A 55,875-nucleotide genomic window follows, 5' to 3' on the forward strand; every position below is an offset into this window, starting at 1 on the left:
TCAGCTTTGCTATCACAGGCCTGTCGGTCGCATCTTTGGCGGCTTTGACGACCTCGTGGACGTTCTCCGGGTTCTGGCCGATCTCCATACCGTAGCCCTTCGCGTGGGGACAGCTGAGGTTCAGCTCGAATGCATCGGCGACGTCGCTCAGCTTTTCCGCCAGGAAGGCGAACTCCTCCGGTGTTCCACCGAAAATCGAGACTATGAGCGGAAAGTCGAAGGTGTAACCCTCGACCATCTCGAGGAAACCCCTCCAGCCTGGGTTCGGTAGGCCCATCGCGTTTACCAGGCCATAGGGAAGCTCTACGATTGTGGGGTTGTCGTAGCCCTTCCTCGGTTCGATTCCGATTGATTTGGTGACCACCCCGCCGGCGCCCTCCTCGTGCGCTCTAATCCATTGTTCGGGGACCTTGTCGTTTATTCCTGACGCGAGAATGAGGGGATTCCTGAACCTTATCCCGAAAAGCTCCACTTCAAGGCTGGCCATCTTGACACCTCAAAGGCAAAAGAAGCCGTCCACTATTAAGGTTTTTGCCGGAATTCTAGTGGCGGCGGGCGCGCCCGGGGGTGGGAACCCTCCACCGCCCGTTTCCACCGGGGCTCGCTCACCCCCGCTACCCCACGAGCGCCGAACGTCCCGCCTACCGCTGCTCCCTTCCGGGCCTGGCGGGGTTCGGCGGGCAAAGGGCGTTAGTCCGGCCCTCCAGCCGGACCCCGCCCACCGCCGGCCCCGTGGGACGAGGGATCACCGTTGTGCCCCGGCTTCCGCGGGCGGCTTTGGGAACCGCCCCCCGGGCTTCGGCCCCGGCATATCGACGGTTTCCGGTTGCAGGGGACGCCGAACCCCCCGGCCTAGCCCGCCGCCAGCTAACTTATCCTCCACCCGATATATAAAGCTTTGGTAATCCCTGAAACCAAAGGTGAAGAACCTTCGGATTGAAAAATTTTCATAAACGCGTGAACGAATAGGTGCATGGGTGATACACCGTGCGCTTAACTGAGCATCCTGTTCTGCGTTTTGAGCGTGGCAGGGAGGTTACAATATACTTTGAAGGACGGCCGATCAAGGCATACGAGGGGGAAACGATAGCGACGGCCCTTCACGCCGCTGGCGTGAGGGTTTTGAACTATTCAGCCAACGAGAAGCGGCCCAGGGGGCTCTTCTGTGCCATCGGCAAATGCTCCTCGTGTCTGATGGTCGTGAACGGAATCCCAAACGTTCGCTCCTGCATAACCCTTGTTGAAGACGGCATGAGGATCGAGCCTCAGCGCGGAAAGGCCAAGCTGCCGAAGGAGGCAAAGCCGCCCGAGTTCAAGGACGCGAAGGTCGTCAGGGCGGATGTCGTTGTGGTTGGCGGCGGTCCGGCCGGGCTGATGGCGGCCATACATGCCGCGGACGCCGGGGCCAGTGTTATACTGATCGATGAGCAACCCATGCTCGGCGGCCAGCTCGTCAAGCAGACCCACAAGTTCTTCGGCAAACGCGAGCAGTTCGCGGGGGTCAGGGGAGTAGAGATAGCCAAAATCCTCGAGGATGAAGCAAGGAAGCGGGAGAACGTTGAAATCTTCCTTGAAACCTCCGCCGTTGGCATCTTTCAGGAGGGCGACGAGAAGCTCGTCCTGGCCGTCAAGAACAACCGCGAGCTGATAGAGTTCCGCGGAAGGGCGGTCATAGTCGCCACCGGCGCGATGGAGAAGATGATACCCTTCGAGAACAACGATCTGCCCGGAATCTACGGCGCCGGCGCGATTCAGACGCTTATGAACACCTACGGCGTCAAGCCCGGCGATAGGGTTCTCATAGTCGGAGCCGGAAACGTGGGGCTTATTCTTGCCTACCAGCTCATCCAGGCCGGCGTCGAGGTGAAGGCGATAGTCGAGGCCATGCCGAAGGTGGGCGGCTACTTCGTCCACGCGGCGAAGGTTAGGCGCCTGGGCGTTCCGATACTCACGAGGCACACCATCCTGCGCGCCGAGGGAAAGGAGAAGGTCGAGAGAGCTGTTGTTGCCCAGCTCGACGAGAACTGGCGGGTAATTCCCGGAACGGAGAGAACCTTTGAGGTCGACGTTATAGCACTCGCAGTAGGCCTGAGACCCAGCATCGAGCTCCTCCATCAGGCCGGCTGTCAGATAAGGTACGTCCGTGAGCTCAGCGGGCACGTGGCCGTCCGTGACGAGTGGATGGAGACCACCGTCAGGGGAATCTTCGTGGCTGGCGACTCCGCTGGGATAGAGGAGGCAACGACCGCGATGCTTGAGGGTAAGGTCGCCGGAATTGCAGCCGCGCTTCGGCTGGGCATAGCGGACGAGAGCTGGCTCAAGGAGATGGAGAAGGCTCAGAAAGACCTCCTGGAGTTCCGCTCCGGGCCCTTCGGCAGGCACGTGCTCGAGGGCATAAAGAAGGCACTGGTGGTGAGAGAATGAGCGAGATTCCGGAGTACCTTAGAAAGGGCTACATCACCCCTGAGGAACTTGAGAAGTTCATCCCCCTGCCGAGCGAGGAGAGGCTCAGGAAGAGGCCCGTTGCCGTTCCGGAGTGCCCGCAGGAGATACCCTGCGCCCCGTGCAGGGAGATATGTCCCACAGGGGCCATAAGCATGCCCACCCCGAACGACCTGCCGATAGTTGACTACGACAAGTGCATCGGCTGCTCCCTCTGTGTCCAGATATGCCCCGGCCTGGCCTTCTTCATGGTGCACTACGTCGGCGATAAAGCGAGGATAACCATGCCCCATGAGCTCCTTCCGGTTCCAGAGAAGGGCGAGGAGGTCGTTCTTCTCAACAGGGTCGGCGAGCCCGTTGGAAAGGGGAAGGTGCTCACGGTCGTGCCGAGGGAGAAGAGCAAGGGTGACACGCCGATAATCATCGTCGAGGTGCCGATAGAGCTGGCCTGGGACGTCAGGGCGGTTAAGGTGGTGAGAGAATGAAAATCCGACACATTCGGACAGGAGAGCAATTGAAAAGCGGTGTTTTCCGGGCAGTTCGCAGTCTTACCGCGCCCGAAGGGCGCATTCCAAGTGCGAACACTCAACGAAAGGCCTTGAGTCACGCTCTCACACCTGCCGGAGCGAGTTGTAAAGTAAAAACTTTTCCGCCAGCGCTTGCGCAAGCAAGGGCTGTTGGTGAGAGGTGATCAAAATGGCTGGAAAGAAAATCGTCTGTCGCTGTAACGACGTCACCGTTGAGGAAGTGGAAGCGCTCATCGATTCCGGCGTCACCGATATTGAAGAGATCAAAAGGCTTCTCCGCGTAGGAATGGGTCCCTGCCAGGGAAGGACCTGCATTCCCATAGTGCTGTCGATCCTCGCGAGGAAGACCGGAAAGAAGCAGGAGGAGATACCGCTTCCGAAGGCCAGGGTACCTACGAGGCCCGTTCGCGTAGAGGTCATAGTGGGTGGTGACGATGAGTAAAATAGCCATCGTCGGCGGCGGGATAATAGGCGTTGCCACCGCCTACGAGCTGGCGAAGCTCGGCGAGGAGGTAATCCTCTTCGAGAAGAACTACTTCGGCTCGGGCTCCACTTTCCGCTGTGCCACCGGAATCCGCGCCCAGTTCACGGACAAGGCGAACATCAGACTGATGAAGCACTCCGTTGAGAGGTGGGAGAAGCTTGAGGAGGAGCTGGAGAGCGACATCGTCTTCAGGCAGACCGGCTATCTGTTCCTCGCGACGAGCGAGGATGAGGTTGAGGCGTTTAAGGCGAACATAAAGCTCCAGAACAAATTCGGCGTTCCAACGAGGCTCATCGACATGGAGGAGGCGAAGGAGATAGTGCCGATTCTCAACACAGAGCCTTTTTTAGCCGGAGCCTGGAACCCGAAGGACGGTAAGGCGAACCCCTTCAAGACCCTCTTTGCCTACCTTTTCAAGGCTAAGGAGCTCGGCGTCGATGCAAGGGAGCACACGGAAGTTGTTGGCTTCGAGCGCGAGGGGGATACTATAACCGCCGTGAAGTTCAGGAGCAACGGGGGGATCGAGAGCGTTAAGGTTGACGCAGTTCTGAACGCGGCCAACGCCTGGGCGCCGCTCATCAACGAGATGGCTGGCTTAAATCGGGACCTCGTTCCCATCACCGCCTACAAGCACCAGCTCGTCAAAACCGAACCGCTGGAACCCGGACAGGCCGAGCCGCTGGTATGTCCGCCCAGCTGGAACGACGCCTACATAATCCAGGACGGTGAGGACGGAGGGATAATCTGCGGTGCCGGCATAGAGCACAAGGCCAAGAGCCTCGACGACTACGAGCCGACCTACGACTTCCTGCGCGGAGTTCTGGACTATGCCGTCAGAATCGCCCCGCCGCTTCGCTACGCTCACGTCGTTAGGCAGTGGGCGGGCTTCTACGCGAAGACGCCGGACAGCAACCCGGCAATCGGGAAGCTCCTCGACAACTTCTACATCGCGGCGGGCTTCTCTGGACACGGGTTCATGATGGCACCGGCCGTTGGGGAGGCGATGGCCGAGCTGATTTCAAAGGGCCGCTCGAAGGTTCCGCTCGACTGGGAGTGGTACGACCCGTACCGCTTCGAGCGCGGTGAGCTCCGCACGAGCGCCTTCCAGATAGGCTGAGCCTTTTCACTTTCTCCGTCCCTTATTTTAACACCCCCGCGGCAAGAAAAAGGTTATAAAGGGGCTTCGATTAGCACCGTGAGGGTCATCATGAGGATAGTCTTCGATATAGGCGGTTCGGTTCTCGTTCCGGACGACCCGGACGTTGATTTTATCGGGAAGATGGCTTACGAGCTCATCAAGATAAGCGAGGATCACGAGGTGGCAGTGGTAGTCGGCGGCGGAAAGGTGGCGCGCAAGTACATTACGGCCGCGAAGACCTTCACGCCCAACGAGACCTTCAAGGACTACATCGGCATACACATCACCCGCGCCAACGCGATGCTCCTGATAGCGGCGCTCGGCGAAAAAGCTTACCCCTTCGTCATTCAGGACTTCCGTAAGGCCTGGGAGGTCATCCAGCTCAAGAAGATACCGATAATGGGCGGAACGCATCCGGGCCACACGACCGACGCGGTCTCGGCTCTCCTCGCGGAGTACCTGCAGGCCGACCTTCTGGTCGTCGTTACCAACGTGGACGGCGTCTACGACAGTGATCCGAGGAAGAACCCGAACGCGAGGAAGCTCGACAGGATAACCGTCGACCAGCTCGTAGAGATCGCGATGCAGGCCGAGAGCAAGGCGGGAGGAAGTGGCGTCGTCGACGCTTTGGCGGCCAAGTTCATCCAGCGCGGAAGGATAAAGACCTACATCGTGGGCAAGAAGGACGCCTACCACCTCTTCGACGTTGTGAAGGGGAAGCACAGCGGGACTGTGGTTGAGCCGTGAGGTTTCTTTTTCCTCTTGTTCTATTTCGGACGAAAGCTTTTATAGTTCTGACGCGTAAGATGCATCCATGTGCAGGATGGCGCACTTCGGGAACTGCGACCCTGAGACTGCCGATCAGGAGTACTGCATTTTTCACAAGCCGGACAAGAATGAGAATGAGGCAAGGGAGTTTTACAATAAGTTCGTTCTGAAGTTCTTTGGATATAAGTCGCCTCGGAGCGAGGGATTGGTTTTTGCAGGGCCTGTAGATGCGAGAGGTTTTGTGTTTCCAAGCGCTACCTCTAGGGTCAAATACAGAGAATGGGGAGAAACTACCCCATTTAGATATACACTATTTAAAAAATCTGTGGACTTTTCAGAGGCATGCTTTTCGTCTGATACTCTGTTTTTTGGTCCGCCTGCGCTTTTTGATAGTGTAACTTTCGAAAGCCATGTATATTTTAATGACTCCAACTTTAGAGAAGCCAGGTTTTGTAAGGTCAAATTTTTCAAAGGAGTTAATTTCGAAGGAATTGAATCTCATGGAAGAATGATCTTCGAAGAATGTCAGTTTGTATCCGGGCAGAAAATCAATGATGTACTTGATGTTAGATTTAAGGGGGCGAACTTCTATGGCCCTGTGATATTTGATCATTGTGTATTTACCACAGATATAAACTTTGAAAGTGTTCATTTTCATTCTGATGCTATTTTTGGAGATGAAGAAATGTTATTTAGGTCTAGGGAGGAATATCCTGGGGGATTTCCATTTAAAACTCATGCTTCAGAATTTCATGCTGAAATGGATTTCCACAATTCTGAATTTAAAGGAAATGTTAATTTTGAATCTTGCATCTTTGATAAAAAGGTTAATTTTCAGTATTGCTTGTTTAGTGAGGAGAGAGGAGAGACGAATTTTTCAAGATCAAGGTTTAAGGACACTTCCTTGTTTGATTCTGCCCAGTTTAGAAACGTCAGCTTTAACTCCGTGGTGTTTGAGAAGGATGTGAGTTTCAACAATGCAACCTTTCACGGTGATACAACCTTTGAAGGCTCTGTCTTTGAAAGAGTGGCAAGCTTTGTTAATACAGGGTTCTATGATGAATTAAGCTTTGCCAACTGTGACTTCAAAGAGGGGGCCGACTTTTTGGGGAAGTTGAAGAACGAAACTGATACATCCCAACTCTGGAACTTTTTCAAGTCTCGTTTTTCAAACATTCAAGCTCTAATCGAAGTTGCTCGTGTTCAGCGCCTGAGTTTCGAAAAAGAAGGCAAACGCGACGAAGCCGACAGAATGTTCGTCCTTGAAATGCGTGCCAAGAGGAAACTTCGTCTTCTAAATTCAAAGGAACATCTAGCCGAATCTAGAGGACTCAGTAAACTAAAGGCATATTTTGGGTATCTTGGAACGTGGCTCGGTGTTCAAACTGAAAAAGTCTTAGCGGATTGGATAACGCAATATGGAACAAGCTGGCGTAGGATTTTAATATCATCAGGAGCCGTCATTGGCATTATAGGATTTGTTTATTGGATTCTTTCAATGTTCTCCGAGAAAGTCTTTCTTGGAATTCCTGTTGGCACGATTTACACTTGTGAACACTGTGCAACTGGTGGAATTTTGGGCTTTCTTAACGCCCTCTACTACTCCCTTGTCACCTTCACCACCCTCGGCTACGGCGACATGCATCCGACCGGCTGGCTCAAAGCCCTCAGTGCGATCGAAGCCCTGACCGGGGCCGTCTTCATGGCGCTCATCGTCGCGGTCATAGCTCGTAAGTGGATGCGCTGAACCTAAGGTTAAAGCCAACTTTTTATACCTCCTCACCCTTCTCCCTCCGGTGGTGCTCATGAAAATCGTCGTTGTGGGTTCTGGCACAGCCGGAAGCAACTTCGCGCTGTTCATGCGCAAGCTCGACAGGAAGGCCGAGATAACCGTCATCGGAAAGGAGGGGACCATGCAGTACTCCCCCTGCGCCCTGCCGCACGTCATCAGCGGCACCATCGAGAAGCCCGAAGATGTTATCGTCTTCCCGAACGAGTTCTACGAGAGGCAGAAAATCAACCTCATGCTCGGAACGGAGGTCAAATCCATCGACCGCGAGAGGAAGGTCGTGATCACCGATAAGGGCGAGGTTCTCTACGACAAGCTCGTTCTGGCGGTTGGCTCCAAAGCTTTCATCCCGCCGATAAAGGGCGTCGAGAACGAGGGAGTCTTCACCCTCAAGAGCCTCGACGACGTGCGCAGGATCAAGGCCTACATCGCCGAGAGGAAGCCGAAGAAGGCCGTCGTCATCGGTGCTGGTTTAATCGGTCTCGAAGGGGCCGAAGCCTTCGCGAAGCTCGGCATGGAGGTCCTGGTCGTCGAGCTTATGGACCGGCTCATGCCGACGATGCTCGACAAGGACACCGCCAAGCTCGTCCAGAAGGAGATGGAGGGGCACGGCGTCTCCTTCAGGTTTAACGAGGGAGTCAGCGAGATCATCGGCAGTCCCGTCGAGGCGGTTAGGATAGGCGACGAGGAGGTTCCAGCCGACCTCGTTCTCGTCGCTACAGGCGTGAGAGCCAACACAGACCTCGCAAAGGCGGCCGGGCTTGAGGTGAATCGCGGTATAGTCGTGAACGAGCACCTCCAGACCAGCGATCCGGACATATACGCGATAGGCGACTGCGCAGAGGTCATCGACGCGGTAACCGGCGAGAGAACGCTCAGTCAGCTGGGAACGAGCGCGGTGAGGATGGCGAAGGTTGCCGCTGAACACATAGCCGGAAAGGACGCCTCCTTCAGGCCGGTCTTCAACACGGCGATAACCGAACTCTTTGGCCTCGAGATAGGCACCTTCGGAATAACCGAGGAGCGGGCGAAGAAGGCGGGGGTTGAGATAGCCGTCGGCAAGTTCAAGGGCTCCACCAAGCCGGAATACTATCCGGGTGGAAAGCCGATAACGGTCAAGGTTATCTTCAGAAAGTCAGACAGGAAGCTCATCGGAGCGCAGATAGTCGGCGGCGAGCGCGTCTGGGGCAGGATAATGACCCTCTCCGCTCTGGCACAGAAAGACGCGACGGTGGAGGACGTCGTTTATCTCGAGACCGCCTACGCCCCACCGGTGAGCCCGACGATAGACCCGATAACCGTTGCCGCCGAAATGGCCCTCAGGAGGTTCCGCTGAGCGCTTTTCTCTCTTCTTCATCTTTCGGTTGAAACATCAACAAAGTTTAAGTGTTCTCCCAACAACTTGGGTTTTAGGTGATGGATATGAAGGTGGACGAGAGGGATAAAATACTGCTCGGTCTTGGAACTGGGGTGCTGCTGGCCTCGTCCCTCAGGGTCTTTGTGGCCGGAGCGTACTCAAGTCTGGAGAAGACTTTCTTCTATGGAATGAACTTCCCATCCGGACTGGGAATTCTCCTGCTCCTTCTGGCCGCCTTTCTCGTGGGGAGAATTGCCCGGAAGGGCGGAGCGGCAATAATGGCGGCCTACGCCCTCGCACTCCTCGCCACCGATGCCACGGAGTACGTCCATCTATTAGCGGCCTTCGCCCTGCCCGTTGCGCTCGCCCTCGTCAAGGAGCTTGACGTCAAGTACCTCGCCATGGGTCTCGTGGCGGACCTCTCGCTCCGCGTGCTGGCCGTTGGAGCCGAACCGGCCGACTTCCCGTACACGAGGGTTGTTCTGGCGCTCTTCCTGCTTCTAGGAGCTTATGCTCTCTGGAAGGAACCGGGAACGCTCAAGAAGCCCGGCTTCGGTCTCTACGCCTTCGCGGCCTTGCTCGAACTGGGGCTGATTTACCCCAACGCGGTGATGCGCTACTCCGGAATGACGGTCTATTACCTTCCGGGGTTCGTGGGTTTCTCCCTGCTCCTCGCCCTGGCGATACTGCTCGGCCCGTACCTCGCGAGGAAGCCGACGGTCGCGATGGCGCTCCTGATAATCGGCTCGGCGAAGCTCTTCCTCAAGCCCCTCTCGCTGGTGGGTCTCCCAATAGCTCTCGCCTCTGCCATCGCCCTCGTTGAGAACGCGAAGGGCAGCAGAGGGGGAGTCATCGGGGCCGTTTACCTGTTCCTCGTCGCCACGCTCGCCCTCGGAGCCTACGTCGGCAGGGACATAGGCCTGCCCTTCATGGAGGACAGGCTTGAGGCCCTCATTCTGGTTGTATCTGTCATCTACGCCCTCAGCGCCTACAGGAAGAGCGCCGAGGTAAGCCTTCCGAGCGTAAAGGAGATTGCTGGTCCACTCCTCGGCGTTGTGGTGGCCTCGGTCATCGTCCTCGCCCTCTTCAACGCGGGACCGACCTACGTCGAGGCCAAGAAGGACGTTCTCGTGTGGACCTACAACGTCCACCAGGGATTCGGGCCGTACGACGGAACGTTCAACGGCTACGAGGTTGTGAACCTTCTCGCCGAGCAGAAGCCCGACGTGTGGCTCGCCCAGGAGGTCGTCGGGGGAATGATAGGCAACGGCTACCAGGACGTTCCGCTCTTCGTCTCGGCCCACCTCGGCTACGCCTACGAGTACAAACCGGCCGTCGAGGGAACCTACGGAATAGCGGTCTTCTCCCACTGGCACATGGAGACGGAAAGCGAACTCAACCTCGAGAGCGTCGGCCAGGCGAGGCCGGCCCAGAAGGTCTCCATTGAGGAGCTTGGAATAACGGTGGTGAACGTCCACATGGGACTCAGTGAGGAGGAAAGGGCAATGCAGGCAGAGGAATTACTTAAGTTTGCCGAGGCCTCGCCGGTGGCCCAGGTGATAGCCGGCGACACCAACGCCGAGCCGGACGAGAAGGCGATAGAGATACTCACCCGCGACTACCGCGACGCCTTCCCCGAGAGGCCGCCCTACACGTTCCTCTGGGAGCGCAACGGCGTGGTCGATAAGGAGAACATCGACTACATACTGCTCAAGAACGGCTGGCCGGCCGAGGTTAAGGACCACGGCTGCCTCTGCGACGTCCTCGTGTCCGACCACAGGCCGGTGTGGGCGGTCATTGAACTGCCGTGAGGTTTTTTATTTCCCTCTCCCACTTTTCTCCATGCCGCCGAGGGTCAAGGTTGGCAGGCTGATGGCCTACATTCTCCGCCACTCGCCGGAGGAGTTCGGGCTTAAACCCGACGTTGAGGGCTTTGTGCCGCTGAGCGAACTCGTCAGGGCGCTCCGAACGGTTTACCCGGACGTTACCGAGGATTTTGTGTGGGAGATCGTCGAGAGGGACTCCAAGGGGCGCTACGAGATAAGGGGGGATAAAATCCGCGCCCGCTACGGCCACAGCTTTCCAGTCTCTTTGAACCACGAGGAGGACAGGGAGTCGAGGGTTCTCTACCACGGCACGCCGAGGAGGAACCTTGAGAGGATTATGCGCGAGGGACTCAAGCCGATGAGGAGGCAGTTCGTCCACCTGAGCACGAGCAGGAGCGAGGCCCTCGAAACCGGCAGGAGACACGGAAAAGATGTGGTTCTGCTAATCATAGATGCGGAATGCCTGAGGAGAAAGGGTTTAAGGGTTTACAAAGCCGGAAAGAACGTGAGGATAGTGGAGAAAGTCCCGCCTGAGTGCATCACCCTGGCAGTTTGAGGGCCAAAACGAATGCCAGCCCGAGGGGAATCAGTGTGCTGACGAAGTTCAGCGTGAAGCTTATTCCAGAGAGGTAGCCCCCGATTAGCGGCCCTACCACCCAGCCGAGGCTCATCATGGCGTTTAGAAGGCCCATCGCCTGGCCGCGTTCGCTCACCTTCACCCTCTCGGCGACGTAGGTGGAGGATGAGTTCAGCGTCATCGACCACTTCACGCCCGAGATGAAGGCGACGGGGAGCATCAGGTAGATGTTCTTCGCGAAGGCGTAGCCGAGGAAGGCTATACCGTAGCCGGCTATGGAGAGCAGGTAGAAGTTCCTGGCGCCGTGCCTGTCTATCAGCTTCCCGATGTAGTAGCCGCTGAGGGCAGCCGCGAGGGAGTCTATGCCGAAGAGAATCCCGACCCACTCCTCGCCGAAGGTCTCGCCGAAGTAGACCGAGACCACCGAGTAGACCTGCCCACTCGCTATCATCGCCAGCAGGACGCTGAGGTAGAACAGACCAAGCTCGCCCCTCATGAGCTTCCCGAGGGCTGTTTTCCTGACCGTCACCCTTTCGCTCTCCCTTCCCTCCTGGGGGATAAGGAGCAACCTGGGGGCCCTCCTCCCCCTCGGCCTCTCGCGCATGGCCAGGGCTATCGCAGTGGAAATCACCAGCAGGACACCTGAGAACACGAATATCCCATCTATCCCAGTTCTCTTCACGAGGAAGCCGCCGAGGAAGTTGCCCACCATGAAGCCCGAGTTCTCGACGGTGGAGAAGATACCGTAGGCCGAGCCTATCCTCGTGGATAGCTCCGCTATGAGGGCAGACTTGGCCGGCATCATCGCCGAACCCAAAGCTCCCTGGGCCGTTCTGAGGGCGAGGAGGGCGAGGGGAGTGGATACGAGCGCCATTGCTGTGTAGAACACGCCGGTCGAAAACAGACCGAGGGCTATGAAGCCCTTCCTGTTGCCGGTCGAGTCCGACAGCCAGCCGAATGGGTACTGGAAGACCGTCGAGGTCAGGTTGAAGGCAACGCTCAGGAGGCCGACCATCAGCATCGTTCCGCCGAGGAGGCGCATGTAGACGCTCAGGTAGGGGAAGGCCATTCCGAAGGCGACGTTGGCGAGGAACATGGAGACGGCTAACAGGAGGACGTTCTTCCTCTTCACCTTCAGCCTCCTCAGCTTCCCCGCCTTCTCCCTGCGTCCCTGGAGTACCGTCAGCTCCCTCCTCATCGGCCGGCCCTAACGGAAAGCCTCTTATAAAACTTCTCCCAATGATTCACGGGTGAAACCATGTGCGATATTCTCGTGGCCACTCCCGAGGCCACCAGGGAGGGAACAACTCTCTTCGCCAAGAACAGCGACCGCGAGCCGAACGAGGCTCAGGTACTTGAGTTCATACCGAGGACCAGGCACGAGGAGGAGAGAGTCCGGTTAACCTATGTGGAGTTCCCGCAGGTGAAGGAGACCTACGCGGTAATCCTCTCCCGCCCCTGGTGGATGTGGGGGGCAGAGATGGGTATGAACGAGTTCGAGCTGGCGATAGGCAACACCGCGGTCTTCACGAAGGTCAAGGTGCCGGAGAAAGGAATAACCGGAATGGACATGATACGCCTCGCCCTTGAGAGGACGAAGAGCGCGAGAGAGGCTCTGACATTCATAACCGGCATCGTTGAGCAGGGTTTGCAGGGTGGAAACGGGAGCAAAAGCCACAAGCTCTACTACTTCAGCTCCTTCATAATAGCCGACCCCAAGGAGGCGTGGGTTCTTGAGACGGTTGGGAAGGAGTGGGCCGCAAAGAAAATCGAGGGTGTTTACTCCATCTCCAACGCCCTCACGATAGAAGGCGACTGGGACATGGCATCCGAGGGCGTCGAGAGGCTCGCGAGAAAGGGTTCTTTCAGCTTTGCGAGGCACTTCTCGGACCGCTTTTACACCCACTTCGCCCACGGCAGGGAGAGGAGGGCCTTCACGCTGAAGAAGCTGAAGGAACGTGAGGGCGAGATAACGCTCGAGTACATGATGTCCCTTCTTCGCTCCCACTCCTTTGAGCCCTACCGCCCGGAGAAGGGCTCGATGAGGGACATATGCATGCACTACGGCGGCCTAACGAGGCCATCTCAGACTGCCTCTTCTCAGGTTTCCGAGCTTGGAAAGGGCCTCCACTGGTTCACGGGTACTTCAAACCCCTGTCTGAGCATCTTCAAGCCGGTGACCTTCGAGGGCGGCCTCCCAGACCTCGGAAAGGAACCCACCAACCGCTACGATCCCGATGCATACTGGTGGCGCTTCGAGGCCTTCCACAGGAGGTTCCTGACGAACTACCGCACCTACATCGAGGACTTCGCCCGCGAGAGGGATAGACTGCAGGCCGAGATAGTGGAGAAGGCAAGGGAGATTGAGAAGACGCCGGAGGATTTGAGAGCTTTGACGGAATGGGCCTTCAGAGAAGAGGCCAAACTCCTCGAAAGGTGGGAGAAGATTGTGAAGCCCGGAAGGCTTCCCCTCCTCTTCGGGCGGAGCTGGAGAAAGGTTAACGAGGAGGCAGGACTCAATCTGGAGGGTTGAAGATGCTCAGGTTTCCGGATGGATTTCTCCTCGGAACGGCAACGTCTTCCTACCAGATAGAGGGCGACAACGTCTGGAGCGACTGGTGGTACTGGGCTGAAAAAGGAAAGCTTCCCCCCGCCGGAAAGGCCTGCAACTCCTGGGAGCTGTACGAGAAAGACATCGAACTGATGGCCGGGCTGGGCTACAGGGCCTACCGCTTCTCCATCGAATGGGGACGGGTCTTTCCGGAGGAGGGAAGGCCGAACGAAGAGGCCTTAATGCGCTACCAGGGCATCATCGACCTTCTCAACGAGAACGGGATTACCCCTATGCTCACGCTCCACCACTTCACCCTGCCCACGTGGTTCGCCCTCAGGGGTGGCTTCGAAAAGGAGGGTAACCTCGAGTACTGGAGGAGCTACGTTGAGATGATAGCCGACAACATTGAAGGGGTTGAACTAATAGCGACGTTCAACGAACCGATGGTCTATGCGGTCGCTTCCTATGTGGAGGGTATGTGGCCGCCCTTCAGAAAAAACCCGCTGAAGGCGGAGAGGGTCGCGGTAAACCTGATTAAAGCCCACGCCATCGCCTACGAGATCCTTCGCGGCAAGTTCCGGGTCGGGATAGTGAAGAACCGCCCGCACTTCATTCCGGCGAGCGATTCCGAGAGGGATAAAAAGGCGAGGGACGAGATAGAGTACACCTTCAACCGTTCTATACTGGACGGAATCCTGACCGGGAGATTCAGGGGTTTCATGAGGACCTTCGACGTTCCCGCGAGCGGCCTCGACTGGCTCGGGATGAACTACTACAACATCATGAAGGTCAAAGCTGTGAGGAACCCGCTCAAACGCTTCGCCGTTGAGGACGCCAACGTGGGCAGGAAAACCGATATGGGCTGGAGCGTCTACCCACGGGGCATCTACGAGGGGCTGAGGGCCTTTTCGGAGTACAACCTTCCGCTCTGCGTCACCGAAAACGGCATAGCGACGCTCGACGATGAGTGGCGGGTGGAGTTCATAGTCCAGCACCTCCAGTACGTCCACAGGGCCTTGGAAGAGGGCATCGACGTTAGGGGCTACTTCTACTGGTCGCTCATAGACAACTACGAGTGGGCCGAGGGTTTCAGGCCGCGCTTTGGGCTGGTAGAAGCCGACTACGAGACCTTCGAGAGGAGGCCTAGGAGGAGCGCCCACATCTACGGCGAAATCGCGAAAAATGGGGAGATAGATGACGAACTGCTTGGAAGATATGGGATATCAGGTGGCTGAACCCCTCGTCAGTTCTTCTGCCCTTTTTCTCAGGGTCTCCTTTATTCTGTCCCTGTCCTCGGGGTACTGCTTCCTTATCCAGAGCCACACAAGGGCGCAGGGAATCCAGAAGAGGGCACCTATTATGAGTGTGTACTCGTAGGCCAGGGCGTTCGAGTACCCCATGCTCCGGAGGGTCTCTATCAGGAAGCCGCCGAAGAGCGGGCCGGTCGCCTTTCCTACGTTGTCGAGGATGTTGAAGAGGCCGAAAACCGTCCCCCTGTCCTCGGGGAGGTTTACCTGGGAGACTATCGCCCTCACGTTCGGCCCGGCATAGGAGACGAACTGGAGGAAGGCGAAGGAGTAGAGTGTTATCCCCACCCAGTGTGCGGGCGTCAGTTCACTCGGGAGAGGGTAGAGGATTATCCCTATCGCCGCCAGCATGCCGAGGAATATCGCCGCCCCCGTGATAAGCGCCCTTCCACCCCTCTGCCTCGCCTCGAAGTAGTCGCCCACGAATCCGCCGAGGAGGCTTCCTATAACCGTGGAAACACCCACGATGAGTAGCACGAAGGTTGCGGTGTCCTTGCCCATTCCCCTCGTAACGATGAAGAAGGACACCAGCCAGTACATTATAATGCCCCAGGGGACCGTACCGATGATTCCTTGGATGAAGATCAGGATGTTCGTCTTCGTTTTGAGCGACTTTTTGACCACGTCCCAGCTGATCCGGTACGTGTACTCGTAGCCCTTCTCGAGGACCTCCCTCAGCTCCTTCTCGCCTTCCCCTCTCTTGGGCTCCTCGGCAATGAGATAGAAGAGCGGTGCGAGGATAAAGTTGGGGACAGCGGCTATGATGAACGGTGTTCTCCAGCTCGCGATGAGGCCGGCGATTATCATGCCGAAGAGCGTTCCAAAGCCGAAGGCCGTTTCAATGTAGGAGTAGCCCCTTCCCCTCTTCTCTTCCTCGAACATATCGGCTATGAGCGAGTATCCGATGGGGATTATTGACCCTATGCCTATACCGGTAAGCAGACGCATCGCCAGAAGTTCCCAGTAGCTCGTGACGTAGGCCGTCAGGAAGCAGGGTATCTCCCCGAGAAGGACGCCTATGACGAGGAGCTTCTTCCTCCCCTTGATGTCGGACAGAAAGCCCCAGACTATCGTTATCAGTGCGCTCGTGGCGACGAAGATCGTTGAGACGAGACCCATCTGGGTTTCGGTTATCCCGAACTCCTCCATTATCTGCTGATAGTTCGGTGGGAGCAGGTTCTGGTCTGCCATGAGGAAAGCGGCCATCAGAACGAGCAGGACTATCGAGACCTTCCTCCTAAAGTTCTTCATCCTTACCCCTCCAGGCTTCATAAACCGCCCTAAATGCGTCAAGCCTCCTCTCGGGCAGGGGCTCCCAGCCCCTCGCATCGCTGTTCTCAGCCAGAAATGCCTTCTCTCCCCGCAGGTTCCAGGAGAGGGCGTTCAGCCTGGCGTTGCCTTCGTCGAGCCGCCATATGTCAAGGCTTTTATCGGGCGCCCAGCTTGAGGTTCTTAGGTATAGCTTCCTGCCCGAGTGCGGCAGCTCGCTGGGGAGCCGTGTCTCGCTGCCGAGGGCATCGAAGACCTCAAGGAAGGAATCGACGGTTATCAGGTAGTCTGCCAATGGACGGTATCCTAAGAACTCTATGTCGGTGCCGTAGAGCACTATATCATCAAGGTTCTTCAGCCACCTGGCGCTCTTTCTCGGGTTCATCAGCGGAAACCTCCCGGCACCGAGCATGACAACGGTGTTCACGTTCACCCATACCGGTATCGCCTCTATCTCCTTAACCGCTTCGAGGATCACTTTGCCCGGAAAGACAAGTTTGAGCGACTTTTTCAGCTCCCTCAGGCCGAGAAGGTAGTTGAGGTACCTGTTGCCCTCACCCCGCTGGGCCTTGATGAGGTGGGGGTAGAGGGGCTTCACAGGCTTTATCGCCCTGTTGAGGTGGTTTGAGAGAAGGAGGGCTTCGCCGTCAACGAAAACCGTCCCGTAGCCGTTGTCCCTGAGTATGGCCGGCAGGATCGGGTCGTAGGCCAGCTCCGGCGGGAAGAAGAGCCTCGGGGAGACTTCAAGGAGGGTCTCCTTTACCTCCCTGTCCCTCCTCACCTGGGCCTCAACCCCCTCGAGGCTCAGGAGGGGCAGTATCGCGTGGCTGTAGGCAGTTCCGGTTATCTCTATCAGCCCCGACTCGATACCCTCGCGCACGAGCCTCAGCACGTCCTCGGGAAGGATTTCGAGCGTGAAGCCAGTTATGTTGAGGGCGAAGGGGATTTCCCTTTTGAGGAGCGCCGAGAGAACCGGAACGTAGGCCTTCTCGATGACCCTTCCTATCTCCGCCTTCGGTATCTCAGCGTACTGCAGGTTGCCGTGGAGGAGGAGAGCCATCAACTCAGACCCTCCTCACGCTCACTCCGTCGCTCGGACTGACGAGGTGGTAGTCCGGCTCCCAGTTGAAGTGTCTGACGTACTCGTCGGTGACCCTCATAGCGATATCCAGGGCCAGCTCCTCGGGCACTATGGCCACCGCGGAACCGCCGAAGCCGGCACCGGTCAGTTTGGCACCGTAGGCGCCGAGTTCGGCCGCCTTCCTCACGAAGAAGTCGAGCTCCTCGCTTGAGACGTCGTAGTTTCTGGCCAAGTCCCAGTGCGAGGCGGTCATCAGCTCGCCGAAGGCCCTGACGTCGCCGCTCCTCAGGGCGTCCCTCGCCTCGAGGACGCGCCGGTTTTCTCTCACTATGTAGCCGAAGAAGCGCCGGTAGAGCGAGGGAAGGCTCCTCAGATCCTCCTCTTCGACCTCCTTGGAGGTTCTCTTTCCGAGGAGCCGAAGGGCTTCCTCCGCGACCTTCCTCCTCTCGGCGTAGGCCGACCCTGAGATTTCCCTTTTGACCCCGGTGTAAAACACGAGAACCCTGACATCGCTCGGGAACCCGATGTACTCGTGCCTCAGTGTGTCTGTGTCCAGGAAAATGACGTGCCCTCTCTTTCCGTGGACGATCGCGAACTGGTCGAGTATGCCGCAGGGGACACCGACGAACTCGTTCTCCGCCTTCTGGGCCAGGAGTGCCATCTCTATCGGAAGGAGGTTCAGCTCGTAGGCCTCGTTCAGGAAGGCCAAAACTGCCAGCTCCAGGCTCGCTGAGGAGCTCAGTCCGGAACCTATCGGCAGGTCTCCGCCAAGGATTCCCTTCATTCCCCCGACGTCGTGGCCTTCTTCCTTCAGAGCCCAGAATATTCCCCTGACGTAATCCGCCCAGTCGCCGGCTCTCTGGATTTTGTCGAGGTCGAACTCCTTCACTTCCCGAAAAATCTGGGAATAAACCCTTGCTTTTTCGTCCTCCTGGGCGTGCAGGACCGTGTAGAGGTTTATGGCCATAGGCATAACGTAGCCGAGCGCGTAGTCAGTGTGCTCCCCGATCAGGTTGACCCTTCCGGATGAATCAACGCGGTACACGATTCCACCCGTGGGGGTTAGGCTCGAAAATATTTAAGGATAACGAGGGAGAAAAGGAAAGTTTAGCCCATTTGAATCGCAGTCGTTCTCAGTTCCCCCCTTTCGAAGCGGTAGGGGTCGTACCACGCTGCCGGGAGGTCGGTTCTTCCCTTCGTCACCAGGTCCGCTACCATCTCAGCTACCGCAGGCGCCATCATGAATCCGTGACCGGAGAAGCCCGCCGCTATGTAGTAGTCGCTCAGCTCCTCGATCTTTCCTATGGCGGCGTTGCTGTCCGGAGTCTTCGCGTAGTAACCTGCCCACGTCCTCAGTATGAGGAGCTCTCTCAGTGCCGGGATAATCTTGGTGAAGTAGTAGCTCACCTCGCGGAGGAACTCGTAGGTCGGGTTGAGGTCGTAGGTCGGGCCCAGCTCGTAGCCGACGCCGCCAACGACGCCTCCGTGGGCGGTCTGGGTGAGGTAGGCGTGGCCGTACTTGAAGGAGATGACCATCGGGTTTATCGAGCCCTTCTTTATGGGCTGGGTGATGACCGCCTGGTGCTTGTAGGGCTCTATGGGTATCTGGGTCTTTATCCCAGCCATCGCGTTGATGAGCTTGGCCCAGGCGTTGGTGGCGTTGATGACGGTGCCGGTCTTAATGGTTCCCCTGTTCGTCTTCAGCCCCTTTATCTCACCGTTCTCGGTGATGAAGTCCTTAACTTCCGTGTACTCGACGAATTTGGCTCCAAACTCTTCCGCGTGGAGGGCGAACTTGGCCGTGGAGTGGAAGGGGTCCGCCTTTCCGTCGGTCGGGTTCCAGGATGCCGCTATAACCTCGCTGATGTCGAGGAGCGGGACTATCTCCTTTGCCTCCTCAGGCGTTATGAGCCTCGTTGGAACTCCGAAGCGGTTCTGAATCGCTATGTTGCGCTTGAACTCCTCGACCTCATCGTCGTCGTAGAGAAGGAAGAGGTAGCCGGTCTGCTCGAAGGAGAAGCCGTACTCCTCGCTGTACTTCTTCCACAGCTCGACGGAGCGCTTCATGACCTGGACGTTCGCCTCATCGTTGAACTGCTGCCTTATTCCGGTTCCGCAGCGGAAGGTGGAGCCGGAGCCGATGAAGCGCTTCTCTATGACGGTGACCTCCTCCCCGCGCTTGGCGAGCTCGTGCGCTATGGTGACTCCGATTATTCCCCCACCGATGATGACGATTTCACTCCTCTCGGGAAGCTCTTTGCTCGGCATTTCAATCCCTCCCTGCGGTGACCTTCATCTTAACGTTCTTGAGCGGCGGTCTCGCGACGGGTATGTCCAGCTTGTCCATCGGCGTCCCCGCCCTCTGCGAAACCACAACCGCGCCGTTGAACAGGCAGAAGCGGCCCTGGCAGAAGCCCATCGCGAGGTGCGTTAAGCGCTTGATTATCTGCAGGTCCGTTATTCCGGCCCTGACCACGTCGTCCACCTTCCTCAGGGAGACGTCGCAGCCGCATATCTGGACGTCCTCAAGGTTGAGGCTTCCAAAGTCTATGCTCTGAACCTGCACCGCCTCCGGTTCGTACTCCTCCAGTTTCTCAGCGTAGATGCACGGCTCAGTGTCGAAGCCGAACTCCCTGAGGATGTACGCCCCGACGAGCCTGCCCTCAAGGTAGTTCGCGTAGTGCGGCTTTATTGAAGCGGCGCTACCGGCGACGTAGATTCCGTCGCGGATCCTGTGCTGGGAGTCGAGAACCGGAACGTAGTAGCCGTGCTTGAACGCCAGCTTTCCACCTGCCTGGGTCGGCGGGTTGATGTCAGGCCTTCTTCCCTCGGCCATTATGACGGCATCGACCTCGTAGACGTTGCCGTTCGTGTCGATGAGCCTCTCGACCTTCTCATCCCCCTCAACGCGCTTCGGGTTGGGGACGACGATGTACTCGATGCCCCAGCGGTCGAGCTCCGCCGTTATCTCCCCCGGTTTGCTCCCCACGACCGCGACCTTCCTTCCCGGGGCAACTCCCCAGACGTTGAGAACCTCCAGGAGGTCGGAGCGCCTGAACACACCAGGCATGTCGTTGTTCTCGAAGAGGTGGATGTTGTCAACGGCTCCAACCGCCAGAACGACGCGCTTGGCCATTATCTCAATGAGCTGGTTTTCCCCGGTGACTATCGGCACGAGGAAGTACTCGCCCTTGTCGAAGACTCCGAGGGCTATTGTACCCCTGAAAACGCTGACGTTCTCGTTGAACTTTCCGGTGAGCTCCCTAACGACTTCCTGGGGGGACTTCTCCCCAAAGCCCTCCTGGGGAAGCCCCTTGAGCCAGAGGTCGCCTCCGAGCCAGCCCTTCTCCTCCACCAGGGCGACGGTCAGGTGATCCTGAACCTCGAGAACGGTTCCGATTCCAGCCGGGCCGCCTCCTATGACGGCCACATCAACGACCAGCCTTTCAACGGGCTTGCCCTCGTCGATCTCCACGGTCTCCTGGAAGTCCCCGTAGCCCTGCCTCTCCAGCCGCATGCCGTCGCGAACCTTGGTCTTCCTGGCGTTGACGTTCCTCTTTCCGTTCACTACCATGGGGACCGGGCCGAAGGTGAAGGCACCGCGCTTTCTGCCCTCGGTACTGCTCGTGAGCCAGTAAATCCCGTTCGCAAGAAGGGCGACGGTTATTTTTTCACCTTCGTAGGCTTCATATTCCTTGCCTTCAAAATAGATTGCGACCTTCCTGGAAGGCTCCTTTTCGGTCAGGTCGAGCGGTCTCATGCTCCCACCTCTAGGATTTCACAATTGGCGTCCTTCTTTATACACTGATGTTTATAAACGTTAGGTTGGCCAAAAATGGTGTAAAACCATTGGTTAAATACTCCGGCGAACTGGGACGATGAGTACACAAAGGAAATGAAAAAGGGGAACTCAGGCGGTTCCCTTGGTGAGAACGAAGTCAACGACGTTCTCGATCTGGCTCTTGGCCCTGGTCTCGGTGATGCTCTTCTTGCCGGTGCCCTCGATGGAGACCTTCTTGAAGATGTCCTCGTGGAGCTTGACGACGTCCTCGGGCGGCTTGGTGAACATGCTGACTATCGCGATCACTATCAGGGTCACGAAGAAGTTGATGAAGAACACCGGTATGCCGTTGAACCAGCCGCCGATGGTGCCGAAGAAGCCAGGGGCGTCCGGGTTGAAGGCCCAGCCGTATATCTTTGCCTCGAAGATGACCTCGCTGATGAGACCGTAGGCCATTCCGACTATCGCTCCCTCCTTGGTCGTCTTCTTCCACCAGAGGCTCAGGACGAGGATCGGACCGAAGCCGACCGCCAGGCCACCCCATGCGGTGGCGACCATCTGGTAGATGACCTTTGGCCCGCTGATGGCGAACCAGAGGCCGACGAGGGCAACCGCAGCGACGACGAGCCTCGATATGTTGACCATCTGCTTCTTGCCGAGCTCCTTGCCGAGGACCTTGTGGTAGAAGTCCCTGGCTATGGCGGAGGACGCGACGAGGAGCTGGGAGTCCGCGGTGCTCATGACTGCCGAGATTATACCCGCGATGACGAAGCCCGCGAGCCAGCTGGGCATGAGCTCAACCGCCATGGCCGGGATGATCTTCTCGGGGTCGCTGACCTGGAGCATTCCGGCGTGGTACATCGCGAAGCCCAGGAATCCGGCGAAGAACGCACCCCAGAGGACGATTATGGTCCAGGTGCCGCTGATGAAGATACCCGGCCTTCTGAGCTTCCTCGGGTCCTCAACGCTCATGTAGCGGGTGACGATGTGGGGCTGGCCGAGGTAGCCGACTATCCACGAGGCGTAGCCTATCGCGAAAACTATTGCCGCCATTCCGGTGGCGCCGCCGAACGGGTGCAGCAGGTTGGGGTCGGCGCTGGCTATTATCGCGGTGGCCTTGTCGAAGCCGCCTATCTTTGAGAGCGCAAGGAACGGCACTATAATGAGCGTCAGCAGCATGAACATTGCCTGAACGACGTCGGTCCAGACGACCGCGAAGAATCCACCGGTGATAACGTATGCCGTCAGGATGATGACGGTTATGATGATTCCGGTGTTGTCGCTTATGCCGAAGCCCTCGGCGAAGGTCTTTCCACCGGCGGTGAACTGCGCTGCAACGTAGGCGGTCATGAAGATGACGATTATCAGCGCACTCAGAACCCTAATCAGCTTGGTGTCGTCCTTGAGCCTTGCCTCGAGGTAGTCCGGCACGGTTATTGCCCTGAATTTGCCGGCGTAGATTCTCAGCCTGGGCCCGATAAGGACGTAATCGGCGAGGGTACCGAAGAGACAGCCGATTCCGGCCCAGAATGCACCGAGACCGCTGGAGAACGCTGCACCCGGATAACCGAGCATCAGCCAGCCGGAGAAGTCGCTCGCCTTGTCGGAGAGGGTCGCGGCGAGGACGTGCACCTTTCTTCCGCCAACGAAGTACTGGTCCTCCGTTTTGGTGTAGCGGTTGGCCCACCAGCCTATGTAGGCCAGGAGGGCGAGGTACACCAGGAATCCGAGGAGAATTCCGCTGTTCATGCCTTACCCTCCTCCTTGAGCTGTTCGATAAGGTCCTCGTCGTAGGCCAGAATCTCGTCGTCCACGTAGTACTCCTTGCCGGTTATTCTGTCCCAGTAGCCGTAGACCAACATCGTCAAAATCCCAAGAAACGTTGGCACAAGCAGTGTTGCCCAGGCTTCACCACTCAATCCCATTCTAACCCACCTCGATACACCGATGTCAATTAAAGGACATCAGCTCACTAATATGTGTTTGACGAATATAAATTTATTGGTTTAACTATTCCGGAACATAGATGTGACGTTCTGAAATTGTGACAAAACCGGCGCAACCGTTAATAACATATCCAATGTATATTGAACGGTGCTGGAATATGAAGGTCAGCATAATGAGGCCTATATTCAGACCGGAGGATGTCTCGAATCCCGGCTTTGTGCTGTACCCGTACCACATCTTCCACCTGAAGCTCTTCTACAAGCGCCTGGGCAGAAGCGACCGCGTTCTCGATTACTTTGCCTACGTGGACCTCTACCGTCTGGGCGCGGAGAGGGGGGAAGGGTTCATAGACCTCTACGAGTGGGACGTGGAGGAGAGGAGCATTATGGAGCCGCTCGTTGATTACGAGGAGGCGAGGATGAAAGCCTTTGAGAGCGCGATAACCTGGGGGAACTCGAGGATCGTCTCCTGGTGGCTTCCCAGGATAGAGATAGTGCGGGAGGCGCGGGCCTACAAGGTGTTCTGGCTCTACGAGCGGGATGGTGAAAAGCTCATCATGGACAGTCTCGACGGGAAGGAGTTCAGCCTCGACGCGGTGACCGGAAAGGGCGGGGGGAAGTGCAGGGGGCCGTGGTGCAGGTAGGCGAAAACTCCGCGAGAACCTGTGACTAACACTCTCCCGCCGCCTTGAGTATGAACTCGATAACGTCATCAGAAATCCTAAAACCCCTGTCCACAAGTGACCCGAGGAGTAGCTTCACTTCATCAACAACTCCCCTTTTCTTTGCGAGCAACAGAACGCCCGCGGTTCCGATGACTTTAATTCCCATCTCCTTTGCGATTTTCCTTGCCTTTAGATCGTCGAGTATCAGAAAATCGGCATTGAATTCGCTGGCAAGGGCTATCGCCTCGGATTCACCGTCCCCAAGGAGTTTTGAAAGGGCGCTGACAAGGGGCCTGTCTTCTGGAGGTTTAACCTTTATCCACTCTGGAAGACTTTCGCCAAATTCTCTGGCAACTGCGGGTGGGACGAAGAGCTCTCCAAAAAGTCCGTGGAGGATTTCAAGCTTTCCGATATTTGACGTTTGATACTACGGTCATTCCAGACCCTCAACGAGCTTTACGTCCTCCTCAGCGTTCTCCATCGTGTAGTTTATCGGCACGTCCCTCTTCCTCAGCTCGTATAGGAATTCCCTCACGCTTAGGCCGGCGAACTCGGCCGCCTTTCCAAGGCTCAACTTCCCCTCGCGGTAAAGCTCTATGGCGGCAAGAAGAACGAGTTCCCTCTCCGGCTTCGGGCCGAGGAAGTCACGGAACGCCTTGGGTGTCATACTCCCATGCCCTCACCTGAACTACGTTGGCGGTGAGATATTTAGGGTTTCAGCTTTTCAGTCTCTCCAGGACGAACACGAACTTTTGAGGCCAGTTCAATGGCCTCTCTGGCCTCATCAATATCGGGCTCAAAGAGACCCGGATACCTCGTCTCGACAGCGTACTCAGTGAGCCGGTCAACCTCTTTCTTCAGCAGGTCTCTGAAGGAGGGATCTATCTTGGAGCACTCCAGAACAAGGGCCTTGATGTCATGCGTTTTTGAAACCGGCTTGTAATGATGATGAGGAACGCCTTCAGGAACTTCTCTGCAGCCTGCTGCGCGTGGAAGCATATTATCCAAGGTGCAGGCTTCTTAAAACTTAGGAGTGTCTCCGCTGTGAACAGGTCTTCCTCAGCCTGCTTTATCCACGCCGCCACGTCGGGTCTCATATCTTTACTCCCTCCCTGGCGGCGTAGTAGTATATGAACCCCGGAGAACTCACGTATTTTTCAAATGCCTCTTTTGATACTATCATGAGATCAAGGGGAACATCAACATGCCTGTAAACGCTGTACCATAACTCCCTGTATTTCTTTCTGTCTATGTCTTCTGAAATTACGACGAGAACGTCCCAGTCTGAGCCCTCTCTGAAGTCTCCCCTGGCCCTGGAGCCAAAGAGGAGAACCTCTTCTACGTTAACTTCCCTCTTCGAGAACTCCTTCATAATAACGTTTTTTATTCTCCTTACAACTTCCCTGCTCTCCATCAGTGGAACTTCTCTACCTTAGATTATTTATGGGTTTCGCAGGGAGAGAAAAGGAACCCTTACCTCGCGTGAATCTCCACTATGTCTCCGTCCTCGAGCACGTGGTCTGCACCAACCCTCTGGCCAGGGAACTTCACGCTCTTGCCCCAGACGCGGGCGTAGCGGAAGTTCTTGGCGAAGTCCTTGTGGATCCTCTCGGCCAGGTCCATAACGGTTGAGCCCTTTTTCAGCGGCACCGGCGGGTAGGCCGGATCCTCCCCAGGACTCTTAGTGAAGACGCGGATAATCCCTGCCAGCTCGTAGAGTTCGTCCTTCAGCTTGTCCAGCTGTATCTTCCTCTTCGCCGAGACGGGGATTATCTTGAACCGGTCCCCGTAGGCTTCCACGAGCTTCTCGTAGTTCTCCTTGCTCCCGGGGGCGTCGCCCTTGTTGGCGATGATTATTGCCCTCCTCCAGACGAGGCTCTCGTCGAGTGCATCCGCGAAGTCCTCGAGCGTCACGGGTTCTTTCACCGTTATCTCCGCGGAGTGAATCCTCTCCTCACGGAGCATCTTCATGACCTCGCTTATGTCGCCCTTGATGTTCTCCTGGCCGTTGATGACGATTCCGCCCATCGCTGTCCTCTTTATCTCCACCCTCGGGCGGCGCTTGTTGAGCTTTATCCCCGCCCTCTCGAACTCCTTGAGGAGGGTTTCCAGCTGCTTTACCGCATCCTGGGACAGGTCAACGACTATGGCCACGGCGTCGGCGTTTCGGATAACACTGAGAAGCTGCGGCCCCATGCCCTTTCCGAGGGCGGCGCCCTCAACGAGGCCCGGGACCTCGACGAGCTGTATCTGGACGTCTTTGTGGTGCATCATTCCCGGGATGGGCTCGACGGTGGTGAAGGCGTAGTCCGCGACGTCGGCGTCGACGTTTGTGAGGGCCTTCATGAGTGAGCTCTTTCCAACGTTCGGGAGGCCAGCGAGGACTATCTGTGCCGCGCCCTCCTTCCTGACGCTCAGCGACGGGCCGCCACCGCCCTTCTTCATCTGGCGCTGTTTCTCCAGTTCCTTCCTCAGTTCGGCGAGCTTTCGCTTTATCTGGAGTCTGAGCTTTTCCGTTCCCTTGTGCTTGGGGACGGTGGCGTACATCTTCTCAAGGGCGCGGATCTTCTCTGGAATAGTCTTGGCGTTCCTGTATTCCTCTTCCGCCGCCAGATACTCCGCTGTGACGTTCGTTGGCATCGCTGACCCTCCCAGAACTTCTAGAGGTAAAAGATGAGCGGCGTTTTATAAAAGTATGGTTCTCCAGAATCGGCAAGTTTATAAAATCTTTCGAAAATTTTTTACCGGCGGTGATGCTCATGCGAATGGGTTTGGACGATACCGACAAGAAAATCCTCTCCATCCTCCAGAAGAACAGCAGAACGCCCCTGAGGGAGATTTCCAAAGAGGTAGGGCTTGCGGAATCAACGGTCTATGAGAGGATCAAGAAGCTGAAGGACCGGGGCATAATAAAGAAGTTCACGGTCATACTTGACCCCGACTCCCTCGGTTTCCAGATTCTGGCGTTCATCCTCATAAAATCCAAGGCCGGCATGTACTCCCACGTTGCCAACGAGCTCAAGCAGCATCCCCAGATCGTCGAGATATACGAGACCACCGGCGACTACGACATGCTGGTCAAAATCAGAACCGGCGGGAGCGACGAGCTCAACGAGTTCCTCGACACCATCGGGGAGATCGACGGCGTCGTGGCGACCCACACCATGGTCGTCCTCAAGATACACAAGGAGACCACGGAGCTTCCCCTCTGAACACTCCTGCCCGGAAAGGATTATAAGTGTCCTTTTTCTATTTCCCTCTAAGCGTTTGGATGGAGGTGTTCCGAATGAGGGTGCTGTTTCTGAGCGCCGACGGTTTCGAGGACCTGGAGCTTATATACCCCCTCCACAGGCTCAGGGAGGAGGGGCACGAGGTCTACGTGGCGAGCTTCGAGAGGGGCAAGATAACCGGCAAGCACGGCTACTCCGTCGAGGTTCAGCTGGCGTTTGAAGAGGTTGACCCGGACGAGTTCGACGCCCTCGTTCTGCCCGGGGGAAAGGCGCCCGAGATAGTCAGACTCAACGAGAAGGCCGTTGAGATAACCCGGAGGATGTTCGAGGCAGGAAAGCCGGTGGCGAGCATCTGTCACGGCCCGCAGATACTCATCTCGGCCGGCGTTCTGAGGGGCAGGAAGGGGACGAGCACGGTAACCATCAGGGACGACGTGAGGAACGCGGGGGCGGAGTGGATAGACTCGGAGGTCGTGGTTGACGGCAACTGGGTCAGCTCGAGGCACCCCGGCGACCTCTACGCCTGGATGAGGGAGTTCGTCAAGCTCCTCCGGTGATGTCTACCCCATTTTCTGTTTCCTTTGGTGCCAGCTGCAATACACGAGTGACTTTCTACGGGCGTAACCTTTATACGGGCTGGTGGTGATACAGTTCCGGTGGGATGGAATGAGAAGAAAAGGTGGTTTCTCCACGGTTCTCCTCGGTGGGGTTCTGCTCGTACTCCTGGTCGGGACTATAGTGGTCGCCCTCGCCCTCAGTGGTCATATCCAGATGGAAGGTCTGTCCCCCAGCAGGAAGGCCGCCGGGAAGCTCGTGGAGGTTGGCAGGTTCAATGCCGGTGCGATAGTTGTAAAGAACGTAGTCGGCGACGTCCGCCTAGTCGAATCGAACGTCAGTGGGGTGGTGGTCAGGAGCAACATCCCGCTCAACACCAGCTACCGGGACGGTCTCCTGACCGTGTACTGTCCCGACAGGAAGATCATTCTGGGGAGACACAACGTGTGCTCCGACTACCGGAACGGGACGGTGGTCATCGAGGTCGGCTCTTCCCTCGCGGACGTCTGGTTCCGTGGACTGGTTGGGAACGTCGAGATTGAGGCCGATGCCACCAGGGTCCTCGCCGAGGACGTGGTGGGGGACATCGTCGCTGCCCCCGCGGCGGAGTACCGGCTTGAGAACGTAGTGGGGGACGTCTCTATCGTAGCTGGAAACGACGTCGTTATACGGGACGTAGTCGGCGACGTGGCCATCGCCGTTCCCGCCAACCTCTCGGTCCAGCTCAGCGCCGAGGACATCGTTGGGGACGTCAGGAACTCCCACTCCGGGGATGGTATGCCGATCCTCATCAGCGTCTCGGACGTGGTTGGCGACGTCACCGTGGGGAATGGCTTTTAAGTTCCCACAACTTTCTATTCTCCGGTGAGTGAGATGGTGAGAAAACTCGTGAGGTCCAGTCGGAACAGGATTCTCCTCGGCGTCCTCGGAGGTATAGCCGAGCATCTTGAGATCGATCCCACGATAGTCAGGCTGCTCTTTGTGGTGCTCCTCGTGTTCAATCCCGTTGCCATGACGCTCCTCTACTTTGTGGCGGCCCTGGTGATACCGGAGGAGAGGGAGGAGAAAGAAAAGCCCCTCTCTGACAGGTTCAATGAGCTCGTGGACGAGACTGAGGAAAGGCTTGGGGAGGTCTTCTCCGGCGATGAGAACTCGAAGGCGATAGCGGTGGTCCTTATAATCCTCGGCTCTGTACTCCTGGCGGGGCCGTTCATGCCGCTCCTCCTCCCAGCCATGGACTTCAGGACGCTATTGGCCGTTGCATTCCTGGTGATAGGAATCATCCTGCTCGTTAGGGGGGACTGAGATGAGGACGCTCGGCTGGCTCTTCGTGTTCCTGGGCCTCCTTCTCCTCCTGAAGGAGTTCCACCCCTCTTTCCTTGACTGGCTGAGGCCGTACGCGCCGTACATAAAGGACGCCTTCTGGGGTGTGACTTTGGTGGCCTTCGGCCTCTACATGCTGACGAGAAGGGCCCTCAGAAGGGCAGTGCTGGTGCTCTACCTCATCTATCTACTCCTCTACCTGGTGGTCTGAATGGAGAGGTGGAGAATAGTCCGCGCCTTCACCCTCGGTCCGCTCCTCGAGGCGGCGGTTCCGAAACCGGGCAACGTGAGCCGCCTCAGGGACTTCGACGACCTCACCTTCTACCACTTCCTCTTCGCCGACACGGCCGTCACGGGGGTTTACTACGAGGCCGTGAAGACGGCGGAGCTTCTGCGAAAGGGCATCCTCGAGCCCCGGGAAGCGGGACTCGGGGAGCTGATAAAGCGGGCCGTTCAGGCATCGCGCGAGGCCCAGGACGCCAACCCCAACTTTGGCGTCGTGGCCCTCTCGCTTCCCCTCGTAATGGGGATGACGATTGGGAGGAACATGCTCGATGCGAGGAAAAAGGCGAGGCTGCTGATAGAGGAATCAACGGTCAGGGACACGATGGAGCTCTACCGGGCGATAAGAATAGCCAACCCCAAGGGAATCCCCAGCGGCGTCAAGTACGACGTCTACTCCGACGATTCCTTCAGGGAGCTTTTCCAGGACGGGGTCAACCTCGCCAGGCTCGCCGAGATAAGCTGTGAACGAGAGCTGATATTCTGCGAGTGGCTCAAGGAATACGAGCTGAGCTACTCCACCTTCGGAAGGCTCTACGAGCTGATAAAGGAGCTCCCGCTGGAGGATGCCGTCGTGAGGGCCTTCGTTGAGCTGCTCGCAACCAACCTCGACACGCTGATAGTCAGAAAGGCAGGCCTGGAGGAGGCGAAGCTCGTTCGGGAGAACGCCGGGAAGGTTCTCGCCGGGGAACTCGGCGTTGAGGAGTTCGACGCCTTCATGCGCGAGAGGGGCGACCTGAGAAACCCGGGCAGCCTGGCGGACGTCATGGCCGTCTCGCTCAGCCTGCTCGTTCTCAGGGGATTAAGGATAGAATTGAGAAACGGGAGGGTCTGGGGGGTTATAGGACGACCTTGAAGCGCTTCGCTCCGCCCAGACCGAGGCCCAGCGCCTTGCTGTCAATGACGACGGCGTCGCCGCCGAGTTCGTCGAGGGTGCGTATCTTTAGGCCGGAGAGCTCGAAAACCTCCTCCTCGTCGCCGAACTCCTCGTTTATCTGCGCCTTTATAAACTCGTAGGCCTCTTTTCCAAGGAGGACCACGTCTGGCTCGTATCCGTCGAGCTTCAGCTCGTTTGCCTTCTCCTCCGCGGTGCTCAGAACACGGATCAGGTCGCCTCTCATGGCTTACACCGAAAAAAGTTGTCGTGAGGGACTAAAAATGTGCCGGTCCTAACTTTCACCGGAACCGTTCCCCTCGACGGCGGTGAAGGCTTCCGCGTAGGCCTTCACGACTTTCTCATCGCCCATTATCATAAGAACCCTGACTAGGTCCATTTCCTCGACCTTGGCCAGTTCGACGTACAGGTATTCATTGTCCCTGCGGTAGAGCTTCACCTCCACGCGCTCGAACATCTGCCCACCCGTTCTCTCTGAGCCTATCTCCTCGAATCCCCGGGATTCTATTTTTCCTTTGAGGGCTTTCAGAACCTCGTCCAGGGAGTTGTGGCACGGGGAAGTTAGGTTTTTCAGCCACAGCTCCGGGTGCCCGCACACACTTTGGTAATCTATGACCCTGCCGCAGTAGACGTGGTCCCACCGGTCCCAGGTCGCGCTGGAGGTGGGAACGGCGTAGGTCGCCATGCTGACCCGTCCAGGGGGCAGTTCGGTCTTGAATGATGCACGCTCCTTTCTGAGGCAACCCGCGTACGTGAGGCCGATTTCAGACGAATTCGCAATGCAGAGGCTTAAGTCGTGGAATCCCTCTGCCGTCACGTTGTTCTCCAAGATCGCGGCGCCTCCCTGGATAGTGCAGGGAGGGGTTATACCAAGCCCCTCCGTCCAGTTTATGAGGTACATCTTCCCCGAGGCTGTGGAGTTGTTGCCCGGTCCCGGGAACGCGAGAACGTTTTCGGTGAATCTGACCACCGAGCCGTTGGGGAGGTGTTCGAGCACCATGATGTTTCCGAAGGAATTCAGACCCCTGATTGGAGAGGGGGAATCCCGGAGAGAATCGTTGTGGGGATAACCGGGAACTTCCTCCTGCGGGCCGATGCTCATATACCCAATTGCTAAAAAAAGAATGAACATAGTGGCCACGGTGGCTGCGATGACCGTTCTGTTATCCCTTTTCCCCATCTACGCACCCCTCCGGTGGATCGGGGACGTATTCAGGTGGAGTGGAGGAGTCCTAACCCCCGGTGCTTTCCGCGCTGAAGGCTTCCGCGTAGGCCTTCACGACTTTCTCATCGCCCATTATCATGAGGACTCTAACCAAATCCATGCCCTTGACCTCAGAGAATTCGACGTAGAGGTAATCACCGCCCCTGTGGTAGAGTTTTGCACTCAACGGCCTGAAATACTCGTTCTCGGCGGGGTTTTCCTCCAGGGTGACTTCCTCAAACCCTTTTGCCTTTATTGCCTCGTCGAGCTGGGCAATTACCGCTTCAACGGGGCAGGTGCAGGTCCCAGTGAGCCCTGTTCTCCTTCTCTCCGAGATGCCGCCGCTCATCAGAAAGTCCGTCCCGTTCGAGTTCGCGAGGTTCTCCGTTACCTCCCAGGTGGCGTTCTTCACTGGTATCACGTAGTGGGCGAAGTAAACGTCCCCCGCGGGCAGTTCGATGTCCTGCCTTTTTATCGCGCCCCTGTTTCCGGCAACCACCGGGTAGTACATTCCCCTCGCGGTGTCGTTGTTCTCGAAGAAGACGGCACTGCCGGCCAGGGTGCACTTTGGTGCTATCCCCATCTCAGCCGGCCAGTCCTCCGCGTGCAGGAAACCACTGCTCGTTCCTTCACTCAGCGATACCTTTGGAACGAACTCCAGAAAATCGGTGAACTCCACCATGCGGTTGTCCACGAGCTCCCTGACGCTCCAGCCGGTCCAGGCGTTTGCGTGGGTGAACTGGGGCTCCGTCTCGAGTGTGCAGGTTACGGTGGAGTAGTCCACCCCGTCGCTGGAGTCCTGGCTTGGTAGCTGGTTCCCGGATATGTAGTAACCCAGCGTGAGAACCACAACAACGGAAAGAACCATGACGGCAACCTTCACGTTCTTATCCATCTTGGAGCCACCCTATTACACGGTGGGCTATTCTCCTATTTAACTCTTCCTATCGCCAAAAGTGAAAGCCTGGCCAAAATCAAGTATAAAAATTTAAGTCCCGGGCGATAAAATCATGAAACTCTAAAGCCCGAACGCCCCCTTGATGCCGTTTATTATCATCTGGACGGCCATCGAGGTGAGTATGAGACCCATCATTCTCGTCATGACCTTTATTCCCACCCTGCCGAGCCTCTCCTGTATCCTGTTGGAAGAGCAGAGTATCAGCCAGACGGTCAGGCCTATCGCGAGAATGCTCGCCACCACCGTCGCCTTCTCCGGAACGGAAGTGCTTTTGGCCATGTAGAGCATGACCGTAGTTATCGCACCGGGCCCCGAGATGAGGGGTATGGCGAGCGGGATTATGGCGACCTCCTCCAGCGTAACCACTTCCTCGCTGAACTCCTCCGTCTCCTCTTTACTTATCTTGACCGTCGAGAGCCGGCCCGAGAGCATGTCCATCGCCATTTTGAAAAGCAGTATGCCGCCCGCTATCGCGAAGGCATCGACGCTCGAGCCGAAGAACTTGAATATCCACTCCCCTATGAGGGCGAAGACGACGAGGGTCGTGATAACTGTGATGGCGGTTTTTTGGGCTATCTCCCGTCTCTGGCTCCAGGAGAGGTCGTGGGTGACCCCTAGGAACACCGGAACCGCTCCGACCGGGTTCGTTATCGCGAACAGTCCGCCGTAGAGTATCACGAAGTACTTGACCAGCTCTATCACGTCACCACCCGAAGGCGGGAAGAAGAGGGGGTTAAAAACCTAACCCTTGATTATCTCGAAGGAGTACGTAACCTCGGCACCGCTCAGTTTAACGTGTGCGCTGGCCGAGCAGTATTTGTCCTGGCTCAGCTCTATCGCGCGCCTGGCCTTCTCCTCCTTCACGTCGCCGTATATCCTGTAGTGGAGGTGGATTTTCCGGTATATCTTCGGGTGCTCCTCTCTCCTCTCACCGCTGATCTCGACCTCCAGCCCCTCGATCGGCTCGCGCATTTTCTGGAGAATCATAACGACGTCGTAGGCGGTGCAGCCGGCAACGCTCAGAAGAAGGAGCTTCATGGGGCTTATCCCGCCCTCCCCAAGTATGACGGAGCATTTGTCGCTCTCCACCCTGCCGATGAACTGATAGTCCTTGAACCACTCAACCTTTCCCCGCACAGGTTCGGTCATGAGCATCACCGGTTCCACCTCGGGCAAGGCCTTTAAAGGGGTTTCTGAAATCGGAGGTGATGTACATACGTCCCTTTGACCCCTGGAAGGCTAAGCTCTGCACCTGCCCGTTCAAGTACACGCTGAACGTCTACACCGGCTGCGACCACGCGTGCGTTTACTGCTACATAACGGGCTACATTCCCAACGCCTTCCGCGTACGGACGAAGGAGGGGCTCCTGCCGAAGCTGGAGCGCGAGCTGAGGCGTTTTGACCGGCGCCACATAATAGCGCTCTCCTACTCCTCCGACCCGTATCCAACGATTGAACGTGAGCTGGGCATAACCCGGAGCGTTCTCAAGCTCTTCAGGCGCTACGGCGTCCGCTGCCTGATCCTCACGAAGTCGGAGGTCTTCGAGCGCGACCTGGACGTTCTGAGCGAGCTTAAGTGTGCCGTCGGGATAACGGTGACCACGGTGGATGAACGGAAGGCGAAGCTGCTGGAGCCGAACGCCCCTTCCCCGAGGGCGAGAATCCGGGCGCTTGAGAGGGCAAAAGATGCAGGTATTCCAGTTTACGCCCGCATCGACCCCATAATACCGTTCTACACCTGGGAGGACTTCGAGGAGACTCTCGATGCCCTGAGCTTCGTGAGTCACATAACCGTCTCGACCCTCAAGCTCAGGCCCGATTCAAAGAGGAGGATGTTTGCCAAGTTCCCGGAGCTGATGGAGAGGCTCTGGCCCCTCTACGAGAATGGGGAGAAAATAGGGGGCTATTACTATCTGCCCCGCGAGCTGAGGTTTGAAATCCTACGGGAAGCGGAGAGGAAGATTCTGGAAAGGAGAATCACGTTTGGGTCGTGTCGGGAGGGTTATCGGTCGTTTCCGAGCTGTGATGGCTCTCATCTTGTCCCCCCGTGATGGCGGGGGCTTCTTCCTCGGTTTCCGCCTTCCAGAGCTTTTCCCTGAGCTCCGCCTCTATCTCGACCCTCTCAAGCTCGAGCCGCCTCGCCCGGTACTCGGCCGCAGCCCTTACGAAGGCCTCGTACAGTCTCTCCATCTCGGGCAGGTATTCGGGCTGCCACTGGACCCCCATGATGAAGCCCTCGGCATCCTCGGTGCCCTCTATTGCCTCGATCAGTCCATCGACCGCGTACGCAACCGGCCGGATTCCTTCGCCCACCCTCTTGACGGCCTGGTGGTGGAAGCTGTTCACCCGGAGGTAGACCTCGTTGGTGCCCTCTATGTCCAGCTCGTCCTTGAGTATCCCGTAGAGCTTTGAGCTCATCTTTATCCTGACCCCGTGGACGCGCTGGCTTGGCCCTATGAGGTTGAGCTCCCAGTCGTGCTTTATCGCCTTGGGTATCTCGTTGAGGTCCTGGTAGAGGGTTCCGCCCAGGGCCACGTTTATGACCTGCATGCCCCTGCAGATGCCGAGTATCGGAACGCCCCTCTCAACGGCCTTTCTCACGAGGCTTATCTCGAACTCGTCACGGTCAACATCGACGTACTTGATGGCACCGGAGGGGTCCTCCCCGTAGAAGTGGGGGTGAACGTCGGGCCCCTCTATGAGGAGTATCCCATCGACGTGCTCCAGAACCTCGTCGGGTGAGGTGGCGGTGTTGAAAACCGCGGGGATTCCGCCGACCGCCGCGATCTTCTCGATGTGGGTTCTGTCCAGAAACAGCCTGTTCCTCGAGTGGTCAATCTGACCGATTATACCGATCAGCGGTTTCATGACTATCACCTTAACTGCAGTTCTAAGAAGGGGATAAAAAGCTTTGCGAAAGGAAAAGAAGAGTGGTCAGCCCTTGAGGGCCTTCATCTCTTCCTCTATGACCTCGGCGAGCCTCTTGACGCCCTCGCGTATCTTCTCCTCGGGCACGTAGGTGAAGTTCAGGCGCATCGTGTTCTTGACGTCGCGGTGGGCGAAGAACGCCTCACCGGGGACGTAGGCGACGCCCTTGGAGACGGCTTTCTCCATCATGAGCTTGGTGTCGATGCCCTCCGGGAGGGTGACCCAGATGAACATTCCTCCCTCGGGCCTGGTCCACCTGACGCCCTCGGGCATGTACTCCTCGAGGGCCTCGAGCATCGCGTCCCTGCGCGGCTTATAGAACTCGATTATCTTTGGTATGTGCTCGTCGAGGTAGCCCTCTTCGACGTACTTCCAGGCGATGAGCTGGGCGAGCGTGTTGGCGCAGAGGTCAACGGCCTGTTTGGCTATCTCCATCTTCCTTATGAAGTGCGGGTGGGCGGCCACCCATCCGAGCCTGAAGCCGGGCGCGAGTATCTTTGAGAACGTTCCGAGGTACAGGACGCGGCCCTCGTCGTCGAAGTGCTTGATCGGCGGGATGGGCTCTCCGGAGTAGCGAAGCTCTGCGTAGGGGCTGTCCTCAACGATGAGGAAGTCGTATTCCCTCGCGAGCTCGATGAGCCTCTTCCTCCTGTCGATGCTCATGGTAACGCCCATCGGGTTCTGGAAAGTTGAGACTGTGTAAACGAATTTGATCTTCTTGCCCTCGGCGTTGAGCTTCCTGAGCTTCTCCTCGAGGAGATCGACCATCATTCCGTTGTCGTCCATCGGGATGCTGATGAACTCAGGTTCGTAGTACTTGAACGCGTTGAGTGCCGCGAGGTAGGTCGGTCCCTCGACGACGACCATGTCCCCGGGGTTGATGAACGTCCTTCCGATGAGGTCGAGGGCCTGCTGGCTGCCTGCGACCATCATTATCTCAACCTTGCTGGTGGGGATGCCGTAGCGCTTCTCCATCCAGTCCGCGAGAGTGAGGCGGAGCGGGGTGAAGCCCTTGGTGGTACCGTACTGGAGCGCCTTGTCGGCGTGGTGGGTGAGAACGTCCTGGGCTATCTCCTTGATCTTCTCAACCGGGAATGTCTCCGGGGCGGGGAGGCCGCCGGCGAGTGAGATAACGTCCGAGCTCTCGACGAGCTTGAGAAGCTCCCTGATCTCGGATGCCTTCATCGATTTGGCCTTGTCTGAGAAGTACGTTTCAAAGTCCAGTGAACCCGAACCCAGCTTGCGCATGAGTTTTTCCTCCACTTCCGTTCCCCCCATTAAATGCACACTTTTGAGCACGTCACCAATTCTATACACTTATCAGTGGCGGCGATTGGTTATAAACCTTTCTGCAATAGTCGTTAGCTCCATTTACAAAAGTAAAGGGCCCCATCCCAGTATTTTTATTTACATCAAAGAACTAAAATCTTCATCGATGAACATAAAAAGCTCTATAAACCCTCCCAACATAATATGGGGTTACCAGCAAGGAGGGATGGAAATGCCTGTGGTTAACGAAGTGCTTGAGATTGCTCAGGAGATTAAGGATATGCGGATAAGGGGTGCGGGCAAGATAGGGCGATACGCGGCCTACGCCCTTCAGATTCAGGCCGAGAAGAGTGCAGCGACGGACGTTGATGCATTCTGGGACGAGATGAAGAAGGCCGCCAAGCTTCTCTACGAGACGAGGCCGACGGCGGTTTCCCTGCCGAACGCGCTCCGTTACGTCATGCACCGCGGTAAAGTGGCGTACGCCGGCGGGGCGGACCTTGAACAGCTCAAATTCATAGTCATAAACGCCGCGAAGGAGTTCATCCACAACTCCGAGAAAGCTCTTGAGAGGATAGGCGAGATGGGAGCGAAGCGCATAGAGGACGGCGACGTCATAATGACCCACTGCCACAGCAAAGCAGCGATAAGCGTCATGAAGACCGCATGGGAGCAGGGCAAGGACATAAAGGTCATCGTCACCGAGACGAGGCCCAAGTGGCAGGGCAAGCTCACCGCTAAGGAGCTCGCAAGCTACGGCATCCCTGTCATCTACGTCGTGGACAGCGCCGCGAGGCACTACATGAAGATGACCGACAAGGTGGTCATGGGAGCGGACAGCATCACCGTCAACGGCGCGGTGATAAACAAGATCGGCACAGCTCTCATAGCCCTCACCGCCAAGGAGCACCGCGTCTGGACGATGATAGCTGCGGAAACCTACAAGTTCCACCCCGAGACGATGCTCGGCCAGCTGGTCGAGATAGAGATGCGCGACCCGCACGAAGTCATTCCGGAGGAGGAGCTCAAGACCTGGCCGGAGAACATCGAGGTCTGGAACCCGGCCTTCGACGTCACGCCGCCTGAGTACGTGGACGTCATCATCACCGAGCGCGGAATAATCCCGCCGAGCGCTGCCATAGACATCCTCAAGGAGGAGTTCGGCTGGGCCCTCAAGTACACCGAGCCCTGGGAGGACTGAGGCTCTTCTCCTTTTCTTCCACTTCGTTCCACCGATAGGGCTTAAAAGGGGTATGCCTTTTATACTTCGGAAACAAAAACTGAAAGGGTGATGATAATGAAAGCTTACGTAGCGGAGAACGTCAGGGGCATCTACGCCTTTGACGAGAGCGGTAATCTCATTGATCAGAGGGTCTTCTCCGGAAGGCCGGAAGCGAGCCTTGACAGGCTTCTGAAGGGCGAGCCAAGCGATGAGCTGGTTTCTTTCCTTGACGAGCTCATGGAGAGGGGCTACGACGAGTTCGTGGTGGAAGACTCCGAACTGGGAAGGGCGCTGAAGGAGCTCGGCTACAACGCAACCGCCGAGTTCCCGAACATCGCCGGAGAGAAGCTCCGCTCAAGCCCGGAGGAGTTCCTCGGCGAGAACTGGTTCGACGAGTACTTTGGGGTTGGCGTTGCCCTGACCAGGCTCCGCATACAGGAGCAGAGCGGCGCGCGCGACAAGATGATAATCCAGGCCATCGAGGCCCTCGACGACATAGACAAGGTCACCAACCTCCTCGTCTCCAGGCTGAGGGAGTGGTACGGTCTGCACTTCCCCGAGCTCGATGAGATTCTGCCAAGGCACGAGCAGTACGTGGCTTTCGTCAAGACCGTTGGCTCGAGGGACAACGTCAGCGAGGAGAGGCTCAGGAGCCTTGGCTTCCCGGATTCCAAGGTGGAGAAGATACTGAAGGCTGCGGAGACATCCATGGGTGCTCCGCTCGGTAAGTTCGACAGCGACATCATAATGAAGCTGGCCAGCGAGATAAACGACCTCTACAAGCTCAGGAAGGAGATAGAGGACTACCTGGAGACGGCCATGGACGAGGTCGCACCGAACCTGAAGGCTTTAGTCGGCGCCAAGCTAGCCGCTCGCCTTATGAGCCTCGCTGGAGGCCTCAAGGAGCTCGCCATAATGCCAGCATCGACCATACAGGTTCTCGGTGCCGAGAAGGCGCTCTTCAGGCACCTGAGGAGCGGTGCCAAGCCGCCGAAGCACGGCGTCATCTTCCAGTACCCGGCCATAAACCGCTCGCCGTGGTGGCAGAGGGGTAAGATCGCGAGGGCTTTGGCAGGAAAGCTCGCCATAGCTGCCAGGGTTGACTACTTCTCCGGCGAGTACATAGCTGAGGAGCTGAAGCAGGAGATAGAGCAGCGCATCCAGGAAATAAAGCAGAAGTATCCGAACCCGCCCAAGAGGAAGGCCAAGCCCGAAAAGAAGAAGAAAAAGAAGAAGTTCAAGGGCAAGGAGAAGAAGGGCAAGGGCTTTGGCGGTAAGAAGAAGGAGAAAGCCGGAAAGGGTAAGAAGGGCGAGAAAGGCGGAAAGAAAAAGAAGAAGGGCGGCAAGAGGTGAGGTAGATGAGGATTAAGAAGCACAAGTTCCCCGGCGTTTACGTCTTCGTTGATGAGGACGGCAGCGAGAAGATAGCCACCAAGAACCTCGTTCCGGGCCAGAAGGTCTACGGCGAGAGGCTGATAAAGTCCGAGGGTGAGGAGTACAGGATATGGAACCCGAGCAGGTCGAAGCTCGGTGCGGCCATACTGAACGGTCTCAAGAACTTCCCGATAAAGCCGGGCTCAAAGGTCCTCTACCTCGGAGTCGCGAGCGGAACCACCGCCAGCCATGTCAGCGACGTCGTGGGCTGGGAGGGCAAGGTTTTTGGCGTTGAGTTCTCCCCGCGCGTCCTGAGGGAGCTGGTGCCCCTCGTGGAGGAGCGCAGGAACCTCGTCCCGATACTCGGCGACGCCACCAAGCCAGAAGGCTACCGCGCGCTCGTGCCGAAGGTTGACGTTATCTTTGAGGACGTTGCCCAGCCGACCCAGGCGAAGATACTCATAGACAACGCCAGGGTCTTCCTGAAGAGCGGCGGCTACGCCATGATAAGCGTCAAGAGCAGGAGCATCGACGTCACGAAGGAGCCCGAGCAGGTCTTCAAGGAGGTCGAGAAGGAGCTTTCTGAGTACTTCGAGGTCGTTGAGAGGCTTTCGCTTGAACCCTACGAGAAGGACCACGCGCTGTTCGTTGTGAGGAAGCCGTGAGGTGGTGTGTACCTACCCCTCTCCCTTTCTAATTGAACTTTTTTTGAGATCTTTAAAGGAGTGGAAAGAAATAAAATTCTTATTACCCACGCCTTTTGAGAATGGGGATTAGTGCAAGAGCAATTATCAGCGCAGGCCCGCAGATGCCGTTGTCATTGTTGGAGTCGGTTGTCGTGGTCTTGTTCTCGAATTGAACAGTGATTCCTACAGTTTCCCCTGCTTCGAGAGTTACGTTCATTACGTACTCTTTGTAACCATTCTTGGATATCGTCAGTGAATGAGTTCCTGGAGAGAGTTCGAGCGTTAAAGGCGTCGTTCCCCTGTATTTTCCGTTAATGTAAACATCAGCCCCGGAAGGATTGGAGGATACTTTGAACGTTGCAGGGATTGCAGATAATGTGGCCTCAACTTTAGTCGTTTTTCCAAGTTCGATATTTATTGTTTTCGTGTACTCCTTGTAATCTTCCATCTTGACTTTAATCGTATGCTCTCCCAAGGGAAGCTTATGATCAGTTATCGGAGTCGTCCCAAGGTAGTCTTCATCAACGTAAACCTCAGCACCTGGAGGGTTGGAGTAAGCGTCCAAATAACCAAACTTTGGCGTTAACGTTGCCGAGATGGTCTTCGTCTCTCCAGTTTCAAGGGTCACATTCACCGTATAGTCCTCGTAGTTAGTCCTAGAAAGCTCCACTGTGTAATTGCCGGAAGAGAGTTCAAGCGTTAGGGGAGTTGTTCCTCTGTACTTGCCGTTAATATAAACCTTCGCCCCAGAAGGTTCTGAAGAGACTTTCAGAGTAGTTTGCGGCCATTGTGTCTCCACAGTTGCCTCCGTGTTATGAACCTCAGCGTTCGAGGTGTTGATATTAACATTTGGTATTCCCCCTTGAGGATTAATCCACTCCACTTCAGCGTTACTGTCATGCACTTCTAGGGTTGCATTTTTCCATCCCCAGCCAGAATATTCTGGCGCTTCATCCACGTTAAACCTTGCGACGAGAAAATTTCCGCCAACTAAAACTGTAGTCCCATCAGGGAGAATCTTAATATCCTCTCCTCCTACCCGCTTAGCCCACTTGAGCTTTCCGTCTGGGTTCAATCTTAGTAAATCACTTCCAACCACAATAATATCCTCATTCGGTGCAAGGACGACCGCATAAGCAATGTCTTGATAATTTCCACTGTAGGTTTTCTGCCATCTTGCGTTGCCGTTGGAATCAAGCCTAAGAACCCATGTGGCACCACTAGAATCACCAAAGCTGCGGGTATGCCCTGCCACAATTATGTCCCTGTTCTCAGCAATGGCAACTGCATTAGCCACATCTGAAAGTCTACCTGAGTAGGTTTTCTGCCATTTTATATTACCCGTAGAATCAAGGCTGAGAACGGAAACATCCCCACCGGCATTACCCACCACAATAATATCCTTATTTGGATCCAGAGCAACCTCAGTAGCCCACTCTTCACCACTTCCTCCGTAAGTTTTTTGCCAGTTCACATTACCACCAGAATCAAGTCTGAGGACCCAAATATCGCTCATCCCAGCCCCGAAGCTTCTAGTGCCTCCAGCCGCAATTATGTCCCCGTTCGAAGCTATTGCAACCGCTCTACCCCAATCTGAGTTCCGGCCACCATAAGTTTTTTGCCATTTCACATGACCTTCCTTGTCTAAACGGAGAACCCACAGATCGCTCTTTCCAGCGCCGAAGCTTGTATCACCCACTACAATTATATCCCCGTTCTCGGCAATGGCAACTGCATGGGCCCTATCCCAACCTTTTCCTCCGTACGTCTTCTGCCATTTCACATTACCCTTGGAATCAAGCCTGAGGACCCAAACGTCGTAACTGCCAGCGCCGAAGCTTTCGGTATAACCCACTACAATAATATCCCCATTGTCGGCGATTGAAACAGCACGCGCATAATCTTTGGCATATCCTTCGTATGTCTTGGCCCAATATTCTGTGGTTTCAGCGTTGACACTCCCTGACGTTATCATCAGCGCCCCTAGAATGAGGGCAATCTCAATCAATACAAGAATTTTTTTCATTTTTGCACCTCGAGACGACATTAAACAAGTGTGCCTTTAATCACACTCACTTAATTATGCTCATACGGTGCTAATAGTCTTTTCCATCGCTAATCGTCGAAAAAACCTTTCACTTTCACCGAAAGACTTTTATAACTCGCTCATGAACCTTAGGCGAAGTTACGTTCAACTTTTGTAGGTGATGCCCCATGAAAAAGCTCCTGAAGCCAAGGCGCGAAGTCGGCATCGTCGGCTACGGTGCCTACGTCCCGATGTATAGAATCAAGGCAGAGGAAATCGGAAGGGTGTGGGGGATTTCGAGCTTCCCTATCCAGGAGAAGTCCGTTCCCGGTCTCGACGAGGATACCATCACAATAGGCATTGAGGCAGCGAGAAATGCCCTTAAGAGGGCTAAAATCGATCCCAAACTCATCCGTGCAATCTGGCTCGGCACCGAGAGCAAGCCCTACGCGGTCAAGCCGAGCGGGACCGTTATAGCAGAGGCGATCGGGGCCACCCCCGACCTGGATGCAGCTGACTTCGAGTTTGCCTGTAAGGCTGGAACCGAGGCACTCCAGGCCGCCATAGGCTTCGTCGGCTCCGGAATGGCCGACTACGCGATGGCCATCGGTGCGGACACATCACAGGGAAGGCCCGGCGACCACCTGGAGTTCACGGCTTCCGCCGGAGGTGCCGCCTACATCATCGGCCCGAAGAGCTCCGACACCCTCGCTTACTTTGAGGCAAGCTACTCCTACGTTACAGACACCCCCGACTTCTGGAGGAGGCAGCACGAGCACTACCCGAGGCACGGCAACAGGTTCACCGGCGAGCCGGCGTACTTCCACCAGATAATAAACGCCGCCAAGACCCTCATGGAGGAGCTTGACTACTCCCCGAACGACTTCGACTACGCGGTCTTCCACCAGCCAAACGTCAAGTTCCCGCTCACCGCCGCCAAGATACTCGGAATCCCGAAGGAGAAAGTCCTCCCTGGACTGCTCAGCGGAATAATCGGCAACACTTACAGCGGTGCGACCCTTGTCGGCGTTTCGGCCGTTCTCGACATAGCCAAGCCTGGCGACAGGATCCTCTGGGTGAGCTTCGGAAGCGGTGCCGGAAGCGACGCCTTCAGCCTTGTCGTCCAGGACGCCATTGAGGAGAAGCGCGACCTCGCCCCGAAGACCATGGATTACGTGAACAGGAAGAAGTACATAGACTACGCCCTCTACGCGAAGGCGAGGAGGAAGTACATCCTGTGAGGTGGTTGAGATGAGGAAGGCGGTCATAATTGGTGCCGGAATGGTTCCGGTTGGCGAGCACTGGAAGCTCTCACTCAGAGATATAGCGGTTGAGGCCCTTCTCAACTCGATGGACGACGCTGGAATCGACAAGGTGGATTCCCTCTACGTTGGAAACATGGCCTCCGGCTCCTTCGTCGAGCAGGAGAACCTCGGGGCCCTCATAGCGGACTGGGCGGGCCTTGGCCACATACCTGCGGTCAAGGTAGAGGCCGCCTGCGCCAGCGGCGGTGCCGCGGTCCAGGAGGGTGTTAAGGCCGTCCTCAGCGGCCTTGAGGATGTGGTTGCCGTCGTTGGAGTCGAGAAGATGACCGACGCATGGCCGAGCGACGCGACTCGCTATTTGGCCTACGCGGCAGATGCCGACTGGGAGCTCTTCCACGGGGCGAGCTTCGTCGCCCTCAACGCGCTCATCATGAGGCTCTACATGAAGGAGTACGGCTACACAGAGGAGGACCTCGCCCTCTTCGCGGTCAACGCCCACGCCAACGGTGCTAAGAACCCCTACGCGATGTTCAAGAGGTCGATCACCGTTGAGACCGTCATGAAGAGCCCGTATGTGGCGGACCCGCTCAAGCTCTTCGATGCATCGCCGGTCTGCGACGGTTCCGCGGCGGTTATAATCACTACTCCTGAGAAGGCGAAGGAGCTCGGCGTTCCGAAGGAGAAGTGGGTCGAGGTTGCCGGAATGGGGCGCGCCATAGACACGATCAACCTCGCCAACAGGGAGGACTTCCTCACGCTCAAAGCCGCCAAGGTCGCCGCCGAGAGGGCCTACAAGATGGCCGGCGTTGAGGCCAAGAACATCGACTTCTTCGAGGTTCACGACGCCTTCACCGTCATGGCGGCACTCAGCCTCGAGGCCCTCGGCGTTGCGAAGAAGGGTGAGGGAGCGAAGCTGGCCAAAGAGGGACAGATAGCCATCGACGCCGACTACCCGATACAGACCATGGGAGGTCTCAAGGCTCGTGGTCACCCGGTCGGAGCCACGGGAGTTTACCAGACCGTTGAGGCCGTCCTTCAGCTCCGCGGTGAGGCGCCGAGCCAGGTGCCTGACGCGGAAATCGGCCTGACTCAGAACATAGGTGGAACTGGTTCGAACATAACCGTTAACGTCTTTAGGAGGGTCTGAAATGGCGCGCCCGATGCAGGTTTCCCGATACTGGAGGCACTTCCGTGAGAAGTACAGGCTCATCGGCGGGAAGTGCGAGAACGGCCATGTGCACTTCCCGAAGAGGTCCGTCTGCCCGGTCTGCGGCTCGAGGGAGATCGAGGAAATCGAGCTGAGCGGCAGGGGCAAGGTTCTCAGCTGGACCATCGTCAGGAACCCGCCCAGCGGCTTCGAGTACTACAAGCCCTTCCCGCTGGCGCTCGTGGAGCTCGAGGAGGGGCCTGTCGTCCTCGCCCAGCTGACCGACGTTGATCCTGAGGAGATAGACTTCGGCATGGAGGTCGAGGTCGTCACCAGGAAGATAATGGAGTTCGAGGAGGACGGAATAATCCTCTACGGCTACAAGTTCAGGCCTCCGCTGAAGTGAGGCTTTTTCTGCTTCTTTTATGCCTTTTCTATCCTCATCCTGTCCCCGTTCTCGAACTCCATCTCCAGCTTTCCGCGCTCCATTCTGACCCTGACGCCATCAACGGTGGCTTCCAGCCTCCCCTCCTTCGCCTCGACGCCCAGCATCTCGGCTATCTCCTTAACGCTCTTCAGGGAGCCTTTAACGGTCGTTTCCAGGGTCTCGCCCTCGCTCTCTATGACGACCTTCAGCCTGCCTTTACCCTCACGTATGAAACTCTCCTCTTTCAACTTCATCACCTTCTCTGGACTCGGGGGGCTTATGCAGGGCATCCACACCCCTCCACACTTCATTCGGAAGCGTTCCCCTCTTTTCTCTTCAGGTCTTTCACCATGCGCACCCATATCCCGCTCTGGCCGACTTTCTTAAAGCCGTAGTCCTCGTAGAATCTGATGGCACCCTCGTTTTTCTCCCCGACCCACAGCTCCACCCGGTCGGTGCGTTCCCCGAGGTACTCCAGGCACTTCTCCATCAGCATGTGGCCTATGCCGTGTCCCTGGAACTTCTTGTCGAGCACGAACTCGTGGACTGCCCCGACGGTTCTCCCCTCGTACTTGCTGTACCAGTCCGCGTCGCAGACTATGAAGCCCGCTATCTCGTCGCCGATCTTGGCGATGAAAAAGCCGTCCTTTGCCTTGTTCCAGCACCACCGGAGGTAGCGCTTCGCGTAGCCCTCTCCCTCGCCGCCGTACTCGCGCATACCCTCGTAGCCCCTCATGTATATCTCTATGAGCCTTTCCAGCGTCTCTTGGTCAAGCTTGGGGAGCCGCTCTATCTTCACTTCCGCCATCGATATAAGCTCATCGTGGGGTTTAAAAAGCATGACTCCCAGCCTTAAGTGGAGCAAGAAGGTGATTGAGATGGGGAAGGCCAAGCCAAGGTACTGTGAGATATGCGGGGCGCCGATAAGAGGTCCCGGTCACAGGATAAGGATCGAGGGGGCGGAAGTTCTCGTCTGCGACCGCTGTTATGAGAAATACGGTGGAAAGAAGCCCGGAACCTTCAGCATCATGCCGACCGGCAGGCAGCCGACGAGGAGAACCTATTCACGGCCGGCCAGACCGAGGCCCGCTCCGAGGCCGAGGACGGAGAGGCCGCTCTACACCGAGGAGATAGTTGAGGATTACGCCGAGAGGGTTTACAGGGCAATACAGCGCTCGGGGAAGAGCTACGAGGAGCTCTCCCACGAGGTCGGGCTCTCAATGAACGACCTCCGTGCCATCGCCCACGGCCACCGCGAGCCGACGATAAAGGAAGCGAAAAAGCTGGAGAAGTACTTCAAAATAAAACTCATCGAGACCTCCGGGGAGGAGGTTCTAGAGAAGAAGAGCATCCCGAGGGACTACGAGCCGACGCTCGGTGACATAGCCAACATCAAGATCAAGAAGCGGAAGAAGAAGTGAGTCAGAGTTCATCCAGTTCTTCGTTCTCCATCTCTTTCTCGCGCTTCTTCCTCAGCTCCTCCGCTCTGGTTCTCTTCGGCGGGTGGAAGCCTTTGAGCTTCTCGAAAGTTCCCCAGAGGCGCATCAGTTCTTCCCAGACTTCGGTATCGGGGGGAATCACGAGGACGTGCGCGGGTGGGTGTATGTCCATAAGCCTGCCTATTGCCTTCGCCGGCGCGAGGTCTATCTGGGCGATCACGTGGGCCCTGAAGCGCCTCCTCGGCTTCTCGCCGCTTATCTTCTCAAAGGCCCAGTCCGAGAGGGCGGGGGGAATAATCCTCGGGTCGCCGCGTATCTGCATTCCCCCGTAGCGCACCAAGTCTGCGAGGGCTATGCTGGCCTTCTGGAAGTTGTCGGTCCTTACTAAAACCATCGTGTTTCTCATGGTCTCACCACCCCCAGCTCTGCCCAACACCTTTTAAGCCTTCTTGATTTTTAGTTACCAGCACTTAAGAAATTTTCAACCCCTGCCTGAACACTTGTGTGCATTTTCTCCGCTCCCCTGGCCGTTGTGACCTAAACCTTTAAAAACTCAATCCGCCTCATTTATAAAGGGTTTTTAAACCCACCATCTGGAGGTGTAAGCCTTGGTCGACATGAGCAATGTAAAGCTCAGGATTGAAAACATCGTCGCTTCTGTGGACTTATTCACCCAGCTCAACCTTGAGAAGGTTATTGAAATCTGCCCCAACTCCAAGTACAACCCCGAGGAGTTCCCCGGCATAATCTGCCGCTTCGAGGAGCCCAAGGTTGCTCTTCTGATATTCAGCTCAGGTAAGCTCGTCGTCACCGGCGCAAAGAGCGTCGAGGACATAGAGCGCGCCGTCAACAAGCTCATCCAGATGCTCAAGAAGATAGGCGCCAAGTTCGCCCGCGCCCCGCAGATAGATATCCAGAACATGGTCTTCAGCGGCGACATAGGCATGGAGTTCAACCTCGATGCCGTCGCTCTGAGCCTGCCGAACTGTGAGTACGAACCCGAGCAGTTCCCCGGCGTTATCTACCGCGTTAAGGAGCCGAGGGCTGTGATACTGCTCTTCTCTTCGGGCAAAATCGTCTGCTCCGGAGCGAAGAGTGAGCACGACGCCTGGGAAGCCGTTAGAAAGCTCCTCCGCGAGCTGGAGAAGTACGGTCTCATCGAGGAAGAGGAGGAGTGGTGAAGGCTTTGGCCTTCTCCGTTATCTATTCTCCCGTTTTTCTGGAGCACAAACCGGAGAACTACCATCCCGAAAACCCTGAAAGGCTGCTGAGGGCCGTCAAGGCTCTCCAGCGGCTGGACCTCTGGAAGCCGGTCGAACCGGTTCCCGTTCCCGGGGAGGAGCTTCTGAAAGTTCATTCAAAGGAATACGTTGAGCTCGTGAGGGAACGGAGTAAGGGCTTCTCATACCTCGACCCCGATACCTACGTCTCCCCTGGCACGTGGGAAGCGGCTTTGAGGGCCTTTGGCGCTGCTAAAAAGGCGGTAGAACTAGCGCTCAATGAGAAAGGACTTTACCTGGCACTCGTCAGGCCGCCGGGCCATCACGCTGGGAAATCTGGAAGGGCTTTCAACGCCTCGACTTTGGGCTTCTGCATCTTCAACAACGCCGCATACGCCGCGAAGGTTGCGGAGGATCTGGTTGGGAAGGTTTTGGTCATAGACTTCGACGCCCACCACGGCAACGGGACGCAGGAGATACTCTGGGACGATGGGGAAGCCGTTCACATAGACCTGCACGAGCGTGAGGTCTTTCCCTGGAGCGGCTACGAGCACGAGGTTGGTGGCAAAGGTGCTGAGGGGACGAAAATCAACCTGCCGATGCCCCACTATGCGGGAGACGATGACTTCATCTACGCCTGGAACGAAGTCGTCCTGCCGGTTCTTGCCCAGTTCAGGCCGAAGCTCGTGATTATCTCGGCGGGCTTCGACGGCTTCCTCGGCGAGAACCTGACTACTCTTCGCCTTAGCGAACTCTTCTTCGCCTACGCCGGCTCTACACTATCGCGCTACCCGCTCGCGGTGATTTTCGAGGGTGGCTACTCCGTCGGCCTCGACCGGGGTTTGCCCGCCTTCATCAGGGGTACCTCAGCGGTGAAATCCGTGAGGTTCCTGTGAGTCCGTCCTACGAGGCCCTCAGAACAGTCGCGCGGGTGAAGGAGATAGGGTCTGAGTGGTGGGAGCTGTAGCTTACCCGGGGGTAAGGAACTTACCCGGGGGTAAGTTGGAGGCCCTTAATGACCTCCTCAACAACCGGGTCGGGAATGACGTACCCATCGGCGCTTTTATCCAGGTAGCCGTACTTCACCAGGTTCTTCAGGAGACTGGAGAACTTTGAGTCGTTTATCCTGCCCACTTTGAACTCCAGATACTCCTTTATATCGCTCCACCTTTCGTTGCCCATTGCAACGGCCTTAAGTATGAGCCCGTATCGCTTGCTGTGTGAAAGCAGGGAGGAAAGTTCATCCAATACCAGAGCCTGTGCTCTGTGGAACAGCTCATTCAAGGCATCCCTTTCCGGGAGCTTTCGGATTCCCCTGAGGTAGCCGTACATGCTCAGCCAGCCCACGATTCCGTCAAGTTTATCAACGGCTCGTTCGAGCTCCGAAGGGCTTATATTGATTCCAAGCTCTTTGAAACCCGTCTCCAGGAACTCGATGCTCCGTTCCCGGCTGAATCTCTCCAGCGTTATTTCCCTGGCGTACCTGCCGAAAAGCGGTTTCTTTGGATTATCAAGGCCAAGGAAGTCGTGGAGCATTCCAACCTCCGAACCCGTTAGAACGAAGGTTAAGTTTGGAAGGTTATCAACGGCATACGCTATCAGCCCATCGTACTGTATGCCGGAGAGCCGGAGATACTGGGCTTCGTCAAACGCTATGATAACCCGTTTTCCTTCACTCTCCGCCCAGGAGTCTACCTTTTCAAGGATTTCAGCTAGGTCGGGCTTCTTCTCGAACTCCACGTGAACTCCCGAGAGACGAATTCCCCGGATTGATGAAATTGCCTCCGTCATGCCGAGCCTGAGCTTTCCACTTGGGGGAAGGGATCCGATGAGCGAACTCAGGATTCTTTTCGCGAGGATTTCCTGCGGAATGGAACCGTGAGTGAAGTACAGGGAGCGAACGTCTATTTTGGCGTAAGGATAGCTTGATTCTGAGAGGGCCACGTTGAGGAGGGAGCTCTTTCCAAGACGTCGTATGCCCAGGATGAGAACCAGCCTCTCTTTGAGCTTCAAGGCCTCGTTAAACGCCTCAAGTTCTCTTTCTCTATCGTACAGGTCCTCTTTCCTTGTTTTAGGTTGAAGGTCGAACAGCAACTTACCCCACCGTAAGTTACTTACCCGGGGGTAAGTTATAAGGGTTTTGGAAAAAAGAATCAACTGAAGCTCGCGAAGCCTATCTCGTAGAGCTGGCGAAGCATGCGAAGGGCTTTTTTAGCCGTGTGCTTGAAGCGGAAGTTCTCCTTTTGGGTTTCCCAGTTTTTGAGGAGGTCCATAACCTCCTCTCTCCTGAGCTCCCGGACGTCAATTCCTGCGTTCTCTGAGAGACACAGCCCCAAAACGGCCTTTAGTGGTTCTTCGAGCTTCTTTCTGTTCCCGTGGAACTTGGGAAGAACCTTCATGAGAAGTGCAAGGTCGAAGATTTCGTCGTCACTCTCAAACTCGACGATTCCGTTTTCCCAACTCTCCCTGGCGCTCTGGACAAACAGTGCAATCTCATCAACGACGCGGTAGCCGAAGTGCATGTCGTATGGCTCGAGGGCTTTGTTCAGTTCAGTGAGAATCCTCCAGTACTCCCTGTTTTTAGCGTCCCTTAGCTCCTTAACCGCTTCGTTTATCCCCTCTTTCGAACGCGCGAGGAACTGGCCGCTCTTACCGCGGAGGTCTTCCAGTATTGAGGCCCTTAGAGCTTCAACGGCTTCGTTGGGCAGTCTACTTTCCCCGCTCTCCGGTGGGTATCCCTCAAGCTCGACATCGTGGAACTCTATTGTGAAAGCCCTGTCGAGAACCTTTGGGCTGAACGAGTAAGTGGTCTCGTCCATGTTCACCGTCCCGATGATGTAAAGGTTGGGCGGGAGGAAGAGTTCCTTGGGGATGCCCTCTTCTTCAATCTCATCAACGTCGTGGAGCCTCAGGGGCTCCCTTGTGAATCCGTCCTCGTCTCTTCCGCTCTCGAGAACGCTGAGGAAGTCGGCGAAGTAGTACTCAACGTGGGCGAGGTTCATCTCATCGAGGATTACGAAATATGGGGTAGCATTGCCCCTGTTGTTTTCATAGTCTTTGATGGCTCTCATGATGAACTTCAGGAGGCTGGTTTTGTGGTATCCTCCCGTCAGGGGATTGTAGTAGCCGAGCAGTGGTTTGGAATCACGCCAATCAGGGCGGACCGAGAGGAACAGGAAGTTTTCCTTTGAATGATCCAGAAGCTCCGCCAGCTCCTGAACGATCTTTGTTTTACCTGTGCCCGTGAGGCCGGAGAGTATTATGAAGCCCTTGGTTTTGAGGGCGGTGTAGAACTGGGAGACGAGATGGAGTGGGTAGAGGTAGCCTCTTTTGACAAGATACCTGGTGAGGATCGATTCATGTTTATGCTCCTCATTGGGGTGGCGTTGTGAAGTACTTGTAATCATACGATTTCCCACCTCCCCTAACATCTCAAGAAGTTTCCCTGTCGTGTCAGGATCCAACAGGTTACTAAACATAGGTCTGGAATACCATTCGCCGTTCTCTTTAATGAGGGCATCTAACCCAGTAATGCCTTCGGTGGGAATGGGTTTCAGAAGAAAAACCTTTCTATATCTTCCAGTTTTGCCCCAATACTTGAAGTCAAATTCGTTACAGATAACTGACCATGAAGAAGCGTACAGACTCAATAATTTTTTCTCTTTTCTAATTCCAAAGAGAACGATGTCACCAATGCTGGGGACTTTTTCATCAACTTTTCTTCCCCAAGCTCTCGTGAATCCTGCATTATAGAGCTCCGGTCCCTTGTCTCCAAAACACTCTTTGATGACGTTTATGTCCACTTCTTGGTTCACGGTTTGTCTGTAATTCTTTGAGGGTTGTGATTTAAATGTCTGTATGAATATCTTCCTGTCCTTGAGCCACCAGCCAAAATGGTCAGCTTCTAGAAGAGTTACCTTTTTCCCACAAATTTGAAACATAATGTTCCTAAGCAATTCCAATCTCTTCAATACCTCTGAGTATCTCTTTGGTTGTCCCCAGCCAAATAACTCAAAGTACCAATTTGTTGTGTTGTTCCAAGGAGCAAAGTATTTCGGGTAATAAAAGGCTAAGGCTTCTGTCAATGACCCTTTCCCTAGTCCCTCAATTCCTTCTTGCCATGTTTCTAAAATTTTGTCAATGTCCTTTCTAATGTCCTCGGGTGATGTTGAAATGAGAATTGATACAAACTTCTCCATGATTACATCTAGTCTTTCTTTGTTTCGAAGGTGAAATCTCTGGAGATTTCTGCCAGAATACAAAAGACTAAATGCCTTCTTAAGCAGGTTATAGTCTTTATTTCTCGCTGCCTGTTCTATCAATTCTTTAAATTCTCTTGGACTGTTATTCAGCCAGCCTAAATTTTCTTTGTCAATGTCGAGATGCAGACAGTATAATCTTATCAAACCCCTAAGAGTTTTTTCGTTAATCATTGTACCACCTCCGGAATAAAACTCAAGTATCCAACTCCTTTCATCTTTAACAGCTCATCAAGACTAAACGCATGGGAAGATACGTGAAAGCTAAAAAATGGATATAATTTAAATCTAAAATCTTTTTTGTCATTTTTTCTTAATCTATGCTCAATCATGGTGAAAAGCCCACTAATTGTTCCAATATCCGCAAAGCCATTTCTACGGTGTTTAGATTCCTCAAAAAACACACTCTTCCTTCCAGGATACAGCACCACCGCAAACCTGCATCCCTTCAAGGCGTCCCGGTATGTGTGCATCTTGTAGATGTCCTCCAGCTTTGCCCACGTTTCGTATCTCCCGGTTTTCTCGGCGTTCTCGTCCAGTTCATCGAAATTTTCAATTTCCATGCTTTCGTCCACGGCATCAAGCTTGAACTTGGCGTCGAAGACCCCCACGAGCTGTGTGCCTTTGCTACTTGGATTGCCTGTGAAAAGCGAGAAATCTGGCCTGAGCGTCACCGAGTAGCTCCACTTTCCTGGAGTCAGCCGCTTGTTGTAGTAGAGCCGCCAGCCGTTGTCGAACTGGGCGTAAACGTCCCCCCTTTCTGAGAGTTCGCCTGCAGGTGTAACGACAATCCTGAGTCTCTTTTCTCCAAGGACCTCACCAAGTTCCTCAACAAGCCTGAAGAAAGCCCAGTACTCGTAAAGCTTCGCTACGTCCCTGCTGTCTACGGCCCTCTTCACTTCCTCAAAGAACGGAACGTAAGATGTGAACTCCCTGTAAAGCTCAAGCAGGTCGCGGTAGCCGTCGCCCTTCAAAAGCGTCTGGGAGGTGTACGGGAAGAGCGTCATCTCTCCAATGTCTTCCCAGACCCCGTCGCTTTTAATGAACTCAAGCTCTTTGAGGAGTTCATTAACGGGATCAAGTTCTGCCGTGGGGTTGCTTCCAAAGGTCTCAACGACGCGCTCGCTCCATTCAACGAGCATGTTGAGGAAATATTTGACAAATCGATTTTCCCGCGTGTCTGTGCTCTCGTACCGCCGGAATCCAATAACCTGTGTCGGGATGTAGCCGTCGAGGTGTTTCCGGAGCAAAACGTCTCCTCCCGCGGGGGCGAGGTATTCCGGGTGCTGGGCAATGGATAGGAGCGTTTCTGGAGTCACTTCATCGATCTCGTGGGGCCTCAACCATTCCTCCTCCGCCACCAGCTCCCTCTTCATGCGGTGCTTTACCGTTTCAAAGGCTCCGATGATTCGTTCACCGTTTGTTTGGAGGTAGTGGTAGGCAAAGAGTTCGTTGATGGGTTCATCACTCTCAATGACCGTGAAAGCCGTTGGTGATTCCAGCTGGAAAGGCATGCTGACTGAGTACCTTACAACGTCTCCCGTGAGGAGCTCTATAAAGGAGTCCTGAATCTCCGCGAGCCGTTCTACCCAGTGACCGTCCAAGGACGAGAACCTTTTGGGGTACATCTTTGAGAGCTTGAGGGAGAGGACCTTTGCTGGGCGTTTAAAACAGATTTCTCCGTTTTTGATTCCCACTACCTCGGTGTCCCCGATAAAATTGCCGATTGACACTAGGAATGACCCGTTCTTCAGCTTTCTTGCCTTTGCCTTGCCGATAAAGACCTCGTCCGCGTCAATCTTCAGGATGTAACTGATCCATTCAAAGAGGTACCATCTCTCCTCATCCGAAAAAGCCCAGCACGCACTTTTGGTGGAGGTTATTACATCTCCATCCGCACACCTCAATCAGGAACACCAGAAAGTTACTAACGCTCGAAATTAATAAAAATTGTGGAAGGGCATCAGAGCCCCAGCATCTCTTTTGCGGCCTGGACACCGAGGTCGAAGGCCTTCATGTTCACATCGACGGCCTTCGGCGGGACGCTGACGCGGATGACCTCCTTGACGTGCTCCGCGGAGAGCGGGAAGCCGGGCGTCTGGGTCAGCGCTCCTATGAGAACGACGTTGGTCGTTATCACGTGGCCGGCCTTGACCGCGAGGTCCTCTGCGTCGAAGGCCATGAACTTGGCCTGGAAGTCCTCCTCGACGACCTTCTTTATCTCGTCGAGGCTCGGATAGGTGGCCAGGCCCATCGAAACCTGGACCGGCGGTATCGGCCTGGCGTTCGTGAAGACAAGGCCACCCTTCTTGAGGTAGTTGATGTAGCGGAGCGCCTCGACCGGCTCGAAGGAGAGGATAACGTCCGCCTTCCCCTCGGGAACCATTGCGCCGTAAACCTCCTCTCCAAAGCGGACGTAGGCGATGACCGAACCAAAGCGCTGGCTCATTCCGTGGACCTCTCCCATCCTGACCTTGTAGCCGGCGCGGAGGGCGGCCCAGCCGAGAAGGTTGGCGGCGGTGAGGATTCCCTGGCCGCCAACTCCGGTGATAACGATGTTGTACTCCTTCATATCTCTCCCTCCCTGACCTTCTCAAAGGCATCGAACGGACAGATCTGCGCACATCCGCCGCAGCCCCAGCACATGAGCTCGTCTATCTTGGCCTTTCCGGTCTCGGCGTCCCAGTAGATGGCCGGACAGCCGTAGGCGTTGATACATATCTTACAGCCGGTACACTTCTCCTCGTTGACCTGATAGAGCGGCCACTGTATCCTGGCCCTCCTGAGCTCTCCTATCCTGTGGAGGGCACAGACGCGCCTGCTGACGACGACGCTCACTCCCTCGACCTGGAGGGCCCTCTTCATGGTCTCGACGGTCGACTTGATGTCGTATGGATCGACGACCTCGACGAAGTCGGCGCCGAGCGCCTTGGCGACCTCCTCGATCTTTATCTGCTTGCCTGGCCCGTGCGGTGTATCACCGGTTCCCGGGTTCGGCTGGTCGCCGGTCATTGCAGTGACGAGGTTGTCGACAACGACTATGAGGACGTTGGAGCGGTTGTAGATCGCGTTGGCAAGGGCCGGAAGTCCGGTGTGGAAGAACGTCGAGTCACCTATCGTTGCCACGATGACCTTCTTCTCCTTGCCGGTCTTGCGCTGCTCCTCAGCAACGGAACCGTTGAGGGCTATGCTGAGGCCGTGGGCGACACCGATTGAACCGCCCATCGCGACGGTCGTGTCAACGGCCTTGAGCGGCGGGAGGACACCGAGGGTGTAACAGCCTATGTCGCTCGGGAATATGGCGCGCGGCGTGGCGGCCTTCTTTATGGCGTAGAAGGTGTTCCTGTGCGGACAGGCGGGACAGAGGCTCGGCGGCCTCGGCGGAACCATGGCCTGGACCTTCTTGTACTTCTCGTCGAGCTCCTCGAAGTTTATCGGGGTCTCAAGGCCGAGGAACTTGGCTACGGCCTCGACGGCCCTCCTGGTGGTCATCTCGTAAATCCTCGGCACGAGGTCCTTTCCGTGGATCGGGATCTTCAGCCCCTTGTCGTAGGCCCAGGTCTTGACCTGCTCCTCAACGACCGGCTCGAGCTCCTCAACGATGAGGACCTTCTCGAGACCGTCGAGGAACTTCTCAAGAAGGCCGTACGGGACCGGGAACGGGGTTCCGAGCTTGAGAATCTTCACGTTCTCGACGCCGAGCCAGTGAAGGGCTTCCTTCACGTAGGAATATGCCAGTCCCGGAGCGATGATACCGACCTTGGCGCTCTCGTCGCCCTCTATCCAGTTGAACGGGCACTCGTTGAGCTCCTCGCGGATCTTCTCTATCTTCTCGAGTATCTGCGGGTGGAAGCGCCTCGAGTTGGCGGGTATGTCGACGAACCTGCTCGGGTCCTTCTTGAAGTTTCCAAACTTCCTCTTGCCCTGCTTTATCTCCTCTGGCAGCTCTCCGAGGACTATGTCTCCCCTGGCGTGCGACGTTCTCGTGGTCGTCCTCAGGATGACGAAGTGCTTGAACTTCTCGCTCAGCTCAAAGGCGTACTTAGTCATCTCCTTGGCTTCCATCGGGTCGCTGGGTTCGAGAACGGGGACGTTGGCGAACTTCGCGTAAACCCTGGTGTCCTGCTCGTTCTGGCTGCTCCACATGCTCGGGTCGTCGGCGACCATTATGACGAATCCGCCCTCAACGCCCATTCCAACGGCGCTCATGAAGGTGTCGGCCGCGACGTTCAGTCCAACGTGCTTCATGGCCGTCATGGCCCTGAGGCCGCTCCAAGCGGCGGAAAGGGCAGTTTCAAAGGCGACCTTCTCGTTGGTGGAGTACTCCATGTAGACTCCTGCCTTCTTTGCCACCATCGCCATCGTATCGGTAAGCTCTGAACTGGGGGTTCCCGGGTAGGCCGCGTAAACCGCTATGTTGGCCTCGAGGGCACCCCTCGCTATGGCCTGGTTGCCGAGGAGTATGACCTTCTCCCCGGGCTTGTCCCACAAAACCATGTCGGTAACCTTCGCCATCCAAAATCACCTCACTCCTCTTCCTTCAAAACTCCCTTAGCCTTTGCAAACTCCACGAGGGCATAAGCCGCGGCGGCCGCGTCCTCCGGCCTCTCGTAGCTCGGAATGCCTGCCTTCTCGAGAACCTCCTTCGCGGGCTC

Annotated in this window: 57 protein-coding genes, 1 other RNA gene and 2 pseudogenes (2 of these 60 only partly in view); 28 read left to right on the plus strand and 32 right to left on the minus strand. The window is 56.2% G+C overall.

Annotated elements, in window-relative coordinates:
• A protein-coding gene (locus GQS_RS08810; RefSeq protein ID WP_014013333.1) for a dihydroorotate dehydrogenase crosses the window boundary here: on the minus strand, window positions 1–487 show its 5' portion. Its footprint begins 419 nt before the window's first position; 487 of the gene's 906 nt are visible here — the first part of the coding sequence; the start codon lies at window positions 485–487; its stop codon lies beyond the left edge, outside the window.
• 62 nt (window positions 488–549) lie between these two features.
• Window positions 550–863, minus strand: an RNA gene (gene ffs, locus GQS_RS10855) — signal recognition particle sRNA.
• Window positions 864–987: 124 nt separating this feature from the next.
• Here ffs and GQS_RS08815 point away from each other — a divergent pair.
• The 9 genes from GQS_RS08815 (at window position 988) to GQS_RS08855 (ending at window position 10,887) form a co-directional block, all read left to right on the plus strand.
• Entirely contained in the window at window positions 988–2,424 is a 1,437-nt protein-coding gene (locus GQS_RS08815) for an FAD-dependent oxidoreductase (protein ID WP_014013334.1), read from the plus strand.
• The gene (locus tag GQS_RS08820) at window positions 2,421–2,927 is read left to right on the plus strand and encodes a 4Fe-4S dicluster domain-containing protein (protein WP_014013335.1); all 507 of its coding nucleotides are present in this window, start codon (window positions 2,421–2,423) and stop codon (window positions 2,925–2,927) included. The genes GQS_RS08815 and GQS_RS08820 overlap by 4 nt, the downstream gene beginning before the upstream one ends.
• Before the next feature lie 211 nt (window positions 2,928–3,138).
• Complete coding sequence (locus GQS_RS08825) at window positions 3,139–3,411, plus strand: (2Fe-2S)-binding protein (RefSeq protein ID WP_014013336.1); 273 nt, start codon at window positions 3,139–3,141, stop codon at window positions 3,409–3,411.
• Entirely contained in the window at window positions 3,404–4,570 is a 1,167-nt protein-coding gene (locus GQS_RS08830; RefSeq protein WP_014013337.1) for an FAD-binding oxidoreductase, read from the plus strand. Before GQS_RS08825 ends, GQS_RS08830 begins: the two co-directional genes overlap by 8 nt.
• A 90-nt stretch (window positions 4,571–4,660) precedes the next feature.
• Window positions 4,661–5,338, plus strand: a complete 678-nt coding sequence (pyrH, locus tag GQS_RS08835; RefSeq protein ID WP_014013338.1) for a UMP kinase — start codon at window positions 4,661–4,663, stop codon at window positions 5,336–5,338.
• A gap of 67 nt (window positions 5,339–5,405) precedes the next feature.
• Window positions 5,406–7,106, plus strand: coding sequence for a potassium channel family protein (locus GQS_RS08840; protein WP_014013339.1), 1,701 nt, complete (start codon window positions 5,406–5,408; stop codon window positions 7,104–7,106).
• Between the two features lie 58 nt (window positions 7,107–7,164).
• Window positions 7,165–8,484 (plus strand): NAD(P)/FAD-dependent oxidoreductase, encoded by a 1,320-nt coding sequence (locus GQS_RS08845; protein WP_014013340.1) that lies wholly within the window; start codon window positions 7,165–7,167, stop codon window positions 8,482–8,484.
• Window positions 8,485–8,570: 86 nt separating this feature from the next.
• A complete protein-coding gene (locus GQS_RS08850; RefSeq protein WP_014013341.1) occupies window positions 8,571–10,316 on the plus strand; it encodes an endonuclease/exonuclease/phosphatase family protein in 1,746 nt (581 codons plus the stop codon).
• A gap of 31 nt (window positions 10,317–10,347) precedes the next feature.
• Window positions 10,348–10,887 carry an RNA 2'-phosphotransferase gene (locus GQS_RS08855; protein ID WP_048056563.1) on the plus strand — a complete coding sequence of 180 codons (540 nt, stop codon included), beginning with the start codon at window positions 10,348–10,350 and terminating at the stop codon, window positions 10,885–10,887.
• Here GQS_RS08855 and GQS_RS08860 read toward each other — a convergent pair.
• A complete protein-coding gene (locus GQS_RS08860) occupies window positions 10,871–12,106 on the minus strand; it encodes an MFS transporter (protein WP_014013343.1) in 1,236 nt (411 codons plus the stop codon). The genes GQS_RS08855 and GQS_RS08860 overlap by 17 nt on opposite strands.
• A gap of 60 nt (window positions 12,107–12,166) precedes the next feature.
• Between GQS_RS08860 and GQS_RS08865 the strand changes: the two genes are divergently transcribed.
• Both GQS_RS08865 and GQS_RS08870 read left to right on the plus strand, forming a co-directional pair.
• Window positions 12,167–13,441, plus strand: coding sequence for a C69 family dipeptidase (locus GQS_RS08865; protein WP_014013344.1), 1,275 nt, complete (start codon window positions 12,167–12,169; stop codon window positions 13,439–13,441).
• Window positions 13,442–13,443: 2 nt separating this feature from the next.
• Window positions 13,444–14,697, plus strand: a complete 1,254-nt coding sequence (locus GQS_RS08870) for a glycoside hydrolase family 1 protein (RefSeq protein WP_014013345.1) — start codon at window positions 13,444–13,446, stop codon at window positions 14,695–14,697.
• Here the strand turns inward: GQS_RS08870 and GQS_RS08875 are convergent.
• The 7 genes from GQS_RS08875 to GQS_RS08905 all read right to left on the minus strand — a co-directional run bounded on the left by GQS_RS08875 (window position 14,686) and on the right by GQS_RS08905 (window position 22,825).
• Window positions 14,686–16,020, minus strand: coding sequence for an MFS transporter (locus GQS_RS08875; RefSeq protein WP_014013346.1), 1,335 nt, complete (start codon window positions 16,018–16,020; stop codon window positions 14,686–14,688). The two genes, GQS_RS08870 and GQS_RS08875, sit on opposite strands and share 12 nt — an antisense overlap.
• Complete coding sequence (locus GQS_RS08880; RefSeq protein ID WP_048056564.1) at window positions 16,007–17,101, minus strand: polysaccharide deacetylase family protein; 1,095 nt, start codon at window positions 17,099–17,101, stop codon at window positions 16,007–16,009. The genes GQS_RS08875 and GQS_RS08880 overlap by 14 nt, the downstream gene beginning before the upstream one ends.
• Window position 17,102: 1 nt before the next feature.
• Entirely contained in the window at window positions 17,103–18,164 is a 1,062-nt protein-coding gene (locus tag GQS_RS08885) for a galactokinase (RefSeq protein WP_014013348.1), read from the minus strand.
• Between the two features lie 62 nt (window positions 18,165–18,226).
• Window positions 18,227–19,387, minus strand: coding sequence for an FAD-binding oxidoreductase (locus GQS_RS08890; RefSeq protein ID WP_014013349.1), 1,161 nt, complete (start codon window positions 19,385–19,387; stop codon window positions 18,227–18,229).
• A 1-nt stretch (window position 19,388) separates the two neighbouring features.
• Window positions 19,389–20,879, minus strand: coding sequence for an FAD-dependent oxidoreductase (locus GQS_RS08895; RefSeq protein WP_014013350.1), 1,491 nt, complete (start codon window positions 20,877–20,879; stop codon window positions 19,389–19,391).
• A gap of 150 nt (window positions 20,880–21,029) precedes the next feature.
• The gene (locus GQS_RS08900) at window positions 21,030–22,649 is read right to left on the minus strand and encodes a sodium/proline symporter (protein WP_014013351.1); all 1,620 of its coding nucleotides are present in this window, start codon (window positions 22,647–22,649) and stop codon (window positions 21,030–21,032) included.
• Window positions 22,646–22,825, minus strand: a complete 180-nt coding sequence (locus GQS_RS08905; protein WP_014013352.1) for a hypothetical protein — start codon at window positions 22,823–22,825, stop codon at window positions 22,646–22,648. The genes GQS_RS08900 and GQS_RS08905 overlap by 4 nt, the downstream gene beginning before the upstream one ends.
• A gap of 179 nt (window positions 22,826–23,004) precedes the next feature.
• Between GQS_RS08905 and GQS_RS08910 the strand changes: the two genes are divergently transcribed.
• The gene (locus GQS_RS08910) at window positions 23,005–23,490 is read left to right on the plus strand and encodes a hypothetical protein (protein ID WP_014013353.1); all 486 of its coding nucleotides are present in this window, start codon (window positions 23,005–23,007) and stop codon (window positions 23,488–23,490) included.
• A gap of 25 nt (window positions 23,491–23,515) precedes the next feature.
• Here GQS_RS08910 and GQS_RS11085 read toward each other — a convergent pair whose 3' ends face one another.
• The 5 genes and pseudogenes from GQS_RS11085 to GQS_RS08935 form a co-directional block, all read right to left on the minus strand.
• Window positions 23,516–23,677, minus strand: a complete 162-nt coding sequence (locus GQS_RS11085) for a DUF3368 domain-containing protein (RefSeq protein ID WP_014013354.1) — start codon at window positions 23,675–23,677, stop codon at window positions 23,516–23,518.
• 267 nt (window positions 23,678–23,944) lie between these two features.
• Window positions 23,945–24,178, minus strand: a complete 234-nt coding sequence (locus GQS_RS08920) for a UPF0175 family protein (RefSeq protein ID WP_014013355.1) — start codon at window positions 24,176–24,178, stop codon at window positions 23,945–23,947.
• Window positions 24,179–24,219: 41 nt separating this feature from the next.
• Window positions 24,220–24,608, minus strand: a pseudogene (locus tag GQS_RS11150) (HEPN domain-containing protein).
• Entirely contained in the window at window positions 24,605–24,925 is a 321-nt protein-coding gene (locus GQS_RS08930) for a nucleotidyltransferase domain-containing protein (RefSeq protein ID WP_014013357.1), read from the minus strand. Before GQS_RS08930 ends, GQS_RS11150 begins: the two are co-directional and overlap by 4 nt.
• Window positions 24,926–24,984: 59 nt before the next feature.
• The gene (locus tag GQS_RS08935; RefSeq protein WP_014013358.1) at window positions 24,985–26,151 is read right to left on the minus strand and encodes a GTP-binding protein; all 1,167 of its coding nucleotides are present in this window, start codon (window positions 26,149–26,151) and stop codon (window positions 24,985–24,987) included.
• A gap of 119 nt (window positions 26,152–26,270) precedes the next feature.
• Between GQS_RS08935 and GQS_RS08940 the strand changes: the two genes are divergently transcribed.
• From GQS_RS08940 to GQS_RS08965, 6 genes are all read left to right on the plus strand, one after another.
• Window positions 26,271–26,723, plus strand: a complete 453-nt coding sequence (locus GQS_RS08940) for an Lrp/AsnC family transcriptional regulator (RefSeq protein WP_048056566.1) — start codon at window positions 26,271–26,273, stop codon at window positions 26,721–26,723.
• Window positions 26,724–26,797: 74 nt separating this feature from the next.
• Window positions 26,798–27,298, plus strand: coding sequence for a deglycase PfpI (gene pfpI / locus GQS_RS08945; protein ID WP_014013360.1), 501 nt, complete (start codon window positions 26,798–26,800; stop codon window positions 27,296–27,298).
• Window positions 27,299–27,407: 109 nt separating this feature from the next.
• A complete protein-coding gene (locus GQS_RS08950) occupies window positions 27,408–28,136 on the plus strand; it encodes a hypothetical protein (protein WP_014013361.1) in 729 nt (242 codons plus the stop codon).
• 33 nt (window positions 28,137–28,169) lie between these two features.
• Window positions 28,170–28,601, plus strand: a complete 432-nt coding sequence (locus GQS_RS08955) for a PspC domain-containing protein (protein WP_014013362.1) — start codon at window positions 28,170–28,172, stop codon at window positions 28,599–28,601.
• A 1-nt stretch (window position 28,602) separates the two neighbouring features.
• The gene (locus GQS_RS08960; RefSeq protein ID WP_014013363.1) at window positions 28,603–28,830 is read left to right on the plus strand and encodes a hypothetical protein; all 228 of its coding nucleotides are present in this window, start codon (window positions 28,603–28,605) and stop codon (window positions 28,828–28,830) included.
• On the plus strand, window positions 28,831–29,757 hold the full coding sequence (locus GQS_RS08965; protein WP_014013364.1) for a triphosphoribosyl-dephospho-CoA synthase: 927 nt from the start codon (window positions 28,831–28,833) through the stop codon (window positions 29,755–29,757).
• Here the strand turns inward: GQS_RS08965 and GQS_RS08970 are convergent.
• The 5 genes from GQS_RS08970 to GQS_RS08990 all read right to left on the minus strand — a co-directional run bounded on the left by GQS_RS08970 (window position 29,741) and on the right by GQS_RS08990 (window position 33,107).
• Window positions 29,741–30,022, minus strand: coding sequence for a family 4A encapsulin nanocompartment shell protein (locus GQS_RS08970; protein ID WP_014013365.1), 282 nt, complete (start codon window positions 30,020–30,022; stop codon window positions 29,741–29,743). The genes GQS_RS08965 and GQS_RS08970 overlap by 17 nt on opposite strands.
• Before the next feature lie 48 nt (window positions 30,023–30,070).
• On the minus strand, window positions 30,071–30,976 hold the full coding sequence (locus GQS_RS08975) for a hypothetical protein (RefSeq protein WP_014013366.1): 906 nt from the start codon (window positions 30,974–30,976) through the stop codon (window positions 30,071–30,073).
• Between the two features lie 52 nt (window positions 30,977–31,028).
• A complete protein-coding gene (locus GQS_RS08980; protein ID WP_014013367.1) occupies window positions 31,029–31,895 on the minus strand; it encodes a hypothetical protein in 867 nt (288 codons plus the stop codon).
• Window positions 31,896–32,018: 123 nt separating this feature from the next.
• Window positions 32,019–32,660 carry a neutral amino acid NAAT transporter SnatA gene (snatA, locus tag GQS_RS08985; RefSeq protein ID WP_014013368.1) on the minus strand — a complete coding sequence of 214 codons (642 nt, stop codon included), beginning with the start codon at window positions 32,658–32,660 and terminating at the stop codon, window positions 32,019–32,021.
• A 39-nt stretch (window positions 32,661–32,699) separates the two neighbouring features.
• Window positions 32,700–33,107, minus strand: a complete 408-nt coding sequence (locus GQS_RS08990) for an OsmC family protein (protein WP_014013369.1) — start codon at window positions 33,105–33,107, stop codon at window positions 32,700–32,702.
• Between the two features lie 59 nt (window positions 33,108–33,166).
• Here GQS_RS08990 and GQS_RS08995 point away from each other — a divergent pair, with 59 nt between their 5' ends.
• Window positions 33,167–34,009: a radical SAM protein gene (locus tag GQS_RS08995; protein WP_014013370.1), complete on the plus strand. Its 843-nt coding sequence runs from the start codon at window positions 33,167–33,169 to the stop codon at window positions 34,007–34,009.
• Here the strand turns inward: GQS_RS08995 and GQS_RS09000 are convergent.
• Both GQS_RS09000 and GQS_RS09005 read right to left on the minus strand, forming a co-directional pair.
• The gene (locus GQS_RS09000) at window positions 33,936–34,826 is read right to left on the minus strand and encodes a gamma-glutamyl-gamma-aminobutyrate hydrolase family protein (protein WP_014013371.1); all 891 of its coding nucleotides are present in this window, start codon (window positions 34,824–34,826) and stop codon (window positions 33,936–33,938) included. The genes GQS_RS08995 and GQS_RS09000 overlap by 74 nt on opposite strands.
• 66 nt (window positions 34,827–34,892) lie before the next feature.
• The gene (locus GQS_RS09005) at window positions 34,893–36,149 is read right to left on the minus strand and encodes a PLP-dependent aminotransferase family protein (RefSeq protein ID WP_048056662.1); all 1,257 of its coding nucleotides are present in this window, start codon (window positions 36,147–36,149) and stop codon (window positions 34,893–34,895) included.
• 238 nt (window positions 36,150–36,387) lie between these two features.
• Here GQS_RS09005 and GQS_RS09010 point away from each other — a divergent pair, with 238 nt between their 5' ends.
• The 3 genes from GQS_RS09010 to GQS_RS09020 all read left to right on the plus strand — a co-directional run bounded on the left by GQS_RS09010 (window position 36,388) and on the right by GQS_RS09020 (window position 39,416).
• A complete protein-coding gene (locus GQS_RS09010; RefSeq protein ID WP_014013373.1) occupies window positions 36,388–37,356 on the plus strand; it encodes a ribose 1,5-bisphosphate isomerase in 969 nt (322 codons plus the stop codon).
• 96 nt (window positions 37,357–37,452) lie between these two features.
• Window positions 37,453–38,730 (plus strand): hypothetical protein, encoded by a 1,278-nt coding sequence (locus tag GQS_RS09015; protein ID WP_014013374.1) that lies wholly within the window; start codon window positions 37,453–37,455, stop codon window positions 38,728–38,730.
• A 5-nt stretch (window positions 38,731–38,735) separates the two neighbouring features.
• On the plus strand, window positions 38,736–39,416 hold the full coding sequence (locus tag GQS_RS09020) for a fibrillarin-like rRNA/tRNA 2'-O-methyltransferase (protein WP_014013375.1): 681 nt from the start codon (window positions 38,736–38,738) through the stop codon (window positions 39,414–39,416).
• An 82-nt stretch (window positions 39,417–39,498) separates the two neighbouring features.
• Here the strand turns inward: GQS_RS09020 and GQS_RS09025 are convergent, their stop codons facing one another.
• Window positions 39,499–41,463, minus strand: a complete 1,965-nt coding sequence (locus GQS_RS09025; RefSeq protein ID WP_014013376.1) for a PEGA domain-containing protein — start codon at window positions 41,461–41,463, stop codon at window positions 39,499–39,501.
• Between the two features lie 188 nt (window positions 41,464–41,651).
• Here GQS_RS09025 and GQS_RS09030 point away from each other — a divergent pair, with 188 nt between their 5' ends.
• From GQS_RS09030 to GQS_RS09040, 3 genes are read left to right on the plus strand one after another with little or no spacing between them, the layout of a single operon-like run.
• Window positions 41,652–42,704, plus strand: coding sequence for a hydroxymethylglutaryl-CoA synthase (locus GQS_RS09030; protein ID WP_014013377.1), 1,053 nt, complete (start codon window positions 41,652–41,654; stop codon window positions 42,702–42,704).
• Between the two features lie 10 nt (window positions 42,705–42,714).
• Entirely contained in the window at window positions 42,715–43,875 is a 1,161-nt protein-coding gene (locus GQS_RS09035; protein WP_014013378.1) for a thiolase domain-containing protein, read from the plus strand.
• Window position 43,876: 1 nt separating this feature from the next.
• Window positions 43,877–44,281, plus strand: a complete 405-nt coding sequence (locus tag GQS_RS09040) for a Zn-ribbon domain-containing OB-fold protein (RefSeq protein WP_014013379.1) — start codon at window positions 43,877–43,879, stop codon at window positions 44,279–44,281.
• A 17-nt stretch (window positions 44,282–44,298) separates the two neighbouring features.
• On the opposite strand, the gene GQS_RS09045 is transcribed toward GQS_RS09040, so the two are convergent.
• Together GQS_RS09045 and GQS_RS09050 are read right to left on the minus strand one after the other, a co-directional pair.
• A complete protein-coding gene (locus tag GQS_RS09045; RefSeq protein WP_048056568.1) occupies window positions 44,299–44,592 on the minus strand; it encodes a hypothetical protein in 294 nt (97 codons plus the stop codon).
• A 17-nt stretch (window positions 44,593–44,609) separates the two neighbouring features.
• Complete coding sequence (locus GQS_RS09050) at window positions 44,610–45,110, minus strand: GNAT family N-acetyltransferase (RefSeq protein WP_048056664.1); 501 nt, start codon at window positions 45,108–45,110, stop codon at window positions 44,610–44,612.
• A 70-nt stretch (window positions 45,111–45,180) separates the two neighbouring features.
• On the opposite strand from GQS_RS09050, the gene GQS_RS09055 reads away from it, so the two are divergent.
• Window positions 45,181–45,723: a multiprotein bridging factor aMBF1 gene (locus GQS_RS09055; protein ID WP_048056569.1), complete on the plus strand. Its 543-nt coding sequence runs from the start codon at window positions 45,181–45,183 to the stop codon at window positions 45,721–45,723.
• 1 nt (window position 45,724) lies between these two features.
• On the opposite strand, the gene GQS_RS09060 is transcribed toward GQS_RS09055, so the two are convergent.
• Window positions 45,725–46,147: a DUF356 domain-containing protein gene (locus GQS_RS09060; protein ID WP_014013383.1), complete on the minus strand. Its 423-nt coding sequence runs from the start codon at window positions 46,145–46,147 to the stop codon at window positions 45,725–45,727.
• 202 nt (window positions 46,148–46,349) lie between these two features.
• Here GQS_RS09060 and GQS_RS09065 point away from each other — a divergent pair, with 202 nt between their 5' ends.
• Both GQS_RS09065 and GQS_RS09070 read left to right on the plus strand, forming a co-directional pair.
• A complete protein-coding gene (locus GQS_RS09065) occupies window positions 46,350–46,922 on the plus strand; it encodes a TATA-box-binding protein (protein ID WP_014013384.1) in 573 nt (190 codons plus the stop codon).
• Window positions 46,923–46,927: 5 nt separating this feature from the next.
• Window positions 46,928–47,928: pseudogene (locus GQS_RS09070) on the plus strand (histone deacetylase family protein).
• 20 nt (window positions 47,929–47,948) lie between these two features.
• Here the strand turns inward: GQS_RS09070 and GQS_RS09075 are convergent.
• The 6 genes in view from GQS_RS09075 to GQS_RS09100 are tightly spaced (at most 59 nt apart) and all read right to left on the minus strand, a layout consistent with a single transcriptional unit that may run on beyond the window.
• A complete protein-coding gene (locus tag GQS_RS09075) occupies window positions 47,949–49,055 on the minus strand; it encodes an ATP-binding protein (RefSeq protein ID WP_014013386.1) in 1,107 nt (368 codons plus the stop codon).
• Between the two features lie 59 nt (window positions 49,056–49,114).
• Window positions 49,115–51,394, minus strand: a complete 2,280-nt coding sequence (locus GQS_RS09080; protein ID WP_238515753.1) for an McrB family protein — start codon at window positions 51,392–51,394, stop codon at window positions 49,115–49,117.
• Window positions 51,391–53,127, minus strand: a complete 1,737-nt coding sequence (locus GQS_RS09085; protein WP_014013388.1) for a DUF2357 domain-containing protein — start codon at window positions 53,125–53,127, stop codon at window positions 51,391–51,393. The genes GQS_RS09080 and GQS_RS09085 overlap by 4 nt, the downstream gene beginning before the upstream one ends.
• A 56-nt stretch (window positions 53,128–53,183) precedes the next feature.
• Complete coding sequence (locus GQS_RS09090; RefSeq protein WP_014013389.1) at window positions 53,184–53,792, minus strand: indolepyruvate oxidoreductase subunit beta; 609 nt, start codon at window positions 53,790–53,792, stop codon at window positions 53,184–53,186.
• Window positions 53,789–55,735 carry an indolepyruvate ferredoxin oxidoreductase subunit alpha gene (gene iorA, locus GQS_RS09095; RefSeq protein WP_014013390.1) on the minus strand — a complete coding sequence of 649 codons (1,947 nt, stop codon included), beginning with the start codon at window positions 55,733–55,735 and terminating at the stop codon, window positions 53,789–53,791. Before iorA ends, GQS_RS09090 begins: the two co-directional genes overlap by 4 nt.
• An 11-nt stretch (window positions 55,736–55,746) precedes the next feature.
• A protein-coding gene (locus GQS_RS09100; RefSeq protein WP_014013391.1) for an acetate--CoA ligase family protein crosses the window boundary here: on the minus strand, window positions 55,747–55,875 show its 3' end. The gene runs 1,251 nt beyond the window's last position; the window shows 129 of its 1,380 coding nt (coding positions 1,252–1,380); its start codon lies beyond the right edge, outside the window; it ends in the stop codon at window positions 55,747–55,749.

The sequence above is a fragment of the Thermococcus sp. 4557 genome, from assembly GCF_000221185.1.
Classification (GTDB): Archaea; Methanobacteriota_B; Thermococci; order Thermococcales; family Thermococcaceae; genus Thermococcus.

Coding starts and splice junctions, on each gene's coding strand:
- GQS_RS08950 (WP_014013361.1), top strand. CDS start 27,408: ATGAGAAGAAAAGGTGGTTTCTCCACGGTTCTCCTCGGTGGGGTTCTG.
- GQS_RS08965 (WP_014013364.1), top strand. CDS start 28,831: ATGGAGAGGTGGAGAATAGTCCGCGCCTTCACCCTCGGTCCGCTCCTC.
- GQS_RS08940 (WP_048056566.1), top strand. CDS start 26,271: ATGCGAATGGGTTTGGACGATACCGACAAGAAAATCCTCTCCATCCTC.
- GQS_RS09045 (WP_048056568.1), bottom strand. CDS start 44,592: ATGCCCTGCATAAGCCCCCCGAGTCCAGAGAAGGTGATGAAGTTGAAA.
- GQS_RS08995 (WP_014013370.1), top strand. CDS start 33,167: ATGTACATACGTCCCTTTGACCCCTGGAAGGCTAAGCTCTGCACCTGC.
- GQS_RS09090 (WP_014013389.1), bottom strand. CDS start 53,792: ATGAAGGAGTACAACATCGTTATCACCGGAGTTGGCGGCCAGGGAATC.
- GQS_RS08920 (WP_014013355.1), bottom strand. CDS start 24,178: ATGACACCCAAGGCGTTCCGTGACTTCCTCGGCCCGAAGCCGGAGAGG.
- GQS_RS08890 (WP_014013349.1), bottom strand. CDS start 19,387: ATGCCGAGCAAAGAGCTTCCCGAGAGGAGTGAAATCGTCATCATCGGT.
- GQS_RS08845 (WP_014013340.1), top strand. CDS start 7,165: ATGAAAATCGTCGTTGTGGGTTCTGGCACAGCCGGAAGCAACTTCGCG.
- pfpI (WP_014013360.1), top strand. CDS start 26,798: ATGAGGGTGCTGTTTCTGAGCGCCGACGGTTTCGAGGACCTGGAGCTT.
- GQS_RS09060 (WP_014013383.1), bottom strand. CDS start 46,147: ATGAGAAACACGATGGTTTTAGTAAGGACCGACAACTTCCAGAAGGCC.
- GQS_RS09015 (WP_014013374.1), top strand. CDS start 37,453: ATGAAAGCTTACGTAGCGGAGAACGTCAGGGGCATCTACGCCTTTGAC.
- GQS_RS08895 (WP_014013350.1), bottom strand. CDS start 20,879: ATGAGACCGCTCGACCTGACCGAAAAGGAGCCTTCCAGGAAGGTCGCA.
- GQS_RS08970 (WP_014013365.1), bottom strand. CDS start 30,022: ATGAGAGGCGACCTGATCCGTGTTCTGAGCACCGCGGAGGAGAAGGCA.
- GQS_RS08855 (WP_048056563.1), top strand. CDS start 10,348: ATGCCGCCGAGGGTCAAGGTTGGCAGGCTGATGGCCTACATTCTCCGC.
- GQS_RS08830 (WP_014013337.1), top strand. CDS start 3,404: ATGAGTAAAATAGCCATCGTCGGCGGCGGGATAATAGGCGTTGCCACC.
- GQS_RS08825 (WP_014013336.1), top strand. CDS start 3,139: ATGGCTGGAAAGAAAATCGTCTGTCGCTGTAACGACGTCACCGTTGAG.
- GQS_RS09000 (WP_014013371.1), bottom strand. CDS start 34,826: ATGAAACCGCTGATCGGTATAATCGGTCAGATTGACCACTCGAGGAAC.
- pyrH (WP_014013338.1), top strand. CDS start 4,661: ATGAGGATAGTCTTCGATATAGGCGGTTCGGTTCTCGTTCCGGACGAC.
- GQS_RS08930 (WP_014013357.1), bottom strand. CDS start 24,925: ATGGAGAGCAGGGAAGTTGTAAGGAGAATAAAAAACGTTATTATGAAG.
- GQS_RS08905 (WP_014013352.1), bottom strand. CDS start 22,825: ATGGGATTGAGTGGTGAAGCCTGGGCAACACTGCTTGTGCCAACGTTT.
- GQS_RS08865 (WP_014013344.1), top strand. CDS start 12,167: ATGTGCGATATTCTCGTGGCCACTCCCGAGGCCACCAGGGAGGGAACA.
- GQS_RS09055 (WP_048056569.1), top strand. CDS start 45,181: ATGGGGAAGGCCAAGCCAAGGTACTGTGAGATATGCGGGGCGCCGATA.
- GQS_RS08955 (WP_014013362.1), top strand. CDS start 28,170: ATGGTGAGAAAACTCGTGAGGTCCAGTCGGAACAGGATTCTCCTCGGC.
- GQS_RS08850 (WP_014013341.1), top strand. CDS start 8,571: ATGAAGGTGGACGAGAGGGATAAAATACTGCTCGGTCTTGGAACTGGG.
- GQS_RS08960 (WP_014013363.1), top strand. CDS start 28,603: ATGAGGACGCTCGGCTGGCTCTTCGTGTTCCTGGGCCTCCTTCTCCTC.
- GQS_RS08860 (WP_014013343.1), bottom strand. CDS start 12,106: ATGAGGAGGGAGCTGACGGTACTCCAGGGACGCAGGGAGAAGGCGGGG.
- GQS_RS09025 (WP_014013376.1), bottom strand. CDS start 41,463: ATGAAAAAAATTCTTGTATTGATTGAGATTGCCCTCATTCTAGGGGCG.
- GQS_RS08820 (WP_014013335.1), top strand. CDS start 2,421: ATGAGCGAGATTCCGGAGTACCTTAGAAAGGGCTACATCACCCCTGAG.
- GQS_RS08840 (WP_014013339.1), top strand. CDS start 5,406: ATGTGCAGGATGGCGCACTTCGGGAACTGCGACCCTGAGACTGCCGAT.
- GQS_RS09080 (WP_238515753.1), bottom strand. CDS start 51,394: ATGATTAACGAAAAAACTCTTAGGGGTTTGATAAGATTATACTGTCTG.
- GQS_RS09030 (WP_014013377.1), top strand. CDS start 41,652: ATGAAAAAGCTCCTGAAGCCAAGGCGCGAAGTCGGCATCGTCGGCTAC.
- GQS_RS09010 (WP_014013373.1), top strand. CDS start 36,388: ATGCCTGTGGTTAACGAAGTGCTTGAGATTGCTCAGGAGATTAAGGAT.
- GQS_RS09050 (WP_048056664.1), bottom strand. CDS start 45,110: ATGGCGGAAGTGAAGATAGAGCGGCTCCCCAAGCTTGACCAAGAGACG.
- GQS_RS08980 (WP_014013367.1), bottom strand. CDS start 31,895: ATGGATAAGAACGTGAAGGTTGCCGTCATGGTTCTTTCCGTTGTTGTG.
- GQS_RS08900 (WP_014013351.1), bottom strand. CDS start 22,649: ATGAACAGCGGAATTCTCCTCGGATTCCTGGTGTACCTCGCCCTCCTG.
- GQS_RS08935 (WP_014013358.1), bottom strand. CDS start 26,151: ATGCCAACGAACGTCACAGCGGAGTATCTGGCGGCGGAAGAGGAATAC.
- GQS_RS09035 (WP_014013378.1), top strand. CDS start 42,715: ATGAGGAAGGCGGTCATAATTGGTGCCGGAATGGTTCCGGTTGGCGAG.
- GQS_RS08990 (WP_014013369.1), bottom strand. CDS start 33,107: ATGACCGAACCTGTGCGGGGAAAGGTTGAGTGGTTCAAGGACTATCAG.
- GQS_RS08875 (WP_014013346.1), bottom strand. CDS start 16,020: ATGAAGAACTTTAGGAGGAAGGTCTCGATAGTCCTGCTCGTTCTGATG.
- GQS_RS08870 (WP_014013345.1), top strand. CDS start 13,444: ATGCTCAGGTTTCCGGATGGATTTCTCCTCGGAACGGCAACGTCTTCC.
- GQS_RS09040 (WP_014013379.1), top strand. CDS start 43,877: ATGGCGCGCCCGATGCAGGTTTCCCGATACTGGAGGCACTTCCGTGAG.
- GQS_RS08910 (WP_014013353.1), top strand. CDS start 23,005: ATGAAGGTCAGCATAATGAGGCCTATATTCAGACCGGAGGATGTCTCG.
- iorA (WP_014013390.1), bottom strand. CDS start 55,735: ATGGCGAAGGTTACCGACATGGTTTTGTGGGACAAGCCCGGGGAGAAG.
- GQS_RS11085 (WP_014013354.1), bottom strand. CDS start 23,677: ATGGGAATTAAAGTCATCGGAACCGCGGGCGTTCTGTTGCTCGCAAAG.
- GQS_RS09020 (WP_014013375.1), top strand. CDS start 38,736: ATGAGGATTAAGAAGCACAAGTTCCCCGGCGTTTACGTCTTCGTTGAT.
- GQS_RS08975 (WP_014013366.1), bottom strand. CDS start 30,976: ATGGGGAAAAGGGATAACAGAACGGTCATCGCAGCCACCGTGGCCACT.